58 protein-coding genes and 1 riboswitch (1 of these 59 only partly in view) are annotated in these 54917 nt (G+C 62.0%); of the genes, 30 read left to right on the top strand and 28 right to left on the bottom strand.

The features are described from left to right. The first annotated feature begins 35 nt into the window (after positions 1–35). A complete protein-coding gene (locus C4J85_RS25590) occupies positions 36–464 on the top strand; it encodes an NINE protein (protein WP_124368690.1) in 429 nt (142 codons plus the stop codon). Between the two features lie 132 nt (positions 465–596). Here the strand turns inward: C4J85_RS25590 and C4J85_RS25585 are convergent, their stop codons facing one another. The 7 genes from C4J85_RS25585 to gshB form a co-directional block, all read right to left on the bottom strand. Beyond that, positions 597–1868, bottom strand: a complete 1272-nt coding sequence (locus C4J85_RS25585) for a dihydroorotase (RefSeq protein WP_124410992.1) — start codon at positions 1866–1868, stop codon at positions 597–599. Continuing rightward, positions 1865–2869 (bottom strand): aspartate carbamoyltransferase catalytic subunit, encoded by a 1005-nt coding sequence (locus C4J85_RS25580; protein ID WP_124364800.1) that lies wholly within the window; start codon positions 2867–2869, stop codon positions 1865–1867. The genes C4J85_RS25585 and C4J85_RS25580 overlap by 4 nt, the downstream gene beginning before the upstream one ends. 25 nt (positions 2870–2894) lie before the next feature. Further along, positions 2895–3401 (bottom strand): bifunctional pyr operon transcriptional regulator/uracil phosphoribosyltransferase PyrR, encoded by a 507-nt coding sequence (gene pyrR / locus C4J85_RS25575; RefSeq protein ID WP_124368688.1) that lies wholly within the window; start codon positions 3399–3401, stop codon positions 2895–2897. 147 nt (positions 3402–3548) lie between these two features. Then, positions 3549–3986 carry a Holliday junction resolvase RuvX gene (ruvX, locus tag C4J85_RS25570; protein ID WP_124410991.1) on the bottom strand — a complete coding sequence of 146 codons (438 nt, stop codon included), beginning with the start codon at positions 3984–3986 and terminating at the stop codon, positions 3549–3551. Continuing rightward, entirely contained in the window at positions 3986–4555 is a 570-nt protein-coding gene (locus C4J85_RS25565) for a YqgE/AlgH family protein (protein ID WP_124368687.1), read from the bottom strand. Before C4J85_RS25565 ends, ruvX begins: the two co-directional genes overlap by 1 nt. A gap of 188 nt (positions 4556–4743) precedes the next feature. Beyond that, the gene (locus C4J85_RS25555) at positions 4744–5649 is read right to left on the bottom strand and encodes an energy transducer TonB (protein WP_124368685.1); all 906 of its coding nucleotides are present in this window, start codon (positions 5647–5649) and stop codon (positions 4744–4746) included. A gap of 77 nt (positions 5650–5726) precedes the next feature. Then, positions 5727–6680, bottom strand: a complete 954-nt coding sequence (gene gshB / locus C4J85_RS25550; RefSeq protein WP_124372162.1) for a glutathione synthase — start codon at positions 6678–6680, stop codon at positions 5727–5729. 239 nt (positions 6681–6919) lie between these two features. On the opposite strand from gshB, the gene pilG reads away from it, so the two are divergent. From pilG to C4J85_RS25520, 6 genes are all read left to right on the top strand, one after another. Then, positions 6920–7327, top strand: a complete 408-nt coding sequence (gene pilG, locus C4J85_RS25545; RefSeq protein WP_124364796.1) for a twitching motility response regulator PilG — start codon at positions 6920–6922, stop codon at positions 7325–7327. Positions 7328–7373: 46 nt separating this feature from the next. After that, positions 7374–7739: a twitching motility response regulator PilH gene (gene pilH, locus C4J85_RS25540; protein ID WP_034116227.1), complete on the top strand. Its 366-nt coding sequence runs from the start codon at positions 7374–7376 to the stop codon at positions 7737–7739. Between the two features lie 12 nt (positions 7740–7751). Beyond that, on the top strand, positions 7752–8276 hold the full coding sequence (locus tag C4J85_RS25535; protein ID WP_124410990.1) for a chemotaxis protein CheW: 525 nt from the start codon (positions 7752–7754) through the stop codon (positions 8274–8276). Next, a complete protein-coding gene (locus tag C4J85_RS25530) occupies positions 8273–10324 on the top strand; it encodes a methyl-accepting chemotaxis protein (protein ID WP_124410989.1) in 2052 nt (683 codons plus the stop codon). Before C4J85_RS25535 ends, C4J85_RS25530 begins: the two co-directional genes overlap by 4 nt. Positions 10325–10485: 161 nt before the next feature. Beyond that, positions 10486–16299 (top strand): Hpt domain-containing protein, encoded by a 5814-nt coding sequence (locus C4J85_RS25525; protein ID WP_124410988.1) that lies wholly within the window; start codon positions 10486–10488, stop codon positions 16297–16299. After that, positions 16292–16747, top strand: coding sequence for a chemotaxis protein CheW (locus C4J85_RS25520; RefSeq protein ID WP_124364792.1), 456 nt, complete (start codon positions 16292–16294; stop codon positions 16745–16747). Before C4J85_RS25525 ends, C4J85_RS25520 begins: the two co-directional genes overlap by 8 nt. A 305-nt stretch (positions 16748–17052) precedes the next feature. Here C4J85_RS25520 and C4J85_RS25515 read toward each other — a convergent pair whose 3' ends face one another. Then, the gene (locus C4J85_RS25515) at positions 17053–17340 is read right to left on the bottom strand and encodes a HigA family addiction module antitoxin (RefSeq protein ID WP_124368680.1); all 288 of its coding nucleotides are present in this window, start codon (positions 17338–17340) and stop codon (positions 17053–17055) included. Between the two features lie 345 nt (positions 17341–17685). Between C4J85_RS25515 and C4J85_RS25510 the strand changes: the two genes are divergently transcribed. The 14 genes from C4J85_RS25510 to madM all read left to right on the top strand — a co-directional run bounded on the left by C4J85_RS25510 (position 17686) and on the right by madM (position 27874). After that, a complete protein-coding gene (locus C4J85_RS25510) occupies positions 17686–18069 on the top strand; it encodes a polymorphic toxin type 44 domain-containing protein (protein ID WP_124408411.1) in 384 nt (127 codons plus the stop codon). Continuing rightward, positions 18047–18466: a hypothetical protein gene (locus tag C4J85_RS25505; protein ID WP_124410987.1), complete on the top strand. Its 420-nt coding sequence runs from the start codon at positions 18047–18049 to the stop codon at positions 18464–18466. Before C4J85_RS25510 ends, C4J85_RS25505 begins: the two co-directional genes overlap by 23 nt. A gap of 598 nt (positions 18467–19064) precedes the next feature. Further along, positions 19065–19310: a DUF6124 family protein gene (locus tag C4J85_RS25500; protein WP_124410986.1), complete on the top strand. Its 246-nt coding sequence runs from the start codon at positions 19065–19067 to the stop codon at positions 19308–19310. Positions 19311–19371: 61 nt separating this feature from the next. Then, positions 19372–20001, top strand: coding sequence for a nucleotidyltransferase domain-containing protein (locus tag C4J85_RS25495; protein ID WP_124411232.1), 630 nt, complete (start codon positions 19372–19374; stop codon positions 19999–20001). Beyond that, on the top strand, positions 19964–20398 hold the full coding sequence (locus C4J85_RS25490; protein WP_124410985.1) for a hypothetical protein: 435 nt from the start codon (positions 19964–19966) through the stop codon (positions 20396–20398). The genes C4J85_RS25495 and C4J85_RS25490 overlap by 38 nt, the downstream gene beginning before the upstream one ends. Before the next feature lie 346 nt (positions 20399–20744). Then, the gene (gene mdcA, locus C4J85_RS25485; RefSeq protein ID WP_124410984.1) at positions 20745–22415 is read left to right on the top strand and encodes a malonate decarboxylase subunit alpha; all 1671 of its coding nucleotides are present in this window, start codon (positions 20745–20747) and stop codon (positions 22413–22415) included. After that, a complete protein-coding gene (locus C4J85_RS25480) occupies positions 22416–23249 on the top strand; it encodes a triphosphoribosyl-dephospho-CoA synthase (RefSeq protein WP_124410983.1) in 834 nt (277 codons plus the stop codon). Next, positions 23249–23548, top strand: coding sequence for a malonate decarboxylase subunit delta (locus C4J85_RS25475; protein WP_124372152.1), 300 nt, complete (start codon positions 23249–23251; stop codon positions 23546–23548). Before C4J85_RS25480 ends, C4J85_RS25475 begins: the two co-directional genes overlap by 1 nt. Continuing rightward, a complete protein-coding gene (locus C4J85_RS25470) occupies positions 23541–24383 on the top strand; it encodes a biotin-independent malonate decarboxylase subunit beta (RefSeq protein WP_124410982.1) in 843 nt (280 codons plus the stop codon). Before C4J85_RS25475 ends, C4J85_RS25470 begins: the two co-directional genes overlap by 8 nt. Continuing rightward, positions 24380–25150 carry a biotin-independent malonate decarboxylase subunit gamma gene (gene mdcE, locus C4J85_RS25465; protein ID WP_124410981.1) on the top strand — a complete coding sequence of 257 codons (771 nt, stop codon included), beginning with the start codon at positions 24380–24382 and terminating at the stop codon, positions 25148–25150. The genes C4J85_RS25470 and mdcE overlap by 4 nt, the downstream gene beginning before the upstream one ends. After that, the gene (locus tag C4J85_RS25460) at positions 25144–25740 is read left to right on the top strand and encodes a malonate decarboxylase holo-ACP synthase (RefSeq protein ID WP_124410980.1); all 597 of its coding nucleotides are present in this window, start codon (positions 25144–25146) and stop codon (positions 25738–25740) included. The genes mdcE and C4J85_RS25460 overlap by 7 nt, the downstream gene beginning before the upstream one ends. Beyond that, entirely contained in the window at positions 25737–26636 is a 900-nt protein-coding gene (gene mdcH, locus C4J85_RS25455; protein WP_124410979.1) for a malonate decarboxylase subunit epsilon, read from the top strand. The genes C4J85_RS25460 and mdcH overlap by 4 nt, the downstream gene beginning before the upstream one ends. Before the next feature lie 67 nt (positions 26637–26703). Next, complete coding sequence (madL, locus tag C4J85_RS25450) at positions 26704–27108, top strand: malonate transporter subunit MadL (protein ID WP_124364782.1); 405 nt, start codon at positions 26704–26706, stop codon at positions 27106–27108. 1 nt (position 27109) lies between these two features. After that, on the top strand, positions 27110–27874 hold the full coding sequence (gene madM / locus C4J85_RS25445; RefSeq protein ID WP_046069909.1) for a malonate transporter subunit MadM: 765 nt from the start codon (positions 27110–27112) through the stop codon (positions 27872–27874). A gap of 119 nt (positions 27875–27993) precedes the next feature. On the opposite strand, the gene C4J85_RS25435 is transcribed toward madM, so the two are convergent. Continuing rightward, the gene (locus tag C4J85_RS25435) at positions 27994–28908 is read right to left on the bottom strand and encodes a LysR substrate-binding domain-containing protein (protein ID WP_124368669.1); all 915 of its coding nucleotides are present in this window, start codon (positions 28906–28908) and stop codon (positions 27994–27996) included. A 143-nt stretch (positions 28909–29051) separates the two neighbouring features. On the opposite strand from C4J85_RS25435, the gene C4J85_RS25430 reads away from it, so the two are divergent. Further along, a complete protein-coding gene (locus tag C4J85_RS25430) occupies positions 29052–29669 on the top strand; it encodes a hemolysin III family protein (RefSeq protein WP_124372145.1) in 618 nt (205 codons plus the stop codon). Between the two features lie 15 nt (positions 29670–29684). Here the strand turns inward: C4J85_RS25430 and C4J85_RS25425 are convergent, their stop codons facing one another. After that, positions 29685–30587, bottom strand: a complete 903-nt coding sequence (locus C4J85_RS25425) for a LysR family transcriptional regulator (protein ID WP_124410978.1) — start codon at positions 30585–30587, stop codon at positions 29685–29687. 107 nt (positions 30588–30694) lie between these two features. On the opposite strand from C4J85_RS25425, the gene C4J85_RS25420 reads away from it, so the two are divergent. Then, positions 30695–31936 carry a D-amino acid dehydrogenase gene (locus tag C4J85_RS25420; protein ID WP_124410977.1) on the top strand — a complete coding sequence of 414 codons (1242 nt, stop codon included), beginning with the start codon at positions 30695–30697 and terminating at the stop codon, positions 31934–31936. A gap of 34 nt (positions 31937–31970) precedes the next feature. Then, complete coding sequence (locus C4J85_RS25415) at positions 31971–32873, top strand: transporter substrate-binding domain-containing protein (RefSeq protein WP_124410976.1); 903 nt, start codon at positions 31971–31973, stop codon at positions 32871–32873. A 76-nt stretch (positions 32874–32949) separates the two neighbouring features. Here C4J85_RS25415 and C4J85_RS25410 read toward each other — a convergent pair whose 3' ends face one another. Both C4J85_RS25410 and C4J85_RS25405 read right to left on the bottom strand, forming a co-directional pair. After that, entirely contained in the window at positions 32950–33669 is a 720-nt protein-coding gene (locus tag C4J85_RS25410) for a 16S rRNA (uracil(1498)-N(3))-methyltransferase (protein ID WP_124368664.1), read from the bottom strand. 84 nt (positions 33670–33753) lie between these two features. Next, positions 33754–35160: an adenosylmethionine--8-amino-7-oxononanoate transaminase gene (locus C4J85_RS25405; protein ID WP_124364775.1), complete on the bottom strand. Its 1407-nt coding sequence runs from the start codon at positions 35158–35160 to the stop codon at positions 33754–33756. A gap of 271 nt (positions 35161–35431) precedes the next feature. Here C4J85_RS25405 and C4J85_RS25400 point away from each other — a divergent pair, with 271 nt between their 5' ends. Both C4J85_RS25400 and C4J85_RS25395 read left to right on the top strand, forming a co-directional pair. After that, entirely contained in the window at positions 35432–35983 is a 552-nt protein-coding gene (locus C4J85_RS25400; protein WP_124368663.1) for a cytochrome b, read from the top strand. 32 nt (positions 35984–36015) lie between these two features. Then, entirely contained in the window at positions 36016–36594 is a 579-nt protein-coding gene (locus C4J85_RS25395; RefSeq protein ID WP_124410975.1) for a YceI family protein, read from the top strand. A gap of 153 nt (positions 36595–36747) precedes the next feature. Here C4J85_RS25395 and C4J85_RS25390 read toward each other — a convergent pair whose 3' ends face one another. The 5 genes from C4J85_RS25390 to ahcY form a co-directional block, all read right to left on the bottom strand. Further along, complete coding sequence (locus C4J85_RS25390; protein WP_124410974.1) at positions 36748–38637, bottom strand: DEAD/DEAH box helicase; 1890 nt, start codon at positions 38635–38637, stop codon at positions 36748–36750. Between the two features lie 222 nt (positions 38638–38859). Continuing rightward, on the bottom strand, positions 38860–39663 hold the full coding sequence (locus C4J85_RS25385; protein WP_124368660.1) for an ABC transporter substrate-binding protein: 804 nt from the start codon (positions 39661–39663) through the stop codon (positions 38860–38862). Between the two features lie 63 nt (positions 39664–39726). Then, positions 39727–40809, bottom strand: a complete 1083-nt coding sequence (locus tag C4J85_RS25380; protein WP_124410973.1) for a hypothetical protein — start codon at positions 40807–40809, stop codon at positions 39727–39729. Positions 40810–40885: 76 nt separating this feature from the next. After that, complete coding sequence (metF, locus tag C4J85_RS25375; RefSeq protein ID WP_124368658.1) at positions 40886–41731, bottom strand: methylenetetrahydrofolate reductase [NAD(P)H]; 846 nt, start codon at positions 41729–41731, stop codon at positions 40886–40888. A gap of 297 nt (positions 41732–42028) precedes the next feature. After that, positions 42029–43438, bottom strand: coding sequence for an adenosylhomocysteinase (ahcY, locus tag C4J85_RS25370; RefSeq protein WP_124364768.1), 1410 nt, complete (start codon positions 43436–43438; stop codon positions 42029–42031). A 21-nt stretch (positions 43439–43459) separates the two neighbouring features. Continuing rightward, a riboswitch (S-adenosyl-L-homocysteine riboswitch) is annotated at positions 43460–43566 on the bottom strand. Between the two features lie 198 nt (positions 43567–43764). Here ahcY and C4J85_RS25365 point away from each other — a divergent pair. Together C4J85_RS25365 and C4J85_RS25360 are read left to right on the top strand one after the other, a co-directional pair. Continuing rightward, positions 43765–44169 (top strand): acyl-CoA thioesterase, encoded by a 405-nt coding sequence (locus C4J85_RS25365; RefSeq protein ID WP_124364767.1) that lies wholly within the window; start codon positions 43765–43767, stop codon positions 44167–44169. Positions 44170–44313: 144 nt separating this feature from the next. Continuing rightward, positions 44314–45204 carry a formate/nitrite transporter family protein gene (locus C4J85_RS25360; RefSeq protein ID WP_124410972.1) on the top strand — a complete coding sequence of 297 codons (891 nt, stop codon included), beginning with the start codon at positions 44314–44316 and terminating at the stop codon, positions 45202–45204. Between the two features lie 18 nt (positions 45205–45222). On the opposite strand, the gene C4J85_RS25355 is transcribed toward C4J85_RS25360, so the two are convergent. Continuing rightward, entirely contained in the window at positions 45223–46548 is a 1326-nt protein-coding gene (locus tag C4J85_RS25355) for a cation:dicarboxylate symporter family transporter (RefSeq protein ID WP_256657829.1), read from the bottom strand. Positions 46549–46582: 34 nt separating this feature from the next. Further along, entirely contained in the window at positions 46583–46996 is a 414-nt protein-coding gene (locus C4J85_RS25350; RefSeq protein ID WP_124408392.1) for a VOC family protein, read from the bottom strand. 91 nt (positions 46997–47087) lie between these two features. Between C4J85_RS25350 and C4J85_RS25345 the strand changes: the two genes are divergently transcribed. Beyond that, positions 47088–47969 (top strand): LysR family transcriptional regulator, encoded by an 882-nt coding sequence (locus tag C4J85_RS25345; RefSeq protein ID WP_124410971.1) that lies wholly within the window; start codon positions 47088–47090, stop codon positions 47967–47969. 20 nt (positions 47970–47989) lie between these two features. Here the strand turns inward: C4J85_RS25345 and C4J85_RS25340 are convergent, their stop codons facing one another. After that, positions 47990–49225 carry a sodium:proton antiporter gene (locus C4J85_RS25340; protein WP_124408391.1) on the bottom strand — a complete coding sequence of 412 codons (1236 nt, stop codon included), beginning with the start codon at positions 49223–49225 and terminating at the stop codon, positions 47990–47992. Positions 49226–49413: 188 nt separating this feature from the next. Between C4J85_RS25340 and C4J85_RS25335 the strand changes: the two genes are divergently transcribed. Next, entirely contained in the window at positions 49414–49800 is a 387-nt protein-coding gene (locus C4J85_RS25335; RefSeq protein ID WP_124364762.1) for an MAPEG family protein, read from the top strand. A 59-nt stretch (positions 49801–49859) separates the two neighbouring features. Here C4J85_RS25335 and C4J85_RS25330 read toward each other — a convergent pair whose 3' ends face one another. The 8 genes in view from C4J85_RS25330 to C4J85_RS25295 are tightly spaced (at most 41 nt apart) and all read right to left on the bottom strand, a layout consistent with a single transcriptional unit that may run on beyond the window. Next, positions 49860–50567 (bottom strand): 16S rRNA (uracil(1498)-N(3))-methyltransferase, encoded by a 708-nt coding sequence (locus C4J85_RS25330; RefSeq protein WP_124364761.1) that lies wholly within the window; start codon positions 50565–50567, stop codon positions 49860–49862. After that, positions 50564–51355 carry a twin-arginine translocase subunit TatC gene (gene tatC, locus C4J85_RS25325; RefSeq protein WP_124364760.1) on the bottom strand — a complete coding sequence of 264 codons (792 nt, stop codon included), beginning with the start codon at positions 51353–51355 and terminating at the stop codon, positions 50564–50566. Before tatC ends, C4J85_RS25330 begins: the two co-directional genes overlap by 4 nt. Further along, complete coding sequence (gene tatB, locus C4J85_RS25320; RefSeq protein ID WP_124410970.1) at positions 51352–51744, bottom strand: Sec-independent protein translocase protein TatB; 393 nt, start codon at positions 51742–51744, stop codon at positions 51352–51354. Before tatB ends, tatC begins: the two co-directional genes overlap by 4 nt. 10 nt (positions 51745–51754) lie before the next feature. Further along, positions 51755–52033 carry a twin-arginine translocase TatA/TatE family subunit gene (locus C4J85_RS25315; RefSeq protein WP_124364758.1) on the bottom strand — a complete coding sequence of 93 codons (279 nt, stop codon included), beginning with the start codon at positions 52031–52033 and terminating at the stop codon, positions 51755–51757. 25 nt (positions 52034–52058) lie between these two features. Then, complete coding sequence (locus C4J85_RS25310; protein ID WP_124364757.1) at positions 52059–52391, bottom strand: phosphoribosyl-ATP diphosphatase; 333 nt, start codon at positions 52389–52391, stop codon at positions 52059–52061. Between the two features lie 2 nt (positions 52392–52393). Next, positions 52394–52786, bottom strand: a complete 393-nt coding sequence (gene hisI, locus C4J85_RS25305) for a phosphoribosyl-AMP cyclohydrolase (protein ID WP_065893709.1) — start codon at positions 52784–52786, stop codon at positions 52394–52396. 41 nt (positions 52787–52827) lie between these two features. Continuing rightward, a complete protein-coding gene (gene ubiB, locus C4J85_RS25300) occupies positions 52828–54432 on the bottom strand; it encodes a ubiquinone biosynthesis regulatory protein kinase UbiB (protein ID WP_124364756.1) in 1605 nt (534 codons plus the stop codon). Continuing rightward, positions 54429–54917: the 3' portion of an SCP2 domain-containing protein gene (locus C4J85_RS25295; protein ID WP_124410969.1), read on the bottom strand. It continues 135 nt past the right edge of the window; the window shows 489 of its 624 coding nt (coding positions 136–624); its start codon lies off the right edge, out of view — the gene reads right to left on this strand; it ends in the stop codon at positions 54429–54431. Before C4J85_RS25295 ends, ubiB begins: the two co-directional genes overlap by 4 nt.

Raw genomic sequence — 54917 nt, 5'->3', positions numbered from 1 at the left:
AACAAATTTATCTATTGAGTGAAAAGAGGTAGTTCATGAACACCTATCAACAGGTTACTTCGCAGCAAGACACCCACAGCAAGGTGATCGGTTACCTGCTATGGATTTTCGGTTTTACCGGAGCGCATCGCTTCTATTACGGCAAGCCGGTCACCGGCACGATCTGGTTTTTCACCTTCGGCCTGCTGGGCATTGGCTGGCTGATCGACCTGTTCCTGATTCCGGCCATGGACCGTGAAGCCGACCTGCGTTTTACCGCCGGGCCCATCGAGTACAACGTGGCCTGGATTCTGTTGGCATTCCTGGGCGTGTTCGGTGTGCACCGGATGTACCAGGGCAAATGGATCACCGGCCTGATCTACCTGCTGACCGGTGGTTTGTTCCTGGTGGGGGTGCTGTATGACTTCTGGACGTTGAACAGCCAGATTTCGATCCGCAATGCCGAGCGCAACAACGGGCGCTGATTGCTTAAGCCTAATAGAGAACCAATGTGAGAGGGGGCTTGCTCCCGATAGCGGTGGATCAGTCAGCTTATCTGTAGCTGATCCACCGCGATCGGGAGCAAGCCCCCTCCCACATTTTTTACCGTGCCCGCTTCAGGCCTGGTAGCTGATCCGCCCATCCATCAATGTGTACCGCACCGTTGCCGGCAGGCTGTGGCCAATGAACGGGCAATTCTCCCCCTTGGACAGCCAGTGCTCCCCGGCAACCGTGGAGCTGGCGGGGTCAAACAGCACCAGGTCCGCCGCCGCACCCACCGCCAGCTGGCCCGCCGGCAAGCGCAAGGCCTGGGCCGGGCCGGTGCTCAGCCGTGCCAGCAGCGTAGGCAGGTCCAGCAAGCCATCCTCCACCAAGGTCATCGCCAGCGGCAGCAGCAGCTCGACGCTGCTGATTCCTGGCTCGGTGGCGCCAAACGGCGCCAGCTTGGCATCGCGCTCGTGGGGCTGGTGGTGGCTGGAAATCGCCGAGACCACACCCGACTTCACCGCCGCGCGCAAACCTTCACGGTCGGCCAGGGTGCGCAGCGGCGGCTGCACGTGATAGAGGCTGGAGAAGTCGATCAGCGCCTCATCGGTCAGGATCAGCTGATACAGCGCCACGTCTGCCGTCACCGGCAAGCCGCGCGCCTGGGCCTGGGCGATCAGGGCGACGCCGCGGGCGCTGGTCAGTTGGCTGAAGTGCGCGCGTACGCCGCTTTGTTCCACCAGCAACAAATCACGGGCCAGGGCCACGGTTTCTGCGGTTTCCGGGATGCCCGGCAAGCCGAGGAAGCTGGCCACCGCGCCTTCATGGGCCAGGCCGCCTTCGGCCAGGTCGCGGTCCTGGGAATGAAAGATCACCGTCAGGTCGAAGGTGGCCGCGTATTCCAGGGCACGGCACAAGGTACGGCTGCTGCGAAAGCTTTCCAGGCCGTTGCTGAACGCCACGCAACCGGCGTCGCGCAAGGCGATCAGCTCAGCCAGTTGTTCGCCTTCCAGGCCTTTGCTCAAGGCGCCGACAGGGAACACTTTGCAATTACCCGCTTCACGAGCACGGTCGAGGATCAACTCGGTGACCGCCGAGGTGTCCAGGATCGGCTTGGTGTTCGGCGGGCAGCACAGGCTGGTCACGCCACCGGCGGCGGCCGCGCGGGTTTCGCTGGTGATGTTGCCTTTGCGGCTGTAGCCCGGCTCGCGCAAGGCGACGTTAAGGTCCACCAGCCCTGGCGCGGCCACCAAGCCTTTGGCGTCGATGCTCTCGACGGCAAGAAAGCCTGCCGGCGCTGCGCCAATGGCGATGATCTTGCCGGCGTCCAGATGAAGGTCGGTAACGCGATCCAGGCCACTGACCGGATCGATGACGCGGGCGCCGAGGATGCTGAGCTTCACTGGGCGTTCTCCTGCTCGAATTGACGTTGCGCGGTTTGCCCGCTCATGGCCATGGACAGCACGGCCATGCGGATGGCGATGCCGTAGGTCACCTGGTTGAGAATCACCGACTGCGGGCCGTCCGCCACCGCCGACTCGATTTCCACCCCTCGGTTGATCGGGCCGGGGTGCATCACGATGGCATCCGGCTTGGCACCGGCCAGGCGTGCGGTGGTCAGGCCGAACAGGCGGTAGAACTCGCCCTCGCTCGGCAGCAGGCCACCGGCCATGCGTTCGCGTTGCAGGCGCAACATGATCACCACGTCGACATCCTTGAGGCCTTCGGCCATGTCGGTGTAGACCTTCACGCCGTACTGTTCGACCCCAACGGGCAGCAAGGTTTTCGGCGCGATCACGCGAATGTCCGGGCAGCCCAAAGTCTTCAGGGCCAGCATGTTCGAGCGCGCGACCCGCGAGTGCAGGATGTCGCCGACGATGGCCACCGAGAGGTTTTCAAAGCTGCCTTTGTGCCGACGGATGGTGAGCATGTCGAGCATGCCCTGGGTCGGGTGGGCGTGGCGGCCATCGCCGCCATTGATGATCGCCACATTCGGGCAGACATGTTCAGCGATGAAATGCGCCGCGCCGGAGTCGCCGTGGCGTACCACGAACATGTCGGCGGCCATGGCCTCCAGGTTGCGCAAGGTGTCGAGCAGGGTTTCGCCTTTGCTGGCCGACGAGGTGGACACGTTCAGCGTGATCACGTCGGCCGACAGCCGTTGGGCGGCCAGCTCAAAGGTGGTGCGGGTGCGCGTGGAGTTCTCGAAGAACACATTGCAGATGGTCTTGCCGCGCAGCAGCGGGACTTTTTTCACCGCCCGGCCACCGACTTCGAGGAACGAGTCAGCGGTGTCGAGGATTTCGGTGAGCAGTTCGCGGGGCAAACCATCGAGGGACAAGAAATGTTGCAACTGACCCTGAGCATTGAGCTGCAGCGGGCGCTTGGCATCTAGAGGCGTCATCGCGGGGACTCTTTTACAAGGCGGGTTAAAGGGCAAGGTCTTGCAGTTCGAGTTCGAGCGGCGTTGGACCGGACAATTTTACCCGCTGGTGGGCTTGCAAAGACAGCGTCGCACCGACCACATCCGGGCTGATCGGCAATTCCCCAGCCTCCAGGTCCAGCAGGCACACCAGGGTGATACTGGCCGGGCGGCCGTAGTCGAACAGCTCATTCATGGCCGCGCGTATGGTACGCCCGCTCATCAGTACGTCGTCGATCAGCACCAGGTGCTGGCCTTCGATCTCGAACGGCAGCTGCGAGGGGCGCACTTGCGGATGCAGGCCGTTCTGGCTGAAATCGTCACGGTAGAAGGACACATCCAGGGTGCCCAGGGGCGAGTCGCTGCCCAGCTCTCCCAGCAATGCCTGGGCCACCCACACACCGCCGGTGCGGATGCCGATAAAGCGCGGTTCGCTGATGGCGCGTTGCTCAAGGTGCGCCGTGAGGCGTATCGCCATCTGGCTGATCAGTTCGGCGGGATTGGGCAGGCTCATGGTGGCTCCTCATTAAGTGTGTAGGAGCGAGCTTGCTCGCGAGAAACGTCAACGATAACGCGTGAAGCCTGGATGTACGCGGTGCCTGTGAGTTCTTCGCGAGCAAGCTCGCTCCTACAAAAGCGGCATAGCAGCAAGCCGCGTCAGTCAGGATTCAAATAAAGCGGTGTTTTCATCCAGCCAGCCCTGCAGCAACAGGGCGGCGGCGATGGCGTCCACCGGGTTGTCGCGGTAACTGCCCTTCTGCCCGCCACGGTCACGGCGCTCGCCCTTGGCTTCAAAGGTGGTCAGGCGCTCGTCGTGGGTATAGAAGGGCAGGTTGTAGCGGCCATTGAGGCGGCGCGCGAACTTTTCGGCGCGCAGGCACATTTCGCTGGGCGTGCCGTCCATGTTCAGGGGCAGGCCGACCACGACGGCATCGGGCTTCCATTCCTTGATCAGCGCTTCGACCTGGCTCCAGTCCGGCACGCCGTTCTGGGCCTTCAATGTGCACAGCTCGCGGGCCTGGCCGGTGATCACCTGGCCCACCGCTACGCCGATCTGTTTGGTGCCGTAGTCGAACCCCAGGATCAGACGCAAAGCCATCAGGCGTGCCCCGCCTGGCTGGTCAACAGGCTGAGGTTGACCCGCAGCTTGGCGGCGGCGGCTTCCAGGCGCAGTTCGCTGGCGGTGTTGAAGAGGATGTCGGCGTCGAACGGGCAAGTCAGCCAGGCATTGCTGGCCAGTTCGGCCTCCAATTGCCCGGCTTCCCAGCCGGCGTATCCCAGGGTGATCACACTTTGCTCGGGGCCGACGCCGTCGGCAATCGCGAACAACACATCCTGGGACGTGGACAGCGAGACGCCCTCAAGGTCCACCGTGGCCTGGAACGTCGGCCCGGTGGGGTGCAACACGAAGCCGCGATCGGTCTGCACCGGCCCGCCGATGTAGATCGGCACGTCCTGGCAGCTGGCTGGCGGATCGATTTCCGGTCGCAGCTGCTCGAGGATATCGGCCAGGTTCAGCTCCTGCGGGCGGTTCACCACCAACCCCATGGCACCATTGGCCGTGTGCTCGACGATGTAGGTCAAGGTCTGCGCAAAGTTCGGGTCGGCCATATGTGGCATGGCGATCAGGAAGTGGTGCTTGAGGTAGGTCGGGCTGACATTTTTCATGTCCACTAGTGTGGCGTTGGAGGGGCGAACTGACAAGCTGGGAGTTTCCTGGTGGCGAGGGTCAGTGCTGATCGTTCCCACGCTCCGCGTGGGAATGTATCCGGTGACGCTCAGCGTCGCGGCTTTAAAACAGGACGCGGAGCGTCCGGGGCAGCATTCCCACGCGGAGCGTGGGAACGATCCGGCGGTCAGTTGCTGGAAAGGCGGTCACCCTTGGCGAATTTCCAGGTGCGGATGATTTCCAGGCGGTCCACATCGTTCAAGTCGCCCGTAAAAGGCGCGAAGGGCGCGGCCAGGCGCACGATGCGCTGGGCGGCCTGGTCCAGCAAGGGCTGGCCGGACGACTCCAGTACCTGCACTTCATACAGCGAACCATCGCGGTTGATCGACACCAGCAAGCGCAAATTGCCGTAGATCTGCTGGCGGCGCGCCTCCTCCGGATAGTTGAGGTTGCCGATGCGCTCGACTTTCTTGCGCCATTCGTCCTTATACCAGGCGCCTTTGTCGCGCATGGTCGAGGCGGCGTTCAGGCGGTAGATGCGCGGGCGCTTGGCGTAGAGCTGCTGTTCGTGAGCCAGTTCGGCTTCCAGGCTGGAAATCTCGTCGGACAGTGTCGAACTGTCGAACGTTGGCGCAGGCTTGACGGGCTCGGGTTTGGGCTCGGTCTTGGTCTTTTCGCGCTGGGTCGGGGCTTTTTGCGGTTTGGGCGCGACCGTGGTCACGGCAGCCTTGGGCGTGGCCTGTTTGACTTCCGGCCTGGGTGCCGGCGGTGGGGTTACTTTGTTGACCTTGTTGTCCTGGAACGGCGCCACTTCGGTGGTCTTGGGCACGGCTTTCTTGTCGAGCGTGCCGCTGCCTTGCTGGTTCTCCTGGGCGAGAAAATCGGCCTTCTCGGGTTTTTTATCGCTCTTGAAGGTGGCCAGCGTGATTTCCAGGGTTTTGGTGATCTGCTTGGGTTCGACCATGGTGAAGCCCAGGCCGAGGATCAGTGCGAGGTGAATCAGCGCTGCCAGGAACAGGGTAAATCCGAGCCGATCAGCCGGGCGCACGCCGCTGTGGGAGAGTTCGGGGGGCAGTTCGGACGGGAGCGTCATGACAAGAAAACCAACATCGCGCGTTTCACAGGTGGCGCATGATAACGCAATGTTGGTTTATGTCCGGCTGTTCTATGTCACTTGGCTTGTAGCTTGCGCTCAATGGCCGCCATCAGCATTTCGCCGATGTTCGTGCCAAATGCGTTATCAATCTCGCGAATACAGGTCGGGCTGGTGACGTTGATCTCGGTGAGGTTTTCGCCAATTACGTCAAGTCCCACGAACAGCAGGCCTTTTTCGCGAAGGGTCGGGCCGACTTGAGCGGCAATCCAGCGGTCCTTGTCCGACAGCGGCCGCGCTTCACCACGGCCACCGGCCGCCAGGTTGCCACGGGTCTCGCCGGCCGCCGGGATGCGCGCCAGGCAATAATCCACCGGCTCGCCGTCGATCATCAGGATGCGTTTGTCGCCGTCCTTGATCGCTGGCAGGTAGGCCTGGCCCATGATCTGCTGGGTGCCCAGCGCGGTCAGGGTTTCCAGGATCACCGAGAGGTTCGGGTCGCCCGCGCGGTGACGGAAGATCGAGGTGCCGCCCATGCCGTCCAGCGGCTTGAGGATCACATCACCGTGCTTGGCGGCGAACTCACGCAGCACATCGGCGCGGCGGCTGACCACGGTCGGCGGCGTGCACTGCGGAAACAGCGTGGCGAACAGTTTTTCATTGCAGTCGCGCAGGCTTTGCGGCTTGTTGACGATCAACACGCCGGCACGTTCGGCCTGCTCCAGCAGGTAGGTGGAATAAACGAATTCCATGTCGAACGGCGGGTCCTTGCGCATCAGGATCACGTCCAGGTCGCTCAGGGGGCTGTCGACTTCATCCTGCAGTTCGAACCACTTCTCGGGGTTGGCGAATACCTGCAACGGGCGCATCCGCGCACGGGCCTCGCCGTCGCCCTGGTAAAGGTCGCGCTGTTCCATATAGAACAGGGTCCAGCCGCGGGCCTGGGCGGCCAGGAGCATGGCCAGCGAGCTGTCCTTTTTATAGGAAATGCTGGCGATAGGGTCCATGACAATGCCGACGCGAACGCTCATGGGGGATTTCCTCTAGCAAATTAGGGCGCATAAAAGTGGCGTCAGAGTGGCGCTGCGGCTGTTGTGGGTCAAGGAAAAACCACCAGGCGGGCGCCTCGATAGATTGCGCCCGGAGACTGTGCTAAAAAGACTGCCACGGCGCAGCAGCCCTTGAATTCCAGGGCTTGTGGCGCTCATTCTGTGAGAGATCAGGCAGTACACACCGAAAACCGATTCGCTGTGGCGATGGTAGAGCAACTATGGAACAGCATTCCAACGCCTTGAGAGTGATGGTGATCGACGATTCGAAAACGATCCGCCGCACCGCCGAGACGCTGTTGAAGAACATGGGGTGCGAGGTCATCACGGCCATCGACGGTTTCGATGCGCTGGCCCGAATCGTGGACCATCACCCGCACATTATCTTTGTCGACATCATGATGCCGCGCCTGGATGGCTACCAGACCTGCGCGCTGGTGAAGAACAACCCGGCGTTCAAGTCGATCCCGGTGATCATGCTGTCCTCCAAGGACGGCCTGTTCGACAAGGCCAAGGGGCGTATCGTGGGTGTCGATCAGTTTTTGACCAAGCCTTTCAGCAAGGAAGAACTGCTGGGTGCGATCAAGGCCTATGTGCCTGCCTTCGCCGCAGTAGAACAAGCACACTGACGCCGCCTCAAAGGGGCCGGCGCCGACCAATGTAGTGGGGAAAACCATGGCACGTGTTCTGATCGTCGACGATTCGCCGACCGAAATGTACAAACTGACCGGCATGCTCGAAAAGCACGGTCACGAGGTTCTCAAGGCCGCCAATGGCGGCGATGGTGTGGCGCTTGCCCGCCAGGAAAAACCTGACGCGGTATTGATGGACATCGTGATGCCGGGCCTCAATGGGTTCCAGGCCACGCGCCAACTGACCAAAGACAAAGAAACCGAGCACATCCCGGTGATCATCATCACCACTAAAGACCAGGAAACCGACAAGGTGTGGGGCACTCGCCAGGGCGCCAAGGACTACCTGACCAAGCCGGTCGATGAAGAAACCCTGATCGCCACGCTGAACAAGGTGCTGGCCGGCTGACGGCACGTCATCATGACCGAGTCGCAAACCGCCTTTGAGCTGCTGCTGGACATCGACCGCCGCTGCCGCCTGCTGGCCGCCGACCTGCCGTCCCAGGAAACCCGCCTGCAACGCTGGAGCGGGATTGGCTTTCGCCTGGGGCAGCAATGGTTTGTGGCGCCCATGGGCGAAGTCGCCGAGGTGTTGCATGAGCCGCGCTGCACCCTGATGCCTGGCGTCAAGCCCTGGGTCAAGGGCGTGGCCAACCTGCGCGGGCGCTTGCTGCCGGTGATGGACCTGGGCGGGTTTCTTGGCCAGGCACTGTCCAAGGCGCGCAAGCAACGGCGGGTGTTGGTGGTGGAATTCAACGATCTGTTTGTCGGGTTGCTGGTGGACGAGGTGGTGGGCATGCAGCATTTCGCACTGGACGCGTGGCAGGCGAATACCGCCGCTGGCGCGCCGTTTATCCAGGGCCAATTCGATGGCGACCCGCAGTGGCAGGTCTTCAGCCCCTTCGCCCTGGCCCAGGCTCCAGGCTTCATGGATGTCGCCGCATGAGCACCGTGACCACGCCCAAACCCCAGGCCGCCTCGCGCAGCCGCTCGCAGATCATCGTGCTGTTTATCGCCCTGATCGTGTTCATCATGCTGTTGTTCGCCAACTTCGCGTACCTCAACACCCAGTCCACCTACGACAAACAGTACATCGGCCACGCGGGCGAACTGCGGGTGCTGTCCCAGCGCATCGCCAAGAACGCCACCGAAGCCGCCGCCGGCAAGGCGGCCGCGTTCAAACTGCTGGGCGAGGCGCGCAACGACTTTGCCCAGCGCTGGGGCTACTTGAAAAAAGGCGACCCGCAGACCGGCCTGCCGGCCGCACCCAGCGCCGTACGCGCTGAAATGCGTGCAGTGCAGACCGACTGGGAAGCCCTGCTGAAAAACACCGACGCCATTCTCGCCAGCGAACAGACCGTGCTGTCCTTGCACCAGGTGGCCGCAACCCTCGCCGAGACCGTGCCGCAGTTGCAGATAGAGTCGGAGAAAGTCGTCGACATATTGCTCCAGCGCGGCGCCCCCGCGAGCCAGGTGGCACTGGCCCAGCGCCAGTCATTGCTGGCGGAGCGCATCCTGGGCGCGGTCAACACCGTGCTCGCCGGCGACGAAACCGCTGGGCAGGCCGCCGATGCCTTCGGTCGCGACGCCAATCGTTTTGGCGTGGTGCTCAATGGCATGCTCAACGGCAACCCCGGCCTGCGCATCACCCAGGTCGAAGACCCTGATGCCCGCGCCCGGTTGGGGGAAATTGCCGAACTGTTCGAATTCGTCTCGGGTTCCGTCGATGAAATTCTCGAAACCTCGCCGCAGCTGTTTCAGGTACGCGCTTCGGCGGGCAATATTTTCAACCTGTCGCAAACCCTGCTCGATGAAGCCTCGCACCTGGCCACCGGTTTTGAGAACCTGGCCGGCGGGCGCAGCCTGGATACCCTGGGTGGCTATGGGCTGGGGCTGCTGGCGCTGGCGTCGATCATCCTGATCGGCCTGGTGATGGTGCGCGAGACCAACCGCCAACTGCATGAAACCGCCGAGAAAAATGAGCGCAATCAGAACGCGATCATGCGTCTGCTGGACGAAATCGAAGACTTGGCTGACGGCGACCTGACCGTCACGGCCTCGGTCACCGAAGACTTCACCGGCACCATTGCCGATTCGATCAACTATTCGGTGGATCAGCTGCGCGACCTGGTGGCGACCATCAACCTCACCGCCGGGCAAGTCGCCGGCGCGGTGCAGGAGACCCAGGCCACCGCCATGCACCTGGCCCAGGCCTCGGAGCATCAGGCCCAGCAGATCGCCGAAGCCTCCACCGCGATCAACCAGATGGCCCAGTCCATCGACCAGGTGTCAGCCAACGCCGCCGAGTCCTCAGCGGTGGCGGAGCGTTCGGTAGAGATCGCCAACAAGGGCAACGAGGTGGTGCACAACACCATCCACGGCATGGACAACATCCGCGAACAGATCCAGGACACCGCCAAGCGCATCAAGCGCCTGGGGGAATCGTCCCAGGAGATCGGCGACATCGTCAGCCTGATTGACGACATCGCCGACCAGACCAACATCCTCGCCCTGAACGCCGCGATCCAGGCGAGCATGGCCGGGGATGCCGGGCGTGGTTTTGCGGTGGTGGCCGATGAAGTGCAACGGCTGGCCGAGCGCTCATCAGCCGCCACCCGGCAGATCGAAACCCTGGTGCGGGCGATCCAGGCCGACACCAATGAAGCCGTGATTTCCATGGAACAGACCACCACCGAAGTGGTGCGCGGCGCACGGCTGGCCCAGGACGCCGGGGTGGCGCTGGAAGAGATCGAAGGCGTCTCGAAAACCCTGGCGGCGCTGATCCAGAGCATCTCGAACGCGGCGCAGCAGCAGACCTCGTCGGCGGGGCAGATTTCCCTGACCATGAATGTGATCCAGCAGATCACCACGCAGACGTCGTCCGGTTCCACGGCGACCGCCGAAAGTATTGGTAACCTGGCGAAGATGGCCAGTCAGTTGCGGCGCTCGGTGTCGGGTTTCACTCTCCCGCCACCTAAAGAGGTCGATGATTGAAATGCGCTCAAAATGTGGGAGGGGGCTTGCTCCCGATGGCGGTGCATCAGTCACTTGATCCATCAGCTGAACCACCGCCATCGGGAGCAAGCCCCCTCCCACAGTTGATCTCCATTGGTTTCAAGAACACCAGCAACTCATGAATTCTAAGCGGAGCAGTTATGGTTGATCGGCACGACTACGTGGCCCTCGAATGGGTCAAGGGCGACATTGCCGAAACCCTGAAACAGGCCCGTTCGGCGCTGGACGCTTATGTTGAAACCGGCGACGGCATTGATGCGTGCCTGGCCGGTATCCACCAGGTGCACGGCGCGCTGCAAATGGTCGAGTTCTACGGCGCGGCCCTGCTGGCTGAAGAGATCGAAGCCCTGGCGCTCGCGCTGCAGGCCGGGCAGGTCAGCCAGCGCGACGAAAGCATCCGCCTGCTGCAACAGGCCCTCGGCCAATTGCCGCTGTACCTGGACCGCGTGCACAGCGCCCGTCGCGACCTGCCGCTGGTGGTGTTGCCGCTGCTCAACGATTTGCGCAGCGCCCGCGGTGAAAGCCTGCTGTCGGAGACCAGCCTGTTCAGCCCGCAGCTGCTGACGATCGCACCGCTGCCCGATGAGGCGCTGGCTCAACGCACACCGCCGGACATTCACCAACAGCTGCGCCAATGGCACGCACTGCTGCAACAAGCCCTGGCCGGGTTGCTGCGCGAAGACCACGGGCCGAGCAACCTGGAAGACATGGCGCGGGTGTTCGCGCGCCTTGAAGCTTTGTGCCAGGGCGCGCCGCTGTTGCCGTTGTGGCAGGTCACCTCGGCGCTGGTCGAAGGCATGCTCACCGGGGTGATCGCCAACAGCCCGGCACTGCGCAGCCTGCTCAAGGCCAGCGGCAAGCAACTCAAGCGCCTGCTGGCCCAGGGCATTGTCGGGATCAACCAGCCGGCGCCGGATGAGTTGCTCAAGAGCCTGCTGTTCTACGTCGCCAAAGTCACCCGGCCGACGCCGCGCATGCAAAGTTTGAAGGAGCGCTACGGCCTGGACGAGGCCTTGCCCGACAGTGCCGTGGTGGATGCCGAGCGGGCGCGCCTGGCCGGGCCGGACCGCAACGCCATGGGCTCGGTGCTCGGCGCATTGTGCGAAGAGCTGGTGCGGGTCAAGGAACGCCTCGATCTGTTCGTGCGCAGCGACCGCCAGCACACCCAGGACCTCGACCCGCTGCTGGCACCGCTGCGCCAGATCGCCGACACCCTGGCGGTGCTCGGTTTCGGCCAGCCGCGCAAAGTGATCATCGACCAACTCGCCGTGGTATTGAGCCTGGTGCAGGGCCAGCGCGAACCCAGTGACGCCGTACTGATGGACGTTGCCGGAGCGTTGCTCTACGTCGAAGCCACGTTGGCCGGGATGGTCGGCACGGTGGAGCCGGAGAGCCGCGAAGAGAGCCGTCTGCCGACCACCGACCTGACCCAGATCCACCAATTGGTGATCCGCGAATCCTGCCAGTGCCTGCGCCAGGCCAAAGAATTGGTGATCGATTGCATCGAGGCCGATTGGGACCGCCAACGCCTGGAATCCCTGCCGGAACTGCTGAGCCAGGTGCGCGGCGCCCTGGCGATGATTCCACTGCCTCGCGCGGCAAGCTTGATGCGCGGCTGTACCGATTACGTCGATGAGCAGTTGATGGTCAACGATACCGCGCCCGGCCAAGCGCCGTTGGCGCATTTCGCCGAGGTGATCAGCAGCCTGGAGTACTACCTGGAACGCATGCTCCAGGACCCCGACGCCGCCGGGGAAAAAGTGCTGGAACTGGCCACCCAGGGCCTGAGCGCGCTGGGCTACCTGCCGGTGGAAAAACCCTGGCGCCAGGCACTGGTTGCGCCCGACGGCGCCCTGTCCGGCGATAGCGCGCCAAGCCAGTCCCAATTCGATGCGCTGGCCAGTCCCACCTCGCGCCTCAACCCTCCGGCCCTGCAGCGCCCGGGGAGCTTGCAGCCGCCCCCACCCGATGAAGCGCCGATTGACGATGAGTTGCGCGAAGTCTTCCTCGAGGAAGCCGATGAAGTCCTCGACGTGCTGCACCGTTACCTGCCCGACAGCACGGAAAAAACCGCCCAGGGCGAAATGCGCCGTGCCTTCCACACCCTGAAAGGCAGCGGCCGTATGGTCCGCGCGCTGGTGATGGCGGAACTGGCCTGGGCCGTGGAAAACCTGCTCAACCGCGTGCTTGAGCGCAACGTCGTCATGGGCCCTGAAGTGCAGCAGGTGCTGGATGACGCGGTGGCGCTGCTGCCGGAGTTGATCGCCGACTTCGCCACCGACGACCAGCGCCAGCGCGATGAGGTCGACGCCCTCGCGGCCCGCGCCCACGGGTTGGCCAGCGGCGCCCAGGTACCGGTTGCCGAACCCCACGATCCGATGTTGCTGGAGATCTTCCGCAACGAAGCCCAGAGCCATCTGGACAGCCTCGATCAGTTCCTGCAACAGGCCACCGAACACCTGCCGCTGCAGGTCAGTGATGAATTGCAACGCGCCCTGCATACCCTCAAGGGCAGCGCCTACATGGCCGGCGTGTTGCCGATTGCCGAACTGGTACGCCCGCTCGACCACCTGACCCGCGAATACAAGGCGCACCGTGTGCCGCTGGACTTGGACGAAATCGAGTTGTTGCTGGAAGCCGAGGGCCTGTTGCAAAAGGGATTGCGTGATCTGAACGGCGATCCCCTGGCGCCGATCAAGGGCGCCGCGGACTTGATCACGCGCACCCAAGGCCTGTTGGACCAACAGCTTGAAAACCTGCTCAACGCCCCCGGCACCGGCCTGCGCGTCAAGCGCGACCCGCAGTTGATCAGCAACTTCCTGGCCCAGGGCATGGACATCCTGCTCGACGCCGAAAGCCTGCTGCGCCGCTGGCAGCAACACCCCGGCGAGCGCCAGGAACTGACCGCGCTGCTGGACGAACTGACCACCCTGGGCGAGGGCGCGCACATCGCCGACCTGCACCCTATCGATCAATTGTGCGAAGCCTTGCTCGACCTGTATGGCGCGGTGGAAGAAAGCAGCCTGGCGGTCAGCGAGCGGTTCTTCCAGGAGGCCGAGCAGGCCCATGAAGCGCTGATCAATATGCTCGACCAACTGGCGGCCGGGCAGGAAATCAGCCCGGCGCCGGCACGGGTACAGGCCCTGCGCGCGTTGCTGGATGACGCCCTCGATCCCTCCGCCACCGGCCTGATCAAACGTGACGGCAGCCGTGGCCTGAGTGTCGCCGAGCTGGGTGCCGCGACCGAGGAGCTGAGCCGGCACACGGCGATGGACGATGAGATCGTCGACATTTTCCTTGAAGAGGCGGTGGATATCCTCGACAGCGCCGGGCAATCGCTCAAGCGCTGGTTGCTGGAGCCCGACGGCCTGGCGCCGCTGTCCTCGTTGCAGCGAGACCTGCACACCCTCAAGGGCGGTGCGCGCATGGCCGAAATCGGCCCGGTGGGCGACCTGGCCCAGGAGCTGGAATGTGTCTACGAGGGGCTGGTAGACCGCCGCTACAGCTACTCGACCGAGCTGTCCCAGCTGCTGATGGCTAGCCACGAACGCCTGGCCTTGCAGTTGGAGGAATTGCATCAGCACCAGCCCCTGAGCGACAGCGCCGAGCTGGTCGCGAGGTTGCGCGAACTGCGCCACAGCAGCCTTCCGGCGGCCCCGGTTGCATCACCGGAAGCCCCGGGTGCCGACCCCGAACTGTTGGATATTTTCCTCGAGGAAGCTGCCGATATTCTCGACAGCTCCGGCAGCGCGTTGCTGCGCTGGCAAGCCGAACCCGGCAACCGCCAGGAAGTGGAAACCCTGCTGCGTGACCTGCACACCCTCAAGGGTGGCGCACGCATGGTCGAGATCGGCCCGATTGGCGACCTGGCCCACGAGCTGGAGTTTCTCTACGAGGGGCTGTCCGCAGGGCTGCTCGCGCCGTCGCCCGAGCTGTTCGCGCTGCTGCAAGGTTGCCACGACCGGCTGGCGCAGATGATCGATGCGGTGGCGGACGGCTTGCCGGTGGGCTCGGTGGACAAGCTGATCGAGCGCATCAAAAGCCTGGTGCACCCCAGCGATGAGCCGGTAGTGCCGGTGGCATTACCGGTGGGTAAGGCGGAAGCGGCGGTCGACCCGGGCGCCGACATGGTGAAGATATCCGCCGAACTGCTCGACGACCTGGTCAACCTGGCCGGCGAAACGTCGATCTTCCGCGGCCGTATCGAGCAGCAGGTCAACGACGCACGCACTGCGCTCACGGAAGTGGAAACCACCATCGAGCGCATGCGCGACCAACTGCGCCGCCTCGACACCGAAACCCAGAGCCGGCTTTTCAGCCGCCAGCAGGCGGAGGCCGAGCGCCTGGGCTACGAGGAATTCGACCCGCTGGAAATGGATCGCCATTCGCAATTGCAGCAATTGGCCCGCGCGTTGTCCGAATCGGCCTCGGATTTGCTCGACCTCAAGGAAACCCTTGAGCGCCGCAATCAAGACGCCCATGACCTGTTGCAGCAACAGGCGCGTATCAACACCCAGTTACAGGAAGGCCTGATGCGCACGCGCATGGTGCCGTTCGAGCGCATGCTGCCGCGCCTCAAGCGCATCGTGCGCCAGGTCGCTGGCGAGCTGGGCAAGGACGTCGAGTTCGTGGTCGGCAATGCCGAGGGCGAAATGGACCGCAACGTCCTGGAACGCATGGCGGCGCCGCTGGAACACATGCTGCGCAACGCCGTCGACCATGGCCTGGAGTCTCGCGAGGTGCGCCTGCAGGCCGGCAAGCCGGAGAAGGGGCGCATCACCCTGGACCTGACACACGAAGGCGGCGACATCGTCTTCGACATGCGCGACGACGGCGCCGGTGTGCCCCTCGAAGCTGTGCGCCGCAAGGCGATCAAGCGCGGCCTGCTCGACCCCAATCAAGAGATCAGCGACCGCGACGTGCTGCAGTTCATCCTGCAGCCGGGGTTTTCAACCGCCGAAAAGATCACCCAGATTTCCGGACGCGGTGTGGGCATGGACGTGGTGCACGAAGAAGTGCGCCAGCTTGGCGGTTCGATGGTGATCGACTCGATCCCGGGCGTGGGTGTGCACTTCAGGATTCGCCTGCCGTTTACCGTGTCGGTCAACCGTGCGCTGATGGTGCAGTGCGCGGACGATCAGTATGCGATCCCGCTCAATACCATCGACGGCCTGGTGCGCGTGCCGCCCCATGAACTGGCCGGGCACTACCAGCAAGATCCGCCGCGCTATGCCTATGCCGGCCAAGTCTACGAATTGTTTTACCTCGGCGACCTGCTGCACACCGTCAGCCGCCCCAAACTGCTCGGCCAGTACCAGCCGGTGCCAGTGTTGCTGATGCAGTGCAATGAGCGGCACGTGGCGGTGCATGTGGACGCCATGGCCGGGACCCGCGAGATTGTGGTCAAGGGCCTGGGGCCGCAGTTTGCGGGCGTTCAGGGCTTGTCCGGGGCGACGATCCTGGGCGATGGCCGCGTGGTGTTGATCATCGACCTGCTGGCGCATATCCGCGCGCGGCAACCGGCGTTGCCAGCGCAGTCGGTGGATGCGCCGCTGACCCTCAACGACCCGCTGAAAAAGCGCCCGCTGTTGGTGCTGGTGGTGGACGACTCGGTCACCGTGCGCAAGGTCACCAGCCGCCTGCTGGAGCGCAATGGCATGAACGTGCTGACCGCCAAGGACGGCATCGACGCCCTCGCCGTGCTCGAGGAACACACCCCGGACCTGATGCTGCTCGACATTGAAATGCCGCGCATGGACGGCTTTGAAGTGGCGATCCAGGTGCGCAACGATCCACGCCTGATGCGCCTGCCGATCATCATGATCACCTCGCGCACCGGCCAGAAACACCGCGATCGCGCCATGGCCATCGGCGTCAACGACTACCTCGGCAAGCCGTACCAGGAGTCGGTGCTGCTGGAAAGCATCGCGTATTGGAGCAAGTCCCATGCTTGACCACCGCGCGAGCCAACTCACCGGGCTGTTGCTACCGCTGGCTGACCGTCACCTGATAGTGCCCAACGTTGCGGTAGCCGAACTGATCGACTTCCAGCGCGGCGAACCGGCCAGCGATGCACCGCCGTGGTACCTGCGCCAAGTGACCTGGCGCGATCGGCAAATCCCCTTGATCAGCTTCGAAGCCGTGTGCGGCGAAGCCAGCATGACCGGCGAGCGTTCACGCATCGTCGTGTTGAATGCCCTGGGTGGGCGGCCGACCTTGAAGTTCATTGCGCTAGTGATCCAGGGAATCCCGCGCTCGTACAAGCTCGACAGTGAACTGAGCTACGTGGACGTCCCGCTGTGCCCGCTGGAGCTGGCGGCGGTACAGGTGGGCGAACATGTGGCGAAGGTGCCGGACTTGATGGGGCTTGAAGCGTTATTGGCCGAGTCCGGACTGGCCTGAGCCCTACGCAGATCCAATGTGGGAGGGGGCTTGCCCTAATGCCAGTCAGTTAAGAAGTAGCAGGAGCGAGAAATAACTTGTGGCGAGGGAGCTTGCTCCCGCTGGGGCGCGAAGCGGCCGCAAACAATAGGACTGCTGCGCAGTCCAGCGGGAGCAAGCTCCCTCGCCACAGGTTCGGTGTCGCCTTAACTGACTGGCATTAGGGCTTGCCCCCGATGGCGGTGTGCCAGTCTCAGCAACTGTCACTGAACCACCGCTATCGGGAGCAAGCCCCCTTCCGCACTGATTGTGCTCGTCTACAGACCTCAGTCAATCCGCGCAAACCGCTCGATCACTGGCTGCTCACGATGCTCGGCCTGCCACAAGTCGTAGGCGCTTTGCATCGACAGCCATAGCCGAGCGCTGCTTACGCCAGCGCGCTCCAACCTCACGGCAAGGTCGGGGCTGACAGGCGCATGACCATGCAGGATCCTTGAAAAGGTTTCGCGGGCGAAGCCAAGCCGCCGTGCCATTTCGGTGATGGTAATGCCCAGGGCCGGGATCACATCTTCAAGCAATATTTCACCTGGGTGAGGTGGGTTGTGCATACCCATATCGATACCTCTACTCAGTGACGCTCTGCAATGGCCTTGCATCGGGTTTAACGATCGGATTCATGATGCCTGCCCGTGGCGCTATCGGATCGAAAAGGGTAGGGAGGTGAGTTCCGAGCAACAACCTGAAAAGCCTGTCGGAGCATTCTTTGCTGCCTATCGGAATGGAGATCAGCGGGAGCGGCCAGCCCGGTCAATCAGTGGCTGCGTACGATGCTCGCCCTGCTACAACGTAGGGTTGGGATTTATATAACGTCTGAAATTTCTATACGTATCGCCTACGAATATGTGCTGATTTTTGAGTGCTAGTTTTTAGCGTTCCACCCCATCAGCAAGGATTCGCAAATGGCTGTTCCTCCCATGCCTCCGGGCGTTTCGCTGCAAGACAATATCGCCTTGGCCAACAACCGCAGACTGCATTTGAAGCCCGGCTCGGCGTTCAGCTACTCATGGTTTTACTCACAGGTCAGAGGGCGCGGCCCCTGGGATTACAAACAGAAAAGTCGCGACTACGAGGCATTCGGTAACTTCAACTATGGCGTTACCGGGACAGTGTTAGGGATACCGGAAGGCGTGCTGTTGCGGGCCGCCGGTGCAGCGCAAAAAGCAGCGGGTACGTCTCGGGCAGAGTTTGGCGACTGGTGGGGGGATGCGCCTTATGGTGATGACCATAGCGATCAGCACTGGATCAAGGAGGGCATCGAATATGCCAAAGCTCAAGGGTATTGAATGGGCCGTACAAGGTGCGTGCAATGTGTTGTTGGTCGTGTGTCTCGGGTACCTGGGGGCGGGCTGGTTGACGAGCCCCGGAGCGCCGGAGCTGGATCAGGTGGTGCTCAAGTACTCCTTGAAGAACGGCAGTTCGATCTACGGGGTGCGCGATGGACGAGGGGGCGCGACTGTGGGGTATTCCTATCGGTATTACGTCAATGCCGCCATGACCACTGATCAGGAAATACTGACAACGTTGGTGTCGAAACGTCCATTTCTGAAGACCAGAGAGCCTGACGTCCAAGTGGCCGAACATGAAGGCGTGCTTCATCTTTCGGTCAGTGGGCAGGTTTATGAATACAACAGCTATTCGCTTGAAGGTCTGGGCGCGGTGAATATAGACATGAAGTTGTAGCACCAACGAATTCGGGATTTATGGCGGTTGCCGGGCGTCCTGAACAGACCCTGTCTCGCACAGACACCGCTGAGCAAATGTAGGAGGGGGCTTGCCCCCGATGGCGGTGCCAGTATCAGCAACTGTCGATGATCGTCCCCACGCTCTGCGTGGGAATGCATCCCGTGACGCTTCGCGTCACCCTTGCGAAGGGCTTTAGTGTTGCGCGGGCTGGCGGGACGCGGAGCGTCCCCGGCGGCATTTCCACGCGGAGCGTGGGAACGATCAGGTAGGCGGGACTTCGGATTTTTCCCGCATGATTTTGGGCTGTGCGTGAACTTGTCGTGAACGGCCTGCGCGCCTAGTCTTCGTTCCGTCATCGCAAAAAACGGTGACACGGACGTGCAAGTCCGGTTACATGTCGGCGCACCAACGCCCATAGCCATTCAGCGGGCGTTTTTCATGCCTGCTGTACTTGTTATGGCGGCTGTGCGCGGGAGATCCTTCGGGGTCTGCCGGGGTCCGATATGCCCGGTCTTGCACACCTGCGTACAGCTGCCACCTTATTCGCGTGCAAGTGAAAGAGGGCAGTCTCCATCACATATCGGAGCTGTAAATCATGGTCAAACCTACACCCAATCCACCCGCAAGCCTCTTCACCGTAACCCCTCACCAAAACACCGAAACCCTGCTGGTCAACGCCAGCGAAACCCTGTCCTCCCTCAACGCACTCACCTGCAACCTGGCATTCGACCTGGACACCTCCCAGCGCGCAATCATGCTCGGGATCCAGCAAATGGCCGAGCTGGGGCAGTTGTTGGTGGATCAGGCGCTGGAGCAGATTTCCCCTTCCCCGGCGGCTTAAAACTTGATCGTTCCCAAAAAGGGACCTATCGTTCCCTTTTTGGGACTTATTGGTCGCCGCCATGCACACTTTACCGCTCAGCACCGCGCTCTTTACTGTCACCCAGCAAAAAGTGCTGGGCCTGCTTTTCGGTAAGCCCGACCGAAGTTTCTTCACCAATGAAATCGCGCGCTGGGCACAAGTGGGCAAAGGCAGTCTTACTCGCGAGCTGGAGCGTTTGCAGCTGGCGGGCATCTTGAGCATGACGCGCCAAGGCAATCAGACCCACTATCAAGCCAACCCTCAATGCCCTATTTACGCGGAGCTGCTTGCCATCGTGCGCAAGACGCTGAGCCTGGATGAGCCACTGCGCAATGCACTGGCACCGTTCGCCGAGCACATAATCTGGGCCTTTATCTACGGCTCCATTGCCAAGGGCGAAGCGCACTCATCCAGTGACATAGATCTGATGCTGATTGGCGAAAGCCTCAACTACAGTGAAGTCATGGAGCAGCTCATACCGCTGGAAGAGCACCTGGGCCGCACCATCAACCCGACGCTTTACACCCCTGAAGACTGGATTGGCAAATGGAATGCCGGGAACAGTTTTGTGCAGCGGGTCGTGCAGCAGGACAAGATCAATCTGATTGGGGCCAACCCCCTGGAATCCACGGATGGACAGCAAGGCAAACCTGGAGAATCTGCAACGTAGCGGTGGCTTGAAGGCTGAGCCACCGGATCGCAAGGAGTGTGATGGGCTGATGCGTTCGGCCAGGGATCGGCTAAAGGACGCTGGTAATGCCCAGTTGTCGTTCGCCAGTCGTTTCGACCTGGCTTATAACGCCGCCCATGCTCTCGCACTCACGGCCTTGCGCCTGCAAGGCTACCGCTCTGACAAACGCTATCTGGTCTTTCAGTGTCCGGTTCACACCACTGACGTGAACAAGGTGGCGGTAAGGTTGATGGCCCTGTGTCATGAGCGTCGAAACCTGGCGGAATATGAAGGGTATATGGATGAGGATGAGGCCCTGCTAGGCCAATTGATTGATAGCGCGACGTCACTGCTGAATAAAGTGGAAGGTTTGTTGGCCGGCCATGAGTGGATATAACAGGGTTCGTTCAGGCACCACTGGACAAAATGTGGGAGGGGGCTTGCCCTAATGCCAGTCAGTTAAGGCTTTTTGTAGGAACGAGGCGGGCGGCTAGCCCTTGCTCGCGAAAAACTCACAGGCACCGCGTTTATTCAGGCAGCACGCGTTATCGTTGACGTTTTTCGCGAGCAAGCTCGCTCCTACAGACGGTGGTGTACGCTTAACTGACTGGCATTAGGGCAAGCCCCTCCCACATGTTGATCTTCGTTACTCCAGGCGTAACGGTTTGCTGCTGAGCTTGATTGATGCCCCCCTGAATCACTCCTAAGGTACAGCCCACGACAGCAAACCCCGTGGAGCGACCATGACAACCACAATAAACCCCGACTCGCGCTGGACGCGGCGGCGCGACGAGAAGCAGCGGCGGCTCGGGCGGGTCAAGCACTACGCAGACGGGGCGGTGTTGCCCAGTGACCGGATCGTCGAGGCGCTTGAGGCGTTGATCCTGCCCGGCGACCGCGTGGTGCTGGAGGGCAACAACCAGAAACAGGCCGATTTCCTCTCGCGCTCCCTGGCCAAGGCTGACCCGGCCAAGCTCCACGATTTGCACATGATCATGCCCAGCGTCGGGCGCTCCGAGCACCTGGACCTGTTTGAAAAGGGCATCGCGCGCAAGCTCGACTTTTCCTTCGCCGGCACCCAATCCCTGCGCATCAGCCAGTTGCTCGAAGACGGCCTGTTGGAAATCGGCGCGATCCATACCTACATCGAGCTCTACGCACGGCTGGTGGTGGACCTGATCCCCAACGTGGTGCTCTCCGCCGGTTTCATGGCCGACCGTGCCGGCAACATCTACACCGGCGCCAGCACCGAAGACACGCCGGCGCTGATCGAGCCGGCCGCGTTCAGCGATGGCATCGTTATCGTGCAGGTCAACCAGTTGGTGGACGACGTCACTGACTTGCCCCGCGTCGACATCCCCGCCAGTTGGGTCGATTTTGTGGTGGTGGCCGACAAGCCGTTCTACATCGAGCCGCTGTTCACCCGCGACCCCCGCCATATCAAGCCGGTGCATGTGCTGATGGCGATGATGGCGATCCGTGGCATCTACGAAAAACACAATGTGCAGTCGCTCAACCATGGCATCGGTTTCAACACCGCCGCCATTGAATTGATCCTGCCCACCTACGGCGAATCCCTCGGCCTCAAAGGCAAGATCTGCCGCAACTGGACCCTCAACCCGCACCCTACGCTGATCCCCGCGATTGAAAGCGGCTGGGTGCAAAGCGTGCATTGCTTCGGCACCGAACTGGGCATGGAAAACTACATCGCCGCGCGCCCGGATGTGTTCTTCACCGGCCGTGACGGCTCGATGCGATCCAACCGCATGTTCTGCCAATTGGCTGGCCAATACGCGGTGGACCTGTTTATCGGCGCCACCCTGCAAGTCGACGGCGATGGCCATTCCAGCACCGTGACCCGTGGCCGCCTCGCTGGCTTTGGCGGCGCGCCGAACATGGGCCACGACCCACGCGGCCGCCGCCATGGCACGCCGGCCTGGCTGGATATGCGCCACGACGATGCGCCGGTCGCACTGCTCGAGCGCGGCAAAAAGCTCGTGGTGCAGATGGTCGAGACCTTCCAGGAAGGCGGCAAGCCCACCTTCGTCGAGACCCTCGATGCGGTGGAAGTGGCGCGCAAAAGCGGCATGCCCCTGGCGCCGATCATGATCTACGGCGACGACGTCACCCACCTGCTCACCGAAGAAGGCATCGCCTACCTCTACAAGGCCCGGTCCCTGGAAGAACGCCAGGCGATGATCGCTGCCGTCGCCGGGGTGACCGCCATCGGCCTGCGCCATAACCCCAAGGACACCGCGCGCATGCGCCGCGAAGGCTTGATTGCCTTGCCCGAAGACTTGGGTATCCGTCGCACCGACGCCACCCGCGAGCTGTTGGCCGCCAAGAGCGTGGCCGACCTGGTGGAGTGGTCCGGTGGCTTGTACAACCCGCCCGCCAAATTCAGGAGCTGGTAAATGCGCGCGCTCAAACTGCATGAAGTGAGCCTGGCCGATCGCTTGGCGGATATGTCTGTCGATGCGCTGATCGATGAAGCCGACCTGTCGCCTAAACCGGCCCTGGTGGACCGTCGCGGCAACGGCGCCCACAGTGATTTGCACCTGGGGCTGATGCACGCGTCGGCGCTGTCGCTGTGGCCGATGTTCAAGGCAATGGCCGAGGCTGCGCTTGAGTTCGGTGAAATCGGCTTGCCCCTGCGTGAAGCCCTCGGGCGAATCGGTCGTGACGGTGAGCAGGCGATGCTCGCTACCACGGGCGGCGTGAATACCCATCGCGGCGCGATCTGGGCCCTCGGCCTGCTGACCGCAGCGGCAGCGCTGGAGCCCCGAGCCATCCCGCTGAACGCCGCCAGATTGGCCCTGCTCAACGACCGCTACGCCCCGCAATCCTTGAGCCACGGCGCACAGGTTGCCCAGCGCTACGGCGCACGCGGTGCCCGTGAAGAAGCGCAACTGGGCTTCCCGTCAGTGGTGCAACGTGGCCTGCCGCAATTGCACAAAAGCCGCCTGCAGAACGTGGGCGAACAGAACGCGCGTCTCGACGCCTTGCTCGCAATCATGACCGACCTGGCCGACACCTGCGTGCTCTACCGCGCCGGCCTGGAAGGCCTGCAGGCCATGCAGCGCGGCGCCCAGGCCGTGCTCGACGCTGGCGGCAGCGCCAGCCTCGCCGGTCGTCGCCAACTGCACGCGCTGGACCAACAACTGCTGGCCCTGAATGCCTCTCCCGGCGGCGCTGCCGACCTGTTGGCCGCCTGCCTGTTTATCGACCGCCTCGACGGAGCGTTGTGATGGAAACCTTATCCTTTGAATTCCCCGCCGGGCAGCCAGCAAAAGGCCGCGCGCTGGTGGGGTGCGTCGGCTCCGGCGACCTTGAGGTGCTGCTGGAACCGGGCACCGCCGGCACGTTGACCATCCAGGTACAGACCTCGGTGAATGGCGCCGAACAACGCTGGCAGCACCTGTTCGAACGCATCTTTCAGGAGCAGACACCACCGGCCCTGAACATTGATATCCACGATTTCGGCGCCACCCCCGGCGTGGTGCGCTTGCGCCTGGAGCAAGGCTTCGAGGAGATCGGCCATGACTGACTTGCTCGCCAAACACAGCTTTGTCGAACTGGGTGCGCGGCAGCGGGCCAAGGCCTTGTTGGATGCCGGTACCTTTCGCGAACTGATCGACCCCTTCCAGCGCGTCATGTCACCCTGGCTCAGCCGCCAAGGTGTGGTGCCCCAGGCCGATGACGGCGTGGTGATCGCCAAGGGCAGCATCGGCGGCTTGCCTGTGGTGATTGCAGCCATTGAAGGCAACTTCCAGGGTGGCAGCCTCGGTGAAGTCGGCGGCGCGAAAATCGCCGGCGCCCTGGAACTGGCGGCTGAAGATAACCGCAACGGCATCCCGACCCGCGCCGTGCTGCTATTGGAAACCGGGGGTGTGCGGCTGCAGGAAGCGAACCTGGGGCTGGCCGCGATTGCCGACATACACGCGGCGATTGTCGACCTGCGCCAGTACCAGCCGGTCATCGGCGTGGTGGCAGGCAGCGTGGGTTGTTTCGGTGGCATGTCCATCGCGGCCGGGCTGTGCAGCTACCTCGTCCTCACCCGTGAAGCGCGCTTGGGCCTCAATGGTCCGCAAGTGATCGAACAGGAAGCCGGCTTGGAAGAGTACGACTCGCGCGACCGGCCCTTTATCTGGAGCCTTACGGGCGGCGAACAGCGTTTCAACAGCGGTCTGGCCGACCGTTACGTGGCCGACGATGTGGCGCAGATCCAGCAGACGGTCAGTGCGTTGTTGCAGCAAGGCTTGCCCGCGCAACAACGCAGTCGCCAGGCCGATTATTACCTCACACGCTTGGCCGAATTGGACGCCGTACCGCAAATCGACCCGGCGACGGTGCGCGAGCTGTATCAAGGAGAACGCTCATGAGAGGCTTGCAGTGGTTCAACGCATTGAGCGCCGGCGCTGCGCCTGTAGCAGGTTTGCCGGCGTCGCTGAGGGTTGCCGACGCGGTCTTGGGTGAGCAAAAGGTACGCTATGTCGCCGTGGTCACGGACGCGCAAAACCGCTTCCCCCGTGCGCGCAATGGCGAAGTCGGCCTGCTCGAAGGCTGGGGCCTGGCCAAGGCCGTCGATGAGGCCGTCGCGAGGGGCGACAAGCGTCCCATCATCGCCGTCGTCGATGTGCCTAGCCAAGCCTACGGCCGTCGCGAAGAAGCGCTCGGCATCCATCAGGCCCTGGCCGCTGCTGCCGACAGCTACGCGCGTGCCCGTCTCGCCGGGCATCCGGTGATCGCATTGCTGGTGGGCAAGGCCATGTCCGGTGCGTTCCTGGCCCACGGTTACCAGGCTAACCGACTGATCGCCCTGCGTGACCCCGGCGTGATGGTGCACGCCATGGGCAAGGCTTCGGCGGCGCGGGTGACCCTGCGCAGCGTCGAAGAGCTGGAAGCCCTGGCCGCCAGCGTGCCGCCCATGGCCTACGACATCGACAGCTATGCCAGCCTCGGCTTGCTCTGGGAAACCTTGGCCGTCAGCCAGATTGAACAGCCCACGGCGGACGATGTGGCGCGAGTCAGCGATTGCCTGATGAATGCGATCAAGGATGTCGGCAGCACCGATTTGAGCGGACGCCTCGGCGCGACTAATCGCGCAGCCTCCAGCCACGTTCGCCAACTGCTGCGGGAACAATGGTGAACGCCCACGACTTGCTCTGGGGCATGACCCCGGCACATGTGCCCGCCGACGCACCGGCCTGGGTGCGGGAGACGCTCGGTGCCTGCCACCCGGTGGTGGTGCGCCGCGCCATCGCCGAACCGGGTTATGTGGCGGTCGGCGTGCGCGGGCGTTCGCGCGAGCAACGTTTTGCCGGGTGGATGCCGCTGGCGGCGGTGCAGCGGCGGGTGATCCCGGAAGCGTTGCGCGGGGTGATTTCGCCGAGGGATTTACCGGCGTTGCGTGCGCTCGACCAACTGCGGCCGGTGCTGGCGCAGGATACATGGGGCGTCACAGGCAGCGCGGGTTTCGAGTTGGCCAGCGGGATTGAAGCGCTGCATGCCCAGAGTGACCTGGATTTGCTTCTGCGCACCCCCGAACCTTTGGCCCGCGATGATGCTGAAGACCTCCTGGCGATGCTTGACAGGGCAGAGTGCGCCGTCGACCTGCAACTGCAAACCCCGTTCGGCGCCGTCGCCTTGCGCGAATGGGCCAGCGGTTCACCCCGCGTGCTGCTGAAAACCGCCAGCGGCGCACACCTGGTGCTCGACCCCTGGCAGGCCGTGGCATGAGCAGCCTGCTGGTGTTTCCGGGGCAGGGTGCCCAGCGACCAGGCATGCTCCAGTCGCTGCCCGAAGCGGTGCTGGAAGAAGCCAGCGATGTGCTGGGCGAAGACGTACGCCTGCTCGATTCGGAGCAAGCCCTGGCCAGTACCCGCGCCGTGCAACTGTGCCTGTTGATCGCCGGCACCGCCCACGCCCGTCTGTTGGAGCGCACCCCGGATTACGTGGCGGGCTTGTCCATCGGCGCCTATCCCGCCGCTGTCATCGCCGGCGCGCTGGATTTCGCCGACGCCGTCAGGCTGGTCAGCCTGCGCGGTGAGTTGATGCAGCAGGCTTATCCACGGGGCTACGGCATGACCGCGCTGATAGGCCCCGAGTTATCCACCGTTGAAACGTTGCTGGCCGAGATCCACAGCGCGCAAACCCCCGTGTACCTGGCCAATATCAACGCCGATAACCAGACGGTCATCGCCGGCAGCGACGAGGCGATGAAGCAGGTGGCGGCGCGCATCAAAGGCAACGGCATCGCCCGGCGCCTGGCCGTCAGCGTACCGTCCCACTGCGCGTTGCTGGATGCACCCGCCAAGGTCTTTGCCCAGGCTTTCGTTCCGCTCAAGACGCCGCGCATCACCTACCTGAGCAGCACCCGCGCGCGGCCGATCCACAACCCCGAACAGCTTTGCGACGACCTGGCCTTCAACATGTGCCGCGTCGTCGATTGGCGCGGCACCGTGCAAAGCGCCTATGAGCGCGGTGTGCGCCTGCAAATCGAACTGCCCCCGGGCGCCGTGCTCACCGGCCTGTCACGCCGCGTGTTCGAACAAGGCACGGTGATCGCCTGCGAAGGCGCACGCCTGGACACCTTGCAGGCCCTGCTGGAAGAGGAGGAGCGCCGCCACCGATAAAGCACTACCCAAGGCTTTCGAAGCACAACAACAACAATTTCGATCGAGCACTTTGAGGACAACAACGATGATTATCTACGGTGTGGCATTGCTGGCGATCTGCACGCTTGCAGGCGTGATCATGGGCGACATGCTCGGCGTTTTACTGGGCGTCAAATCCAACGTGGGCGGCGTGGGCATCGCCATGATCCTGCTGATCTGCGCACGGTTGTGGATGCAAAAGCGCGGCGGCATGACCAAGGAGTGCGAGATGGGCGTTGGCTTCTGGGGCGCCATGTACATTCCCGTGGTGGTGGCGATGGCGGCGCAACAAAACGTCGTGACCGCCCTGCACGGCGGCCCGGTCGCGGTGCTGGCGGCGATTGGTTCGGTGGTGGTCTGTGGTTGCACCATCGCCTTGATCAGCCGCACGCACAGGGGCGAGCCTCTGCCCGCCGAAGAGCCGCTGATCGTTCCTGCGGGAGGTCGCTGAGATGTGGGACCTCATCGAGAAAGGCTTGGAGCATAACGGCCTGATCACTGCGTTTGCCTTTGTGGGCGTGGTGATGTGGATTTCCGTGGTGCTGTCCAAGCGCCTCACGTTCGGGCGCATCCACGGCTCGGCGATTGCCATCGTCATCGGCCTCGTGCTGGCCTGGGTCGGCGGCACGCTCACGGGTGGGCAGAAGGGCCTGGCGGACCTGGCCCTGTTCTCTGGTATCGGCCTGATGGGCGGTGCGATGTTGCGGGATTTCGCCATTGTTGCCACTGCATTTGAAGTGCAGGCCACCGAGGCGCGCAAAGCCGGCATGATCGGTGTGATTGCGCTGCTGCTGGGCACGATCCTGCCGTTCATCGTCGGCGCGAGCATGGCCTGGGCGTTCGGTTATCGCGATGCGATCAGCATGACCACCATTGGCGCTGGCGCAGTGACCTACATTGTCGGCCCGGTGACCGGCGCGGCGATTGGCGCGACCTCGGATGTGATGGCGCTGTCGATTGCCACCGGGTTGATCAAGGCGATTCTGGTGATGGTCGGCACACCAGTGGCGGCGCGCTGGATGGGCCTGGACAACCCGCGTTCGGCGATGGTGTTTGGTGGCTTGGCCGGCACCGTGAGCGGGGTGACGGCGGGGCTGGCGGCGACGGATCGGCGGTTGGTGCCGTATGGCGCGCTGACGGCGACGTTTCATACCGGGCTTGGGTGTTTGCTCGGGCCTTCGCTGCTGTACTTCATTGTGCGGGGGTTGGTGGGCTGAGCGATCGTTCCCACGCTCCGCGTGGGAATGCAGCCCTGGACGCTCCGCGTCCGCTCTTGAAGTCGGGACGCGGAGCGTCCCAGGAGGCGTGTCCCACGCGGAGCGTGGGAACGATCATCTCAAACCTGGCGATTGGCATACATCCGGCACTCCGCCAACAGCGCCAGCAAGTTCGGGTCGCGCTCCTTGGCCTTCAAGAACACCACGCCGATATGCTGCTGCAGCCGATACCTGGGCTGCAGCGGTATCAGCTTCACGCGGTTCTCATACACCGCTGCAATCCTGCCCGGCAGCAGCGCATAACCCACGCCCGAGCTGACCATGCTCAGCAGCGTAAAGATGTCGTTGACCTGCATCGCCACTTTCGGCTCGAACCCGGCCTGCTTGAACACGCGGTTGCCGTCCTGGTGGGTGGCAAAGCCTTGGGTGAGGGTGATGAAGGTTGCGTCGCGCACGTCGGCCAGGTCGATCTGCTGTTCACGGTCGAAGGGCGAGTCGGCCGGGGTGGCGAGGAAGATGTCGTCGCTGAACAGCGCAATCTGCGCGCAGTCCGGGTCGTTCGCATGGTCGTCGAGGGCGATGAGGATCGCGTCCACTTCCATGTTCTTGAGCTTGTAGAGCAGGTCGAAATTGGAGCCCAGGATCAGGTCGATATTCAGTTCGCTGCGCCTGATTTTCAGGCCCATGATCAGTTGCGGCACGGTCTTGACCGTCAATGAATACAGCGAACCCAGCTTGAATCGTTCGGCGGAAAAGCCGGCGGCTTCGCGGGTCAGGCGTACGCTGTCGACCACATCGGCCACCAGTTTCTGGGCGCGCTCTTCGAGTACGTAGGCGCTTTCCAGCGGCGTGAGATTGCGCCCTTCGTGCTTGAACAACGGGCAGCGCAGGGCGTTTTCCAGCGAATGAATGGCGCGGTGCACGCTGACGTTGCTGGTTTGCAGCTCGGCGGCGGCGCGGGCCAGGTTGCCGGTGCGCATGAATGCCAGGAAGATTTCCAGCTTTTTGAGGGTGAATTCTTCGTCGATCAACATGGCCGTGGCTCTTGTTCGAATGCCCTCGATTGTGCCCGCAAAACCGCGCGGCGTCGCCGGAACGTCACACGGCGCTTGCACTCTGATGCCCAAGGCTGGACGCTTGCCGCCAGTCGACAAGGGTAATGGGAGGTCAACGACAGATGTACCACGGGGAACGATTCAACGCCTGGAGCCATTTGCTCGGTGCAGTCGCGGCGTGTATTGGCGTTGTGTGGATGTTGGTGGTGGCGAGCCTTGACGGCAGCCCCTGGAAAATCGTCAGCGTGGCGATTTATGGCTTTACGCTGATGGTGCTGTACAGCGCCTCGACGGTGTATCACAGCGTGCGCGGGCGGCGAAAAGAGATCATGCAGAAGGTCGATCACTTTTCGATCTACCTGCTGATCGCCGGCAGCTATACCCCGTTTTGCCTGGTGACGCTACGCGGGCCTTGGGGCTGGACGCTGTTCGGGATTGTGTGGGGGCTGGCGGTGATCGGCATCCTGCAAGAGATCAAGCCACGCTCGGAGAAACGCATCCTGTCGATCGTGATCTATGCGGTGATGGGCTGGATCGTGCTGGTGGCGGTCAAGCCGCTGCTCGCGGCGTTGGGCACGGCAGGGTTTACCTGGCTGGCGGCGGGTGGGGTGTTGTACACCGTCGGCATTATCTTTTTTGCTTTGGAGGATCGCCTGCGTCATTCCCATGGCATCTGGCACTTGTTCGTGATCGGCGGCAGCCTGCTGCATTTTGTGGCGATCATGCATTACGTGCTTTGAATGTGGGAGGTGTGTTTAGAGACGTTCCAGCAGCTCACAGGCGCGACTGCCAAAAATCTCCAGCAGCCTGGCCAGCATATGCGGCGGTGGCTCGTTGGCGCGGGTCAGTGCGTAGAGGGTGATCGGCAGCGGCGGGGTGAGCGTGCGGATGTGGGTGGTGGCCGTTGAGGCACCCAGCGCGGTGAACGGATCGATCACGGTGAGGCCGGCGCCGGATTCGACCATCGCGCGGGCCAGGGAATAGGTTTGCACCGAGATCGTCACCCGTGGCGGCGGGTCGACATTTTCCAGGTAGCTGCCCAGCTTCGCCGCCAGCGGGTCGGCGCTGGACAGGCCGATCAAGGGCGCGCCAGCCAGTTCGGCCAACGGCAAGGGCATGTGCCGTTCAGCGTCTGGCCAATAGCCTTTTGACGCCAACGCCACCAGTACACCGTTGGCCAGCACCTGGGTGGTGAGCCCCGGATGGCCGGAGAACGTGAGCGTCAACGCCAGGTCGATCTCGCGCATCAACAGCTTCTGCACCAGCTCGCCGCTATGGTCGCTGGACAGCTCACAGGCGATGTCCGGGTAATCACGCTTCCATTCCAGGATCGACGGCGGCAGCAGCGACAGCGCCAACGCCGGGATCGCACCGATGCGGATGCTTTGCCCCGGTTCGCGCCGCAAGCTCTTGGCCAGACGCCGCACACCTTGCAGGCTTGCGCTGACTTTTTCGACTTCGCTTTCCAGCGCCAGGGCTTCGGGCGTGGGCTGCAATTTGCCGCGTACCCGCAGGAACAACGCAAAGCCCAGTTGCAGTTCGGCATGCTGCAACACTTTGGTCACCGCCGGTTGCGAGACGTGCAACAACTGCGCGGCGGCACTGATAGAACCGGTCTGGCGGATGGCCTGGAAGATTTCGATATGACGCAAGCGCATGGCGAGTCCCATAACCTTTGTTTATAGGTGAGCCATCTTTATTCATTATCAGTGGCCTGTCACCTGGCTCTACGCTGAGCGCTGTCAATTAACGGCGGGAGGCGGGGATGGCCAGGCAGGTTTGCATTATTGGCGGTGGGGTTATCGGCCTGGCGAGCGCTTATGCGTTGGTGCGTGCCGGCCATAGCGTGACGCTGATCGAGGCGCGCGACAGCCTGGGCAGTGAAACCAGTTACGCCAATGGCGGGCAGTTGTCCTACCGCTATGTTGCACCGCTGGCCGACGCCGGGGTGCCGCTGCAGGCGCTCGGCTGGTTACTGCGCGGTGACTCGCCGTTGAAGCTACGGCCGCGTCTCGATCCTCAGCAATGGCGCTGGATGGCCGCCTTTATCGGCGCCTGTCGTGGTTCGGTGAACCAGCGCAATGCCGCTCACTTGCTGCGCCTGGCATCCCTGAGCCAGGACACCTTGCAGCAATGGCGCGAGGAGGACCGCCTGGACGACTTCGATTGGCGACGCAATGGCAAGCTGGTGACGTTTCGCAACGCCAATACCTTTGAACATGCCCGCAGTAAAGTGACCAATGTCCTGCAACAGCAGGTGTTGTCCGCTACCGATTGCGCGCGCCTGGAGCCGGCGCTGGCCGGTGATGATTTTGTCGGCGGGATCTACACGCCCAACGAGGAAGTAGCGGATTGTCATGCCTTTTGCCAGCAATTGGCGGCGCGGCTGGAAGCATCGGGGCGTTGCACATTTTTGTTGGGGCGCAAGGTTACCCGGATTCGTCATACCGACGGTGTGGTGCACGCCCTCCAATTGGGTGATGAGGTGATGCCGGTCGAGCAACTGGTGCTGGCGGCAGGGCATCGCAGCGCTGAGTTGGGCTTGCCGGGGTTGTCGCTGCCGCTGTATCCGCTCAAGGGCTATAGCCTGAGCGTGCCGATTGGCGCGCAGCACCAGGCGCCGAATGTGAGCATCACCGACTACGATCGCAAGATCGTCTACGCGCGCATCGGTGAGCAACTGCGGGTCGCGGCCATGGTGGACATTGTCGGCTTCGACACGGGTCTTGAGCCCAAGCGCCTGGCTTTGATGAAACGCCAGGCCCTGGAGACATTTCCCAATGCCGGCGACTACGCCCACGCGGTTGAATGGGCCGGTATGCGCCCGGCCACGCCCACCGGTGTGCCGCTGATTGGCGCAAGCCGCTACCGCAACCTGTGGCTGAACCTGGGCCACGGCGCCCTTGGCTTCACGCTGGCGTGCGGCAGCGGCCAACTGCTGGCCGAGTTGATCGATCAGCGCAGCCCTTCCATCGATATGCAGGGCCTGACGCCCCGCGCCGCTTGACGCTCGACTACCCGCAAACCAACGGAGAATAACAATGAAAAAGATCCTGTTGACCGGCTGTACCCTGGGCCTTTTGTTCGGCGCACAGGCCCATGGGGCCCAAGCGCCGCTGGAGGGCACCCTGGGCAAGATCGCCAACACCAAGTCCATCACCCTGGGATACCGCGATGCGTCGGTGCCGTTTTCCTACGTGGGTGATAACACTGGCAAACCCATGGGCTATTCAGTGGACCTGGCAAGCAAGATCGTCGAGCGTATCCAGCAGAAAACCGGGGTGGCCAACCTCAACGTCAAGTACACCCTGGTGACCTCACAGACCCGGATTGCGCTGGTGCAGAACGGTACCGTCGACCTGGAATGCGGCTCTACCGGGGTGACGGCCGACCGGCAGAAGCAGGTGGCATTTTCCTACGGGTTTATTTACGTGAAGGGGCAATTGCTGACGGCGAAGGACAGCGGCATCAAGGGCTTTGCCGACCTTGACGGCAAGAACGTGGTCACCACCGCCGGTACCACCAACGAACGATTCCTCAAAAGCTACAACGCCGAACACAAGGCCAATATGTTTGTCATCAGCGCCAAGGACCACGGCGAGGCGTTCAAGATGCTCGAGACTGGCCGTGCGGCAGCGTTCTACATGGATGATGCGTTGCTCTACGGTGAACGTGCCAAGGCCAGGGACCCGCACAACTGGGTGGTGGTGGGCGAAGAGCAGTCACGGGAAATCTACAGCTGCATGGTGCGCAAGGATGATCCGCAGTTTCTTGCGGTGGTCAATGAGACGCTGGGCGACCTGTACCGCTCGGGGGAGATCAACGGGATTTACCAGCGCTGGTTTGAACAGCCGATTCCGCCCAAGGGCCTGAACCTGGAGTTCCCGATGACCCGTGAGTTGAAGGCGATCATTGCCAACCCTACCAGCGACCCAGTGGAGTAGGCGGTAGCAACCCAATCCAAATGTGGGAGGGGGCTTGCCCCCTCCCACAGTTTTGACTGGGTTTGCAAAGGGGTAGTTAGAAGTCGCCCCAGAGTTGTTGGGCAACGGCCAAGGCGACCACCGGTGCAGTCTCGGTGCGCAACACGCGAGGGCCGAGGCGGGCGGCGTGGAAGCCGGCGCCTTGGGCGGTGTCGACTTCGCTGTCGGTCAGTCCGCCTTCAGGCCCGATCAGGAAGGCCAGGCTCGAAGGCTTGGCGTGGCTGACCATCGGCTCGGCCACCGGATGCAGTACCAGCTTCAGGTCTGCCTCGGCTTGCTTGAGCCAGTCCGCCAGTAACAGCGGCGGGTGAATCACCGGCACCGTCGAACGCCCGCATTGCTCGCAGGCGCTAATCGCCACCTGGCGCCAGTGCAGCAGGCGCTTGTCGGCGCGTTCGTCCTTGAGGCGCACTTCGCAGCGCTCGCTGAAAATTGGGGTGATGGCGTTGACGCCCAGTTCGGTGGCTTTCTGAATGGCCCAGTCCATGCGCTCGCCCCTGGACAGACCTTGGCCGAGGTGGATATGCAGCGGCGATTCGGCCTGGCCTTTGAAACTTTCCGTGAGTTGCACGCTGACGCGTTTTTTACCGACTTCCAGCAAGCTGCCGAGAAACTCCTGGCCGGAGCCGTCGAACAGTTGCACGGCGTCGCCCTCGCTCATGCGCAGCACGCGGCTGATGTAATGCGCCTGGGCTTCGGGCAACTCGTGATCGCCGAGGCTCAGCGGGGTGTCGGTGAAAAAGCGGGACAGTCTCATGTGTGTTCTCTGGAAAAGGGTGTGCAGAGCGGACGCGGAGCGTCCAGGGCTGCATTCCCACGCGGAGCGTGGGAACGATCATGGTTAACCTGGGTCGCGAAAGCCTGGGTGAAAATCCTTCGGCACGGCAACGCTGACCTTGCTGTTGGTGGCGATATCGATGCCTTCACTGGCGACTTCGGCAAGGAAATCGATCTGCTCCGGGGTAATCACATACGGCGGCAGGAAGTACACCACGCTGCCCAACGGTCGCAACAGCGCGCCGCGTTCCAGGGCGTGCTCGAACACCTTCAGGCCACGGCGTTCCTGCCAGGGGTAGGCGGTCTTGGTAGCTTTGTCCTGCACCATCTCGATGGCCAGGACCATGCCGGTCTGGCGCACTTCAGACACATGCGGATGGTCGACCAGATGCGCCGTGGCCGTGGCCATGCGCTGGGCCAAGGCCTTGTTGTTTTCGATGACGTTGTCTTCTTCGAAAATATCCAGGGTGGCCAGGGCCGCCGCGCAGGCCAGCGGGTTGCCGGTGTAGCTGTGGGAGTGCAGGAAGGCGCGCAGGGTCGGGTAGTCGTCGTAGAAGGCGTCGTAGACATCATCGGTGGTGACCACCGCCGCCAGCGGCAGGTAGCCGCCGGTCAGGGCCTTGGACAGGCACAGGAAGTCCGGGCGGATGCCGGCCTGTTCACAGGCGAACATGCTGCCGGTGCGGCCAAAGCCCACGGCGATTTCGTCGTGGATCAGGTGCACGCCATAACGGTCACAGGCTTCGCGCAGCAGCTTGAGGTACACCGGGTGATACATGCGCATGCCACCGGCGCCCTGGATCAGTGGTTCGACGATCACGGCGGCGACGCTGTCGTGGTGCTCGGCCAGAGTTTGTTCCATGGCCTGGAACATCGTGCGCGAATGCTCTTCCCAGCTCACGCCCTCGGGGCGCAGGTAGCAGTCCGGGCTCGGCACTTTGAGGGTGTCGAGCAACAATGCCTTATAGGTTTCGGTAAACAGCGGCACGTCGCCCACCGACATCGCCGCGATGGTTTCACCGTGGTAGCTGTTGGTCAGGGTGACGAAGCGCTTTTTGTTCGGCAGGCCACGGTTGAGCCAGTAGTGAAAGCTCATTTTCAACGCGACTTCGATACACGATGAGCCGTTATCGGCGTAGAAGCAGCGCGTCAGGCCTTCGGGGGTCATCGCGACCAGGCGCTCGGACAGCTCGATCACCGGCTGATGGCTGAAGCCGGCGAGGATCACGTGTTCCAACTGGTCGACCTGATCCTTGATGCGCTGGTTGATGCGCGGGTTGGCGTGGCCGAACACGTTGACCCACCAGGAACTGACGGCATCGAGGTAGCGCTTGCCTTCGAAGTCTTCCAGCCATACGCCTTCACCACGCTTGATCGGGACCAGTGGCAGTTGCTGGTGGTCTTTCATCTGGGTGCAGGGATGCCACAGCACCGCGAGGTCGCGTTGCATCCACTGGTTGTTCAAGCCCATCGGTGATCTCCTCGAAGCGGTCCCGCAACCTGCGCGGGCGAAACAATCGCGCAAGCCTATGCAATGGTGGCGTGGGTCACAAGCCATTGTGGGAAATTCGCGGTAAATGCAGGACGGTCTGTCACGTTTCTTGGGAATAGTCTTAATCCCTTGTTAATTTATGATGCATAGCCTTCAGATCGCATTTCTCGATATTTCAAAGCGAAATTTTTCGCTTTAATTCGATAGGTAAAGCGCTAGTCTTGGGCACAGTTCTTACGGGATTAAGTTCATGCAGTTACGCAATTCATCGGCCCGCTATGGCTGGGTCAGCATGGTTTTGCACTGGGGCGTGGCCTTGGTGGTATTTGGATTGTTCGCCCTGGGCCTGTGGATGGTCGGCCTCGACTACTACAGTGCCTGGCGCAAAGACGCGCCGGACCTGCACAAGAGCATTGGCATCACGCTGTTCGCCATCATGCTGGTGCGTATCGTCTGGCGCCTGGTCAGCCCGCCGCCAGCGCCACTGGCCAGCTACAGCCGGCTGACCCGCCTCGGCGCCGCGTTTGGTCACGCGTTCCTGTATGTGGGGCTGTTTGCCGTGATGATTGCCGGTTACCTGATTTCCACCGCAGACGGTGTCGGTATCCCGGTGTTTGGCCTGTTTGAGATTCCTGCCGTGGTTTCCGGGCTACCGGACCAGGCAGACACCGCTGGCGTGGTGCACCTGTACCTCGCCTGGGTGTTGGTGGTCTTCGCCGGCTTGCATGGCGTGGCTGCGCTGAAACACCACTTTATCGATCGTGATGTGACCCTTAAGCGAATGCTGGGGCGCAAAGCCTGATGTTCAACCTCGACTCACAAGGAATAGAAAACATGTTGAAAAAGACTCTCGCCGCTCTGGCTATCGGTACCGCCCTGCTGTCCGCAGGTCAGGTGATGGCTGCTGACTACAAGATCGACAAGGAAGGCCAGCACGCCTTCATCGACTGGAAAATCAGCCACCTGGGCTACAGCTACATCCACGGTACCTTCAAGGACTGGGATGGTACTTTCAGCTGGGATTCGGCTAAGCCTGAAGCCAGCAAAATCGCAGTCGACGTGAAAACCGCCAGCCTGGGGTCCAACCACGCTGAACGTGACAAGCACATCGCCAGCAAAGACTTCCTCGACGTGGCCAAGTTTGCCGACGCCAAGTTCGTGTCCACCGCGGTTAAATCCACCGGCGACAAAACCGCTGACGTGACCGGCGACCTGACGTTCCATGGTGTGACCAAGCCTGTGACCTTCAAGGCCACCTTCAACGGTGAAGGCAAGGACCCATGGGGCGGCGAGCGTGCTGGCTTCAACGCCAAGACCACGATCGACCTGAACGACTTCGGCGTGAAAGGCCCAGGCCCGACTTCGCAGACCGTCGACCTGGATATTTCGCTGGAAGGTGTGAAGCAGAAGTAATGCTTCGTATGTAGGAGCGAGCTTGCTCGCGAAAAACGCATAAGCGCCGCGTGCATTCAGAATGCACGCGTTATCGTTAACGTTCTTCGCGAGCAAGCTCGCTCCTACAGTTTTAAAGCAAAAAAAACCCGTATCCCTCGATACGGGTTTTTTTTATGCCTCGCGGTTGCGGGTCAGCAACGCTGGCTTTTCACCACGAGGACGGCCAGGCAGTTGATCCAACTGCTCGGGTGTCGGGAAGCGATCCGCTTTCGACTCCTTGTGGATGATCTTCGGTGCCGGGCCACCGCGCGGGTTTTGCACGGCTGGCTCGGACAGCGGCTGGTCGTCACGGGCCGGGCGGCGGTTGTTGCGCGAGTCTTCGCGACGGGCCTGGCCGTCACGCGGTGCGCCGTTGCGCGGGCCGCTGCGTTTGGCCGGTGGTGTGCCGGTGGTGCCGCCGCTGCTGTTGCGCGGACCGTTCTGGCGCGCGCCCTGTGGCTGGCCACCACGTGGAGCGGCTGCGCCTGCGCCTTGTGCCGGGGCACCTGGGCGACGGCCGCGGCCTTGTGCCGGCTTGGCTTGTGGCACGTAGTCAACGCGGTTACCGAAGTTATCCACATCGTCGTCGAGGAATTCGTCCGGGGCACGGTCGGAGGCGGCGCGTGGAGGCTGGCTCGGCTGGCGCTGTTCGCGGGCCGGGGTGCCTTCACGGGGCTTCTGCTCGCGGGCCGGTCGTTCGCCACGGCTGCTGGTCGCAGTTTTTTCCTTGCCCTTGTCCTTGCCCTTGTCGCGACGGCCACCACCACCACCGCCACCGCCGCCGTTCGGGCCATCGCCCTTCGGACCGCGTGGGTTGCGTGGGTTGCGCACGTCCGGACGCTCGCGCGCTTCAGGCTTTTCGGCCTCCACGGCGCTGGAATCGAAGCCCATCAGGTCGCCGTCGGCGATTTTCTGCTTGGTCATGCGCTCGATGCTTTTCAGCAGCTTTTCTTCGTCCGGTGCGACCAGGGAAATGGCCTCGCCCGAACGACCGGCACGGCCGGTACGACCGATACGGTGCACGTAGTCTTCGTCGACGTTCGGCAGCTCGAAGTTGACCACATGTGGCAACTGGTCGATATCCAGGCCGCGCGCGGCGATATCGGTGGCGACCAGGATGCGCACACTGCCGGCCTTGAAGTCGGCCAGGGCTTTGGTGCGCGCGTTCTGGCTCTTGTTACCGTGGATGGCGACGGCGGTGAGGCCGTGCTTGTCCAGATACTCGGCCAGGCGGTTGGCGCCGTGCTTGGTGCGGGTAAACACCAGCACCTGTTCCCAGGCACCGTGGGTAATCAGGTGCGCGAGCAGCGAACGCTTGTGGCTGGCGGCCAGGCGGAACACGCGTTGCTCGATACGCTCGACCGTGGTGTTGGGCGGCGTGACTTCGATGCGTTCCGGGTTGTGCAGCAACTTGCCGGCCAGGGCGGTAATGTCCTGGGAGAACGTTGCCGAGAACAGCAGGTTCTGACGTTTGGCCGGCAGACGGGCGAGGACCTTCTTCACGTCATGGACAAAGCCCATGTCGAGCATGCGGTCGGCTTCGTCCAGCACGAGGATTTCCACGTGGGACAAGTCGACGCTGCCTTGGCCACACAGGTCGAGCAAGCGACCCGGGCAGGCCACCAGCACGTCAACACCGCGGGACATGGCCTGAACCTGGGGGTTCATGCCGACGCCGCCGAAGATGCAGGCGCTGACGAACTTCAGGTCGCGGGCATACAGCTTGAAGCTGTCGTGCACCTGGGCGGCGAGTTCGCGGGTAGGGGTCAGGACCAGTACGCGCGGTTGGCGCGGGCCGTGACGCTGGGATTTGTCCGGGTGACCGTTGGGGAACAACCGCTCCAGAATCGGGAGGGCGAAACCACCGGTTTTACCGGTACCTGTCTGCGCCGCAACCATCAGGTCGCGACCTTGCAACACGGCGGGAATGGCCCGCTGTTGCACCGGAGTAGGCTCGGTATAGCCCGCTGCCTCGATGGCGCGGACTAAAGCCTCGGAGAGACCGAGGGAAGCAAAGGACATGAGTAATCCTGTTTTAGTTAGGGCTTGGCCCAGAGGGATAATCTTGCCGGGCGTGAATGGCGCTTAGGGGAGCGTAATCCCGTCCGGTCCTGCTGCGTCTGGCGGGCACTCCACCGGCTCGCGCGGGCTGCAAAGCTGCGCTGTAGCGGGGTTGGGTGCCTTTTTCAAGACCTCAGCGGCCGGGCGTAAGCCTGGCGGAAAGGCCGGAGTATAACAGAGCAATCACTGCGCGCTGCTTTCCTGCTGCTCAACGGTGTATTCGGAGGCGCTGATGGGCGCCGTTTGCGCCTGGATACCGCCATATTTGGCGCTCAAGGCGGCGTAGGCCGGCTCTTGCTTGAAGCGTCTGAGCTCCGCGGCAAAGCGCTGGACCAGCAAATCCATGCCCGCGCCACGGCGTACGGCAAGAAACTGCTGCTGGCGGCTGACCACCAGCGGCGCCTGGCTGACCTTGTCTTCCAGGCCCAATTGCTTGATCACGTGCTGCCCCACGCGACGGTCAGTGACCACCATATCGATGCGCCCCAGCATCAGCTTGCCGAAGTTGGCCTCATGGCTGGGGGCGGGTTCACGGGCAAAGGTGGCGGACGCGCCGAAGGCTTCGCCATACAGGTAACCGGGAGAGATCCCCACGCTCAGGCCGCGCAGATCGTCGAGGGTTTCGGCGGGGTGCGGACGCTCATTGGCGTAGAACAGCACGAATTCGACCGTCGACAAGGGTTCGCTGGGGTAGAGCAGCAAGGCGTCGCGCTCGTGGCTGTGGAAAATGTCCAGCGCGCCGTCGGCGTGGCCTTGGTCAAGCATCGCCAGGCAACGTTTCCAGGGCAGGAACTGCCATTGCACATCCACCCCGAGGCGCTGGAACACGATCACCGTGGTTTCGTAGTCCAGCCCACGCATGCTGCCGTTGTCGTCGTAGACGTAGGGCGCCCATGGTTCGGTGACAATGCGCAGTTTCTCGCCATAAGCGGCCAGGCTCAGGCAAGTGAAAAGCGCAGCGATCAACAACTTGAAAATGACGGGCATTCCCTGAGGTTACGACGCTACCGGGATAAAGAGAAGCTCTGGCACGCGCGTTGGCGCCGGGTCTCAGTTGACTGGCGCGTCCATCAGGTGAGCGTGGATCGCGGCACGCCGCTCGCCGAGGATCAGGCGCACCACCGGGTTGGCGAACCAGCGTTCGAGCTGGTGCGCGTCAATCGGGCGTTGCTGGCGCTCTTCCTGGTTCTGTCGGGCCTTGTCCCACCAAACGGGGCCGCAGGCCTGGTCGAACTCGTTTTCGTGTTCATAGCACCCGTAGAGGATTTCACGGATGAACTGCTGCTGGTGCTTGGGCAGCAACAGGGTAATCAGCTTGTACAGCGTGCGCTGCAAACGCGGCGGGCGCGGCAAGTGGGCGGACACTTGACGTGTGTCGGCCAGGGCCAGCGCACTGGTGGGTGCGGCGGCGTGCTTGGCGATCCAGGCCTTGACCTTGGCCCGGAACAGCTGCTTGCGGCTCCAGTAATGGTGGATCAGGTCCGGGCACTCGCGCACGTTGACAGTGCGGTAGGCGGCGATGGACAGGCAGAACTCTTCCAGTGTGTAGGCACCCTGGGCATGGGGAAACAGTTCGTCCATCAACTCGATCGAACGGTCGAGGATGTGCGCGTCCTGCTGGGTCAGGCCCATCACGCCGGAGTTGAGGGTCATCATGTCATCGTCGGCCACGCCCATCTCCAGCAGGCGCTGGCGCAGGGCGGTGTAGAGGATGCTTTCGTGGTTGTCGCCGTACTTGGTGTAGAAGGCGTTGCACAGCAAGGTGCCCGGCTGCACACGCTCGAACAGCGTCAGGGGGGAACGGTGGAAAAACGTGTCGGTGTCGATCAGCAACGCTACCGGCGACTCTTGCAACACGTGGCGCAGCACAACGTGCTTGGTGCGAAAGTGATAACCGTGGGGTTCACTCCAGCGCTTGCGGGTCGCCTCGTCCAGTGGGCGTACACGCACCGGCAGCAGGCGATAGGGTTCGGGGTTGTCGCTGAAGACCTGGATATCCACGGCCGCATCAGGGGTGTCCTGCAGGAAAGCCAATGCGCTGGCGATGCTGAATACCGCTTCCTGGTGGTAGGTCTCGGCGCCGAAGACGAGGTAGACCAGCTGCGGACGGGAAGAGGAAGACACTGTATTCATGGACTGCGGGGTTCCGTGTGTTGTGAAGCACAAAGGCCCTCGTTTGAACGAGGGCCTTGGCACAACCGGGCAAGCCTTAGCGTGGCAGCTTGAGGTTGTTCCAGATGGCAAGGCTGGGTTCAGCCTGGTTCAGGGTATAGAAGTGCAACCCTGGCGCACCACCTTGCAACAATTGCTCACACATCTCGGTGATGACCTGCTCGCCGAACGCCTGGATGCTTTTGACGTCGTCGCCATAGGCTTCCAGCTGCTTGCGCACCCAGCGTGGGATTTCGGCACCGCAGGCGTCGGAGAAGCGCGCCAGCTTGCTGTAGTTGGTGATCGGCATGATGCCCGGCACGATCGGGATGTTCACACCCATGGCGCGTACACGCTCGACGAAGTAGAAGTAGCTGTCGGCGTTGAAGAAGTACTGGGTGATCGCGCTATTGGCGCCGGCGTTGGCCTTGCGTACGAAGTTCTTGAGATCGTCTTCGAAATTGCGCGCCTGGGGGTGCATCTCCGGATAAGCGGCTACTTCGATGTGGAAGTGATCGCCGCTTTCTTCGCGGATGAAGCTCACCAGGTCATTGGCGTAGCGCAGCTCACCGCTGGCCATGCCCATGCCGGAGGGCAGGTCGCCACGCAGGGCGACGATGCGCTTGATGCCGGCGGCTTTGTATTGGGTCAGCAGGCCGCGCAGGTCGGCTTTGCTATCGCCCACGCACGACAAGTGCGGAGCGGCAGGAACTTTGACTTCACTTTCGAGCTGCAGCACGGTGTTGATCGTGCGGTCACGGGTCGAACCGCCGGCGCCGTAGGTGCAGGAAAAGAAGTCGGGCTGGTAGCTGGCCAACTGTTTGGCAGTGGCCATCAGTTTTTCATGCCCAGCATCGGTCTTGGTCGGGAAGAACTCGAAGCTGTAGCGACGGTCTTGGGACATGGTCATACCCTTGGAAACTCATAAAACCGGGAGATGTACACCGTCAATGTGGGAGGGGGCTTGCCCCAATGCCAGTCAGTTAAGCGTACACCGCCGTCTGTAGGAGCGAGCTTGCTCGCGAAAAACGTCAACGATAACGCGTGCTTTCTGAATGAACGCGGTGCCTGTGAGTTTTTCGCGAGCAAGGGCTAGCCGCCCGCCTCGTTCCTACAAAAAGCCTTAACTGACTGGCATTAGGGCTTGCCCCCTCCCACATTAAAGCCCGCTCCCCCACAGGGAGAGTGGGCAGCAGGCATATCAGTAGCGATAAGCGTGCGGCTTGAACGGACCTTCAACGGTCACGCCGATGTAGTCGGCCTGGGTCTTGGTCAGTTGGGTCACCACGCCGCCGAAGCCGCGGACCATTTCCAGGGCCACTTCTTCGTCGAGTTTCTTCGGCAGTACTTCCACGGTCAGGCGCTCGGCTTTCTGGGCAGGCGACAGGTCGGCGTACTTCTGTTGGAACAGGAAGATCTGCGCCAGTACCTGGTTGGCGAACGAGCCGTCCATGATGCGGCTTGGGTGGCCGGTCGCGTTACCCAGGTTCACCAGACGGCCTTCGGCCAGCAGGATCAGGTAGTCGTCGTTCTGCGGGTCGAAATCGCCCGAGCCGGTACGGTGAACCTTGTGCACCTGTGGCTTCACTTCTTCCCATGCCCAGTTCTTGCGCATGAAAGCGGTGTCGATCTCGTTATCGAAGTGGCCGATGTTGCAAACCACTGCGCGTTTCTTCAGCGCCTTGAGCATGTTCGCGTCGCAGACATTCACGTTACCAGTGGTGGTCACGATCAGGTCGATCTTGCCCAGCAGCGCCTTGTCGATGCTCGCTTCGGTGCCGTCGTTGATGCCGTCGATGAACGGCGAAACCACTTCGAAACCGTCCATGCAGGCTTGCATGGCGCAGATCGGGTCAACTTCGGAGACCTTGACGATCATGCCTTCCTGACGCAGGGACTGGGACGAACCCTTGCCCACGTCGCCGTAGCCGATCACCAGGGCTTGCTTGCCCGACAGCAGGTGGTCGGTGCCGCGCTTGATGGCGTCGTTCAGGCTGTGACGGCAACCGTATTTGTTGTCGTTCTTGCTCTTGGTCACCGAGTCGTTGACGTTGATGGCCGGGATTTTCAGCTCGCCCTTGGCCAGCATGTCCAACAGGCGGTGTACGCCGGTGGTGGTTTCTTCGGTCACGCCGTGGACGCGGTCGAGGATCTGCGGGTATTTCTTGTGCAGCAACTCGGTCAGGTCGCCGCCGTCGTCGAGGATCATGTTGGCATCCCAAGGCGCGCCGTCCTTGAGGATGGTTTGCTCCAGGCACCACTCGTACTCGGCCTCGGTTTCGCCTTTCCAGGCGAACACCGGAATACCGGCGGCGGCGATAGCGGCAGCGGCCTGGTCTTGAGTCGAGAAAATATTGCAGGACGACCAACGTACTTCGGCACCCAGGGCAACCAGGGTTTCGATCAGCACGGCAGTCTGGATGGTCATGTGGATGCAGCCGAGAATCTTCGCACCCTTGAGTGGCTGCTCAGCGGCGTACTTGCGACGCAGGCCCATCAAGGCTGGCATTTCGGATTCGGCGATAAAGGTTTCGCGACGGCCCCAGGCGGCGAGGGACATGTCGGCGACTTTGTAGTCGTTGAATTCTGCAGGCGTAATTACAGCGCTCATGAAGAGCCTCCATTCGTAGTGTGCGAATGGGCGCCGTTGTGCGTTTAGTATCAAGCCAGGTGAGCCAGGCCAGACAACGCCCCATCCGAGCCTGACAGGTTGAACCTGCTGCAGCGCCCCTCGGACAGGTGGCGGGAGAACGGTATCAACTGAAGATGACCGTTTTGAAGCGGAGGCGATTATAGCCGTGTACGCGGCACTTCCCAAGCCTTTCTGTCGGCGACATGAAGATCGCTCATGGGGTTGATAGGCAATGGCTCATAGAGCTTGGGCCCGGGCTCTGCCATGATATTGGCCATCATTGGGCAACACGCTTTGGAGTGACCATGAACTTCCACACCCGCAAATGGGTAAAACCCGAAGACCTCAACCCCAACGGCACCCTGTTCGGCGGCAGCCTGCTGCGCTGGATCGACGAAGAAGCGGCGATCTATGCGATCGTGCAATTGGGTAACCAGCGCGTGGTGACCAAGTACATCTCCGAAATCAACTTCGTCAGCGCCTCACGCCAGGGCGACATCATCGAACTGGGCATCACCGCAACCGAGTTCGGCCGCACCTCCATCACCCTGACCTGTGAAGTGCGTAACAAAATCACGCGCAAAAGCATCCTGACCGTGGAGAAAATGGTCTTCGTCAACCTCGGTGAAGACGGGCTGCCAGCGCCTCACGGCCGCACCGAAATCAAATACGTGAAGGATCAGTTCGAGGGCGACGGTCTTTCCGAGTAACAGCGTGGCGGTGTAAATACTGTCTTCAAGAATCCGATGGAGTTGGATCAAGGACTGGAAGATTGCGCTTTAGTTGCCTGGCCACTGAACAGCCACGGTGGCGGCGTGTCGTAGCTACACGCCCCCCTTGGACACCGGAACATCATGGCCACCGACGAAGCAGGCAAAACCCCCAACCTGTCCCACGAAGAGCAGCAGGACGTAGACAAGAACCAGCCGCCCCGCGCCGCGGTGCTGCATGAAATCATCCGTACCCAGGGCGACCAGGAGCTGGAGCGCAACGTCGCGGCATTGTGGTGGTCAGCCTTGGCTGCCGGGCTGACCATGGGGCTGTCGCTGATGGCCATGGGCTTGCTCAACTCGCGCTTGCCGGACGGCGAAGCGTTCAAGGTCATCGCCAGCTTTGGTTATTGCGCGGGGTTCCTGGCGGTGATCCTCGCGCGCCAGCAACTGTTTACCGAAAACACCCTCACTGCCGTGTTGCCGGTGATGAGCAAACCGACCCTGGCCAATGCCGGGCGCCTGTTGCGGCTCTGGACGGTGGTGCTGGTGGGCAACCTGTGCGGGACCTTGCTGGTGGCTTATGTGATGTTGCACCTGCCGATCTTCGATGCAAAGACCGACCTGGCCTTCCTCGAAATCGGGCGCAAGGTCATGGAGAATGACAGCGGCCAGATGTTCGCCAAGGGCATCGTCTCCGGCTGGATGATCGCCACCATGGTGTGGATGATCCCGTCGATGGAAAGCGCCAAGATGTTCATCATTATTGTGATCACCTACCTCATGGCGCTGGGGGACTTTACCCACATCGTAGTGGGTTCGGCGGAAGTGTCCTACCTGGTGTTTGCCGGCGAACTGTCCTGGCATGACTTCTGGCTGGTATTTGCCGGCCCGACCCTGGCCGGCAATATCATCGGTGGCAGCTTCATCTTTGCGCTGATCAGCCATGCGCAGATTCGTAGCGAAGGCAAGGTGCTTTCCGGGGCTCACGTCGGCGCAGCGGAGCAGCGTCCTCAAAGCAAGGAAAAGCAATGATGCAGCCCCGCACAAGGCTCAAATGCGAGCTTTGCGGGGCGTTCCGGGAACCTTCAGGCCTTGGTCCGGTACGTCGGCGAGATTGGCCGCAGGCGTGCTGTCAGGTGCCTTCAATTGGTCTTCCCACCGAGCAATTACCAGCGGCGCCAACGCGTTGCCCAGCACATTCAATGCCGTGACTGGCATATCCATCAGGCGATAAACGCCGGCAATGATCGCCACGCCCTCTACGGGAAGTCCCGCTGCAGTCAACGTCGCGGTAAGGATGATAAACATGAAGCCTGGCACGCCCGCTGCGCCCTTCGACGTCAACACCATGATCAATATCAGCATCCCCTGATCGGCCAGGCTCAAGTCGATGCCATACGCTTGGGCGATGAACAACGTGCCCAGTGCAGCGAACAGCGATGCGCCATCCAGGTTGAACGAGTAGCCCAACGGGATCACCATGCTGGTAATAGGGCGTGGCGCGCCGTAGCGCTCCATCTTCTCGATCAATTGAGGCATCACCGTCGCTGAGGCGGCACTGCTATAGGCCAGCAGTAATTCACTGCGTATTTCTCGCACCAAATGGAAAAAACCGACACCCACCAATCGAGCGACTGCACCCAATATGCACAGGGCAAATAACAGCACTGCGACATAAGTCGTGCCGATCAGCTTGGCCAACGGCAGCAGGGCACTGAGGCCAAAGCTGGCGACGGTGACCGCTATCAGCCCGAAAATGCCTATCGGCGAGTAGTGCATTACCAGATGGGTGACTTTGAACATGGTGTCTGAGACGCCCTGCATCACACTGATCAGAGGAGCCTTGCGCTGCTCAGGCAACATAGACAAGGCGCAGCCGAACAGGATGGCGAAAAACAGCACCGACAGTAGCTTGCCCTGCGACATGGCCAACACGATGTTATCCGGCACGATCGCCAATAGCGTCTGGCCCAGATTCTGCGTTGTACTGTTGGCAGCCAGCCCTGTTACGGGTGTTGGCAAAGTGCTGCCGAATTCCGCGCCCGAGCCGGGCGCGACGACATTACCCACAATCAGGCCGAAGACGATTGCAATACTGGTGATCGTGAAGAAATAAACGAGGGTCTTCACGCCGACACGTCCCAAGGCGGCGGGATTTCCCATGCCGGCAATGCCGACCGTCATGCAGGCGAAGACCAGCGGCACGACGATCATCTTCATCAGCTTGATAAACAGGTCGCCTGCCGGTTGCAGCAGGTTGTCAATGAACCAGGACTTATGTTCGGGAAACTGGTTAAGAAGGATACCGACGATTATTCCGGCTGCCAGGCCGATCATAATCCGGGTGACGAGGCTGGTTGGTTTTTTGGTGTTCATGCAGGTGACCCTTATTGTTGTAGTTGTCAGGGGTTTATTGAGCGAACAGTCCAGCGAAGTCCTTGAAGCCTTTCACTTCGATGGGATTGCCGCTGGGGTCGAGAAAAAACATCGTGCGCTGTTCGCCCGGTTCGCCGGCGAAACGAACCACCGGCGGGATCTCGAAGGGCATGCTCATTTGAGTGAGACGCTCGGCCAACACCAGCCACTCCTCCAGCGGTAACACCACACCGAGGTGCGGCATCAGCACATGATGCTCCCCCACCAGGCCGGTACGCGTCGTGGGGAAGGGCGTGCCCAGGTGCAGTGAAAGCTGGTTGCCGAAAAAATCGAAGTCGATCCAGGTCTCGCTGCTGCGGCCTTCTGCGCAGCCCAAAACATCTCGATAAAAAATGCGCGCCTTGTTTAAGTCATAAACATGGTATGCAGCGTGGAAGGGTCTGTTCATGAGCGGAATCTCTGTAGGGGGATCCTCAAATTAAACAGGCTGCGCATCCGCGTAAAACGGGTTCGCGTTGGTCTGAGCGAAAGGAAAATTTATGGATATTCGATTCCTGAGAAGCCTGGTCGCAGTCATTGAAACCGGCTCCATTGCTGCGGCGGCGCGACGCGAAAACCGTACCGCAGCGGCGATCAGCCAACGGGTCAAGGCGCTTGAGCGGACGCTGGGGTGCACGCTGCTTATGCGCACGGCGCATGCCGCGTGGCCGTCGGACCAGTGCCTGCTGCTGTTACCAAAAATTCAGGCAGTCATCGAGCAGGCGCGCGAGTTGCAGGAGGACCTGAGTCAGGATGGCTTATCGGGAGAGATCAAGATCGGCGCTATTTCAACGGCATTGACCGGCGTCTTGCCAAGAACGATCGAGCGACTGGCACTTTCAGCACCGGAGCTGAAGCTGAAGATCACACCGGGTGACTCCAGAAGCCTCTATGAGAGATTGCTTGCCCGCGAGTTGGACGCGGCGATTCTTGTCAGACAGCCGTTTGAGCCGCCCAAGGCGTTAGCGACCACCTTGCTGCGGGCCGAACCCCTGATTCTGATTGCTCCCGCTGAGTGTGACGCGCAGACCTTCGAAGCATTGCTGCGCGAGCGGCCATTCATTCGCTATGACGCCCGTTCGTGGGGTGGGCAGATTGCCCAGCGTTTTCTGGATGAACAGTCCTTTGCTCCGCAGGTATTGTGTGAGCTGGATGCCTTGGAAACCATCGTCATGCTGGTCGCCCAAGGCATGGGTGTATCACTGGTACCGCAGTGGTCGGGGATGTCGAGCCGTGGCCTATGTGTCTTGCCGGTCGACGACGCGTCGCGCTATTCGCGGGATCTGGTTGTCATGCACAGCTCGATGCCGCGCCGCCCACTGGCGATGCGGCACCTGCTTGAACATCTGTGCAGAGCGCCCGTAGGCAAACTTGTGGTGTAGAAATGTAAATGCTCAGGGGCTCACTGCGACTCGGCTACGCGCTTTACGACCCGGCCAATGGTCAAGCCTTGCAACAAGATCGACGACAGCACCACGATATAGGTGATGCTCAGCAACAAGTCGCGTTCCGGGCCCAGCGGCAATGCCAGGGCCAGTGCTACCGAGACGCCGCCGCGCAAACCGCCCCAGGTCAGGATGCGGATGGTGCCGCGCGGTACCGTGCGCCAGCGGCGCAGCAGGAGGATCGCCGGGGCCACGGTCAGCAGGCGTGACAGCAGGATCGCCACAGCGAGCAAACTGGCCGCCAATACGTGCAGCCAGTTGAACGGCAACAGCAGCAGTTCCATGCCGATCAATGCAAACAGCAGGGCGTTGAGCATGTCGTCGAGCAACTCCCAGAAACCATCCAGATAGCGCCGAGTCATGTCGTTCATCGCCAGCTTGCGGCCCAGGTTGCCGATGATCAGCCCGGCCACCACCATCGCAATCGGTGCCGAGACGTGCAGTTCAGTGGCCAGCGCCGAGCCGCCGATCACCAGCGCCAGGGTCAGCATGACTTCAATCTGGTGCTGCTCGATGCTCTTGATCATCAGGTACACGAGGTAACCGATCAGCCCACCGAACACCACACCGCCAATCGCCTCATGGGCGAACAGCATGGCCGTGGCGCCGACGGTCGGTGTTTCACCGAGCTGCGCGATGCCCAGCAGGACGGTGAACACCACCACTGCGGTGCCGTCGTTGAACAGCGATTCGCCGACGATCGTGGTTTTCAGTGGTTTCGAGGCGTTGGCGGTACGCAGCACGCCCAGTACCGCAATCGGGTCGGTCGGCGAGATCAGCGCGCCGAACAGCAGGCAATACAGGAAACTCACGTGCCAGCCGAACAGGGCGAAGATGTAGTACGCCAGGCTGCCGATCACCAGGGTAGCGATCAATACGCCAAAGGTCGCCAACAGGCCGATGGGCCAGCGGTAGCTGCGCAGGTCGCTCAAGTTGACGTGCAACGCGCCGGCGAACAGCAGGAACGAGAGCATCCAGTTCATCAGCAAATCGCCGAAGTCGATCTGGCCGATCAGTTGCTGGATGCGCTCTTCCAGGCCGGGGTAGCCGATGAAACTGAGGCCTTGCAGGATCAGCGAAAACAGCAGCGCAGTGACCATTACGCCGATGGTCGGCGGCAGGCCGATAAAACGAAAGTTCACATAGGTGAGCAGGGTGGTGAGGCAAATGAAGGCGGCGACAAGTTCAAGCATCCGGGGTCCTTGGGACGGGGAAATATAGGTGCACAGCGTGCGTCGGGACGTTGTTTAGTATAAACAGGTGCCCTTACAGGAAAGAACCTTTCGGCCGATCATGGCTCATAGCTTGAACGTCGGCGCAGATCGGCCTGTGAGTGATGACGCTCTGACTGCCTTGATAAAACCAAAAAAGGGAATGACTGATGACAGTGGCTTTCTGGTGTGTGTTGATCGCAATCTTTCTGCCGTACCTGTGTACCGGTGTGGCCAAGTTCAGCGGCGGCAAGTTCGGGCCGCGGCATAACCACGACCCGCGCGCGTTCCTGGACACGGTCGAAGGCGTTGCCAAGCGTGCCCACAATGCGCAACTCAACAGCTTTGAAGTCACCCCGGCCTTTGCGGCGGCGGTGATCATCGCGCACCTGGCCGGCACGGCCGAGCTGGTGACCATCAACGTGCTGGCGGTGCTGTTCATCACCAGCCGCCTGCTGTACATCATTTGCTACCTGGCGGACTGGGCGCTGTTGCGTTCGCTGGTGTGGGCCGTGGGGATGGCGTTGATCGCGAGTTTCTTCTTTGTCTCGATCTGACGGTTAACGCACATACCTTGTGGGCGCTGGCTTGACTGCGCTGTGCATAGGTTATTGGGTTAGAACAACCGGGCAAGCAGGGCAGTCACGGCGGTTTCCACCCGCAGGATACGTGCGCCAAGCTGCACCGGTTGCAAGCCGGCCTTGGTCAGCAGCTCGACTTCATAGGGAATCCAGCCGCCTTCCGGCCCAATCGCCAGGGTCACCGGTTCCTCCAGGCCGCGGGGGCAGGGCGGGTAGTCGCCGGGGTGGCCGATCAGGCCAAGCGTGCCCTCGGCCATGGCCGGCAGGCGGTCTTCAACGAACGGCTTGAAACGTTTCTCGATAATGATCTCGGGCAGTACCGTGTCCCGCGCCTGTTCCAGGCCAAGGATCAGTTGCTCGCGGACCGCCTGCGGTTCGAGGAACGGCGTTTGCCAAAAGCTTTTTTCCACCCGATAACTGTTGACCAGCACCACCTTCGGCACGCCCATGGCCGCAACGGTTTGCAGCACCCGGCGCAGCATCTTCGGGCGTGGCAGCGCCAGCAGCAGGGTCAGCGGCAGTTTGCTTGGCGGCGGTTGGTCGAAGCTGACCTGCAGCTCGGCCTCGCTGTCTTGCAGGCGCAGCAACTGCGCATTGCCCATCGCCCCGCCAATACGCCCGACCCGCAGGTTGTCACCCACCTCTGCGCGATGCACTTGCTGCATATGCACCAGGCGCCGATCACGCAGGATCACCCGGTCGGCCGCAATAAAATCGGCCTCTTCGAGCAGCAGCAGGTTCACGGCTGGGTCGCTGGCGGCTGGTCGTCGTCGGCAGCCTGATCATCCGGGTGTTCGCCACGCTTGCTGATCAAGCCGCTGAACAGGATGCCGATTTCGAACAACATCCACATCGGCACGGCCAGCAGGGTCTGGGAGAAGATGTCCGGCGGGGTAAGGATCATGCCGACCACGAAGCAGCCGATGATCACGTACGGGCGGATCTTCTTCAGGTACTTCACATTGACCACGCCGATCCACACCAGCAACACCACCGCCACCGGGATTTCGAAGGCCACGCCAAAGGCGAAGAACAGCGTCATCACGAAGTCGAGGTAGCTGGTGATGTCGGTCATCATCTCCACGCCGGCCGGGGTGGCGGCGGCGAAGAATTTGAAGATCAGCGGAAACACCAGGAAGTAGGCGAACGCCATGCCGGTGTAGAACAGCAGGATGCTCGACACCAGCAACGGCACGGCGATGCGCTTCTCATGCTTGTACAGCCCCGGCGCGATGAAGCCCCAGATCTGATGCAGGATCACCGGGATCGCCAGGAACAGCGAGACCATCATGGTCAGCTTCAACGGCGTCAGGAACGGCGATGACACGTCGGTGGCGATCATCGTCGCGCCCGCCGGCAAATACTGGCGCAGTGGCGTGGAGACGAAGGTATAGATCTGCTGGGTAAAGGCGAACAGCCCGGCAAAAATGATGAAGATGGCCGCTACGCAACGCAGCAGGCGGGTACGCAGCTCGGTGAGGTGCGAGACCAGCGGCATGTGCTGGTCGTTTTCCGGTTTATCAGCGCTCATGGGGCTCGCGGCGGCAATGTAGGGTCATGGGGCGCGGGCGACGCAACGGGCGTCGGCGCAGGCTCTGTCGGGGTGGGCGCGGTGGGGGCTGCTGGCGCGATGCTGTTTTCAACCACAGGTTCCGCAGGTTTGGCGGGTTCCTGCACCGGCGACAGAATCTTGCGCGTTTCCTGCTCCAACGACAGGATATGTTCGTTGTGCAGCTGCCGGCGGATCTCGTCGGCACCGATTTCCCGTTCAACTTCCTGTTTGATCGCGTTGAAACTGCGTTTCAGGCGCCCGATCCACAGGCCGGCCGTGCGTGCTGCACCGGGCAGGCGCTCCGGCCCCAATACCAGCAGGGCCACGAGGCCGACGAGCAGCAGTTCAGAGAAGCTGATACCAAACATTAGTCAGTGCTCACGAGTCTTTGCGGGTCGGCTCTTCGACTTTTTCAGCCTGCACGTCGAAGGTACGACGCTCGGTGATCGGCTGGGCGGCCTGAGGGTGCACCGGTTGGGCTGGCGGAACCGGATTCACCACCGGGTCGGCAGGTTTTTCGTCATCGTTCATGGCCTTGCGAAAGCCCTTGATCGACTCACCCACGTCGGTGCCGAGGTTTTTCAGTTTCTTGGTGCCGAACACCAATACCACTACCACCAGAATGACGATCCAGTGTTTCCAGTCGAAAATACCCATGCTGCAAATCCTCGATAAAAGTTATTCAGGCGGACGGGCGCGAGGCCTTCTCGGCGTGCCCGGACAGGCCGAAGCGACGGTCCAGTTCATCCAGCACGGCCTGTGGATGCTGCCCCAGTTGGGCGAGCATGACCAGGCTATGGAACCACAAGTCGGCGGTCTCATAGATGACATCGCTGCAATCGCCGCTGATCTGCGCATCCTTGGCGGCAATAATCGTCTCGACGGATTCTTCGCCGAGCTTTTCCAGGATCTTGTTCAGACCCTTGTGATACAGGCTGGCGACATAGGAGCTGTCGGCATCCGCGCCTTTGCGCTCTTCCAGCACCTGGGCCACACGGTTCAGGGTATCGCTCATGTTCAATGTCCTGCCGAATAGATGGCGTGCGGGTCTTTGAGTACCGGTTCCACCACCTTCCATTCGCCGTTCTCGAACACGCGATAGAAGCAACTGTGACGGCCGGTATGGCAGGCGATGCCGCCGATCTGCTCGACCTTGAGGATCACCACATCGGCGTCGCAGTCCAGGCGCAGCTCGTGCAGTGTTTGCACATGCCCGGACTCTTCGCCCTTGCGCCACAGTTTGCCACGCGAACGTGACCAGTAGATGGCGCGCTGCTCAGCGGCGGTGAGGCTCAGGGCCTCGCGGTTCATCCAGGCCATCATCAGCACGCGCCCGGTCTTGTAGTCCTGGGCAATGGCCGGCACCAGGCCGTCACTGTCCCACTTGATCTCGTCCAGCCAGTCTTTCATGTTCGGCTCCGGCAATTTGCGACAGTGTATAACCGGATGGGTTATCGACGCACGATCAGATAAACGCCCACGGCCACCATGATGCCGGCCGGCCACTGGCCCAGTTGATTCAACGGGCCACCAATCGCCAGCATGACCCCACCCACCAGATGCGCGGCACCGAGCAGGCGCAGGAACCAGTCGTCCTTGCGCTTGCGCCACGGCGGCTCGGGATCCTTGGCGTGCGGCTGGGACATGCGCTCCAGCAAATCGCGGGTCATGTTGGCCAGGTGCGGCAGCTGTTCCATCTGGCTGTGCAGGTTGCCCAGCATGGTTTTCGGGCTCATCCGCTCACGCATCCAGCGTTCCAGGAACGGCTGCGCGGTGTTCCACAGGTCGAGGTCCGGGTACAGCTGGCGGCCCAGCCCTTCGATGTTGAGCAAGGTTTTCTGCAGCAGCACCAACTGCGGCTGCACTTCCATATTGAAGCGCCGCGCGGTCTGGAACAGACGCATCAGCACCTGACCGAAGGAAATATCTTTTAACGGTTTTTCAAAGATTGGCTCGCACACGGTGCGGATCGCCGCTTCGAATTCGTTGAGCTTGGTTTCCGCCGGCACCCAGCCCGAGTCGATGTGCAACTGCGCCACGCGGCGGTAGTCACGCTTGAAAAAGGCGAACAGGTTGCGGGCCAGGTAGTCCTGGTCTTCCGGCGTGAGACTGCCGACGATGCCGCAGTCGATCGCTATGTATTGCGGGCTCCACGGGTTGACGGTGCTGACGAAGATATTGCCGGGGTGCATGTCGGCGTGGAAGAAACTGTCGCGGAACACCTGGGTGAAGAAAATCTCCACGCCGCGTTCGGCCAGCATCTTCATGTCGGTACGCTGGTCGGCCAGGGTGGCGAGGTCGGTGACCTGCACACCGTAGATGCGCTCCATCACCAGCACTTTGGGGCGGCACCAGTCCCAATACACTTGCGGCACATACAGCAGTTGCGAGCCTTCGAAATTGCGGCGCAGTTGGCTGGCGTTGGCGGCCTCGCGCAGCAGGTCGAGTTCGTCGTAGATGGTTTTTTCGTAGTCGGCTACTACATCCACCGGATGCAGCAGGCGCGCATCGGCAGAAAAACGCTCGGCGGCGCGGGCGAGAATGAACAGCCACGCCAGATCCTGGCCGATGATCGGCTTGAGGCCCGGGCGGATCACCTTCACCACCACTTCTTCGCCGCTCTTGAGCTGCGCGGCATGCACCTGCGCGACCGACGCTGACGCCAACGGCTCGACATCGAAGCGGCTGAACACCTCGGTGATCTTCTTGCCCAGCTGCTCTTCGATCAGCTTCATCGACACCTGCGAATCGAACGGCGGCACGCGGTCTTGCAGCAGCATCAATTCATCGGCGATGTCTTCGGGCAGCAGGTCGCGGCGCGTCGATAGGATCTGCCCGAACTTGATGAAGATCGGCCCCAGGTCCTGCAATGCCAGGCGCAGGCATGCGCCTCGGCTCAACTCCAGCTTTTTACGCGGCAACCAGCGCCACGGCAGCACATAGCGCACCGCCAGCAGGAACCATGGCAGGGGCAGGGCAAACAGCAGGTCATCGAGGCGGTAGCGGATTACGACGCGCTGGATACGAAACAAACGGCGGACGGCGAGCAGCTTCATGCGTTATCGCTTGGCTCAAGGGAACGGCTCAGGCGCTCGAAGCGGGCCTCGAGGCGTTCCAGGTCGATTTTGGCCTTGTCGAGCTCACGAAAGCGCGCTTGCGCTTCCCGTTGCCCGACCAGGGTGCGCGATTCTTCGCTCAGGTATTCGGCGAGGTTCTGGTTGAGGCTGGCGAACCCTTGCTGGTACCAGCGCGAACGGCTGCGCAGGTGACCGCTGATCAACTGGGTGGCGACGGGGCCGATCCAGCGTGACAGTTCGTATTCCCAGTCCAGCTCCAGGTCTTGCAGCACGGCGGCCAGGTCCATCAGCACCGCGCTGTCACCTTCCAGCGCCACTTCGGGGCTGTGCAGGATAGCGGTCTTGTTGCGGCTCAGCGCCAGGTGCAACAGGCTGGAGGCTGGCGCACGCAGGGTGCAGTCGGCCTCGGCGGCCCATTGCGTTGCGAGCAGCAGGCCTTCATCGCTGGGCAGGATAAACAGCTG

Source organism: Pseudomonas sp. R4-34-07 (assembly GCF_003852375.1).
In the GTDB taxonomy this organism is placed as follows: Bacteria; Pseudomonadota; Gammaproteobacteria; order Pseudomonadales; family Pseudomonadaceae; genus Aquipseudomonas.
The sequence above is the reverse complement of the archived record's forward strand: the minus strand, read 5'-3'. Positions and strand labels throughout refer to the sequence as shown.

Excerpts from the sequence above, each read along its gene's own strand:
- C4J85_RS25410 (WP_124368664.1), bottom strand. The coding sequence starts at position 33,669 with ATGAGACTGTCCCGCTTTTTCACCGACACCCCGCTGAGCCTCGGCGAT.
- C4J85_RS25390 (WP_124410974.1), bottom strand. The coding sequence starts at position 38,637 with ATGTCCTTTGCTTCCCTCGGTCTCTCCGAGGCTTTAGTCCGCGCCATC.
- C4J85_RS25555 (WP_124368685.1), bottom strand. The coding sequence starts at position 5,649 with ATGACGCTCCCGTCCGAACTGCCCCCCGAACTCTCCCACAGCGGCGTG.
- C4J85_RS25430 (WP_124372145.1), top strand. The coding sequence starts at position 29,052 with ATGTACCACGGGGAACGATTCAACGCCTGGAGCCATTTGCTCGGTGCA.
- C4J85_RS25565 (WP_124368687.1), bottom strand. The coding sequence starts at position 4,555 with ATGAAAAATGTCAGCCCGACCTACCTCAAGCACCACTTCCTGATCGCC.
- C4J85_RS25505 (WP_124410987.1), top strand. The coding sequence starts at position 18,047 with ATGCCAAAGCTCAAGGGTATTGAATGGGCCGTACAAGGTGCGTGCAAT.
- C4J85_RS25355 (WP_256657829.1), bottom strand. The coding sequence starts at position 46,548 with ATGAACACCAAAAAACCAACCAGCCTCGTCACCCGGATTATGATCGGC.
- metF (WP_124368658.1), bottom strand. The coding sequence starts at position 41,731 with ATGTCCCAAGACCGTCGCTACAGCTTCGAGTTCTTCCCGACCAAGACC.
- mdcE (WP_124410981.1), top strand. The coding sequence starts at position 24,380 with ATGAGAGGCTTGCAGTGGTTCAACGCATTGAGCGCCGGCGCTGCGCCT.
- C4J85_RS25350 (WP_124408392.1), bottom strand. The coding sequence starts at position 46,996 with ATGAACAGACCCTTCCACGCTGCATACCATGTTTATGACTTAAACAAG.
- C4J85_RS25425 (WP_124410978.1), bottom strand. The coding sequence starts at position 30,587 with ATGCGCTTGCGTCATATCGAAATCTTCCAGGCCATCCGCCAGACCGGT.
- C4J85_RS25480 (WP_124410983.1), top strand. The coding sequence starts at position 22,416 with ATGCGCGCGCTCAAACTGCATGAAGTGAGCCTGGCCGATCGCTTGGCG.
- C4J85_RS25590 (WP_124368690.1), top strand. The coding sequence starts at position 36 with ATGAACACCTATCAACAGGTTACTTCGCAGCAAGACACCCACAGCAAG.
- C4J85_RS25580 (WP_124364800.1), bottom strand. The coding sequence starts at position 2,869 with ATGACGCCTCTAGATGCCAAGCGCCCGCTGCAGCTCAATGCTCAGGGT.
- C4J85_RS25365 (WP_124364767.1), top strand. The coding sequence starts at position 43,765 with ATGAACTTCCACACCCGCAAATGGGTAAAACCCGAAGACCTCAACCCC.
- madL (WP_124364782.1), top strand. The coding sequence starts at position 26,704 with ATGATTATCTACGGTGTGGCATTGCTGGCGATCTGCACGCTTGCAGGC.
- mdcA (WP_124410984.1), top strand. The coding sequence starts at position 20,745 with ATGACAACCACAATAAACCCCGACTCGCGCTGGACGCGGCGGCGCGAC.
- C4J85_RS25500 (WP_124410986.1), top strand. The coding sequence starts at position 19,065 with ATGGTCAAACCTACACCCAATCCACCCGCAAGCCTCTTCACCGTAACC.
- C4J85_RS25400 (WP_124368663.1), top strand. The coding sequence starts at position 35,432 with ATGCAGTTACGCAATTCATCGGCCCGCTATGGCTGGGTCAGCATGGTT.
- mdcH (WP_124410979.1), top strand. The coding sequence starts at position 25,737 with ATGAGCAGCCTGCTGGTGTTTCCGGGGCAGGGTGCCCAGCGACCAGGC.
- C4J85_RS25515 (WP_124368680.1), bottom strand. The coding sequence starts at position 17,340 with ATGGGTATGCACAACCCACCTCACCCAGGTGAAATATTGCTTGAAGAT.
- C4J85_RS25530 (WP_124410989.1), top strand. The coding sequence starts at position 8,273 with ATGAGCACCGTGACCACGCCCAAACCCCAGGCCGCCTCGCGCAGCCGC.
- pyrR (WP_124368688.1), bottom strand. The coding sequence starts at position 3,401 with ATGAGCCTGCCCAATCCCGCCGAACTGATCAGCCAGATGGCGATACGC.
- C4J85_RS25315 (WP_124364758.1), bottom strand. The coding sequence starts at position 52,033 with ATGGGTATTTTCGACTGGAAACACTGGATCGTCATTCTGGTGGTAGTG.
- C4J85_RS25310 (WP_124364757.1), bottom strand. The coding sequence starts at position 52,391 with ATGAGCGATACCCTGAACCGTGTGGCCCAGGTGCTGGAAGAGCGCAAA.
- C4J85_RS25435 (WP_124368669.1), bottom strand. The coding sequence starts at position 28,908 with ATGTTGATCGACGAAGAATTCACCCTCAAAAAGCTGGAAATCTTCCTG.
- C4J85_RS25420 (WP_124410977.1), top strand. The coding sequence starts at position 30,695 with ATGGCCAGGCAGGTTTGCATTATTGGCGGTGGGGTTATCGGCCTGGCG.
- C4J85_RS25490 (WP_124410985.1), top strand. The coding sequence starts at position 19,964 with ATGGACAGCAAGGCAAACCTGGAGAATCTGCAACGTAGCGGTGGCTTG.
- C4J85_RS25470 (WP_124410982.1), top strand. The coding sequence starts at position 23,541 with ATGACTGACTTGCTCGCCAAACACAGCTTTGTCGAACTGGGTGCGCGG.
- C4J85_RS25345 (WP_124410971.1), top strand. The coding sequence starts at position 47,088 with ATGGATATTCGATTCCTGAGAAGCCTGGTCGCAGTCATTGAAACCGGC.
- C4J85_RS25495 (WP_124411232.1), top strand. The coding sequence starts at position 19,372 with ATGCACACTTTACCGCTCAGCACCGCGCTCTTTACTGTCACCCAGCAA.
- C4J85_RS25340 (WP_124408391.1), bottom strand. The coding sequence starts at position 49,225 with ATGCTTGAACTTGTCGCCGCCTTCATTTGCCTCACCACCCTGCTCACC.
- ruvX (WP_124410991.1), bottom strand. The coding sequence starts at position 3,986 with ATGGCTTTGCGTCTGATCCTGGGGTTCGACTACGGCACCAAACAGATC.
- C4J85_RS25415 (WP_124410976.1), top strand. The coding sequence starts at position 31,971 with ATGAAAAAGATCCTGTTGACCGGCTGTACCCTGGGCCTTTTGTTCGGC.
- C4J85_RS25460 (WP_124410980.1), top strand. The coding sequence starts at position 25,144 with ATGGTGAACGCCCACGACTTGCTCTGGGGCATGACCCCGGCACATGTG.
- C4J85_RS25405 (WP_124364775.1), bottom strand. The coding sequence starts at position 35,160 with ATGGGCTTGAACAACCAGTGGATGCAACGCGACCTCGCGGTGCTGTGG.
- tatB (WP_124410970.1), bottom strand. The coding sequence starts at position 51,744 with ATGTTTGGTATCAGCTTCTCTGAACTGCTGCTCGTCGGCCTCGTGGCC.
- C4J85_RS25385 (WP_124368660.1), bottom strand. The coding sequence starts at position 39,663 with ATGCCCGTCATTTTCAAGTTGTTGATCGCTGCGCTTTTCACTTGCCTG.
- pilG (WP_124364796.1), top strand. The coding sequence starts at position 6,920 with ATGGAACAGCATTCCAACGCCTTGAGAGTGATGGTGATCGACGATTCG.
- madM (WP_046069909.1), top strand. The coding sequence starts at position 27,110 with ATGTGGGACCTCATCGAGAAAGGCTTGGAGCATAACGGCCTGATCACT.
- tatC (WP_124364760.1), bottom strand. The coding sequence starts at position 51,355 with ATGAGCGCTGATAAACCGGAAAACGACCAGCACATGCCGCTGGTCTCG.
- C4J85_RS25535 (WP_124410990.1), top strand. The coding sequence starts at position 7,752 with ATGACCGAGTCGCAAACCGCCTTTGAGCTGCTGCTGGACATCGACCGC.
- C4J85_RS25520 (WP_124364792.1), top strand. The coding sequence starts at position 16,292 with ATGCTTGACCACCGCGCGAGCCAACTCACCGGGCTGTTGCTACCGCTG.
- gshB (WP_124372162.1), bottom strand. The coding sequence starts at position 6,680 with ATGAGCGTTCGCGTCGGCATTGTCATGGACCCTATCGCCAGCATTTCC.
- C4J85_RS25510 (WP_124408411.1), top strand. The coding sequence starts at position 17,686 with ATGGCTGTTCCTCCCATGCCTCCGGGCGTTTCGCTGCAAGACAATATC.
- C4J85_RS25525 (WP_124410988.1), top strand. The coding sequence starts at position 10,486 with ATGGTTGATCGGCACGACTACGTGGCCCTCGAATGGGTCAAGGGCGAC.
- C4J85_RS25335 (WP_124364762.1), top strand. The coding sequence starts at position 49,414 with ATGACAGTGGCTTTCTGGTGTGTGTTGATCGCAATCTTTCTGCCGTAC.
- C4J85_RS25380 (WP_124410973.1), bottom strand. The coding sequence starts at position 40,809 with ATGAATACAGTGTCTTCCTCTTCCCGTCCGCAGCTGGTCTACCTCGTC.
- pilH (WP_034116227.1), top strand. The coding sequence starts at position 7,374 with ATGGCACGTGTTCTGATCGTCGACGATTCGCCGACCGAAATGTACAAA.
- C4J85_RS25395 (WP_124410975.1), top strand. The coding sequence starts at position 36,016 with ATGTTGAAAAAGACTCTCGCCGCTCTGGCTATCGGTACCGCCCTGCTG.
- ahcY (WP_124364768.1), bottom strand. The coding sequence starts at position 43,438 with ATGAGCGCTGTAATTACGCCTGCAGAATTCAACGACTACAAAGTCGCC.
- C4J85_RS25360 (WP_124410972.1), top strand. The coding sequence starts at position 44,314 with ATGGCCACCGACGAAGCAGGCAAAACCCCCAACCTGTCCCACGAAGAG.
- C4J85_RS25475 (WP_124372152.1), top strand. The coding sequence starts at position 23,249 with ATGGAAACCTTATCCTTTGAATTCCCCGCCGGGCAGCCAGCAAAAGGC.
- hisI (WP_065893709.1), bottom strand. The coding sequence starts at position 52,786 with ATGAAAGACTGGCTGGACGAGATCAAGTGGGACAGTGACGGCCTGGTG.
- ubiB (WP_124364756.1), bottom strand. The coding sequence starts at position 54,432 with ATGAAGCTGCTCGCCGTCCGCCGTTTGTTTCGTATCCAGCGCGTCGTA.